The sequence below is a fragment of the Mycobacterium sp. smrl_JER01 genome (genome assembly GCF_048513595.2).
Taxonomy (GTDB): Bacteria; Actinomycetota; Actinomycetes; order Mycobacteriales; family Mycobacteriaceae; genus Mycobacterium.
In genome coordinates, this window is sequence record NZ_JBLXXK020000005.1 from 57,672 (window position 1) to 109,347 (window position 51,676).

The 51,676-nt window shown below is 64.3% G+C and carries 48 protein-coding genes and 2 pseudogenes (1 of these 50 running past the window's edge); 5 read left to right on the forward strand and 45 right to left on the reverse strand.

Annotated elements, in window-relative coordinates; translation table 11 throughout:
- The 12 genes and pseudogenes from ACNUDN_RS31685 to ACNUDN_RS31740 form a co-directional block, all read right to left on the reverse strand.
- Positions 1 to 694, reverse strand: partial view of an HNH endonuclease signature motif containing protein gene (locus ACNUDN_RS31685; RefSeq protein WP_419125687.1) — the 5' portion only. The gene continues 683 nt to the left of window position 1, outside the view; 694 of the gene's 1,377 nt are visible here — the first part of the coding sequence; the start codon lies at positions 692 to 694; the stop codon falls past the left edge of the window.
- A 151-nt stretch (positions 695 to 845) separates the two neighbouring features.
- Complete coding sequence (locus tag ACNUDN_RS31690) at positions 846 to 1,037, reverse strand: ferredoxin (RefSeq protein WP_065143237.1); 192 nt, start codon at positions 1,035 to 1,037, stop codon at positions 846 to 848.
- Positions 1,034 to 2,239 (reverse strand): cytochrome P450, encoded by a 1,206-nt coding sequence (locus ACNUDN_RS31695; protein WP_065143238.1) that lies wholly within the window; start codon positions 2,237 to 2,239, stop codon positions 1,034 to 1,036. Before ACNUDN_RS31695 ends, ACNUDN_RS31690 begins: the two co-directional genes overlap by 4 nt.
- A gap of 154 nt (positions 2,240 to 2,393) precedes the next feature.
- Positions 2,394 to 2,531, reverse strand: a pseudogene (locus ACNUDN_RS31700) (hypothetical protein); the annotation flags it as partial.
- Position 2,532: 1 nt separating this feature from the next.
- Positions 2,533 to 3,912 (reverse strand): phytoene desaturase family protein, encoded by a 1,380-nt coding sequence (locus ACNUDN_RS31705; protein ID WP_419125688.1) that lies wholly within the window; start codon positions 3,910 to 3,912, stop codon positions 2,533 to 2,535.
- The gene (locus ACNUDN_RS31710; protein WP_165703297.1) at positions 3,902 to 4,234 is read right to left on the reverse strand and encodes a RedY/HapK family protein; all 333 of its coding nucleotides are present in this window, start codon (positions 4,232 to 4,234) and stop codon (positions 3,902 to 3,904) included. Before ACNUDN_RS31710 ends, ACNUDN_RS31705 begins: the two co-directional genes overlap by 11 nt.
- Positions 4,221 to 4,520, reverse strand: a pseudogene (locus ACNUDN_RS31715) (aldehyde dehydrogenase family protein); the annotation flags it as partial. The gene ACNUDN_RS31710 and the pseudogene ACNUDN_RS31715, both read right to left, overlap by 14 nt.
- The gene (locus ACNUDN_RS31720; protein WP_419125689.1) at positions 4,483 to 4,809 is read right to left on the reverse strand and encodes a DUF1173 family protein; all 327 of its coding nucleotides are present in this window, start codon (positions 4,807 to 4,809) and stop codon (positions 4,483 to 4,485) included. The gene ACNUDN_RS31720 and the pseudogene ACNUDN_RS31715, both read right to left, overlap by 38 nt.
- 32 nt (positions 4,810 to 4,841) lie before the next feature.
- On the reverse strand, positions 4,842 to 5,093 hold the full coding sequence (gene nrdH, locus ACNUDN_RS31725) for a glutaredoxin-like protein NrdH (protein WP_419125690.1): 252 nt from the start codon (positions 5,091 to 5,093) through the stop codon (positions 4,842 to 4,844).
- Positions 5,094 to 5,438: 345 nt separating this feature from the next.
- Positions 5,439 to 5,822 (reverse strand): hypothetical protein, encoded by a 384-nt coding sequence (locus ACNUDN_RS31730; protein ID WP_419125691.1) that lies wholly within the window; start codon positions 5,820 to 5,822, stop codon positions 5,439 to 5,441.
- Positions 5,823 to 6,271: 449 nt separating this feature from the next.
- Positions 6,272 to 7,048 (reverse strand): hypothetical protein, encoded by a 777-nt coding sequence (locus ACNUDN_RS31735; protein WP_419125692.1) that lies wholly within the window; start codon positions 7,046 to 7,048, stop codon positions 6,272 to 6,274.
- Complete coding sequence (locus ACNUDN_RS31740) at positions 7,035 to 7,187, reverse strand: hypothetical protein (RefSeq protein WP_419125693.1); 153 nt, start codon at positions 7,185 to 7,187, stop codon at positions 7,035 to 7,037. Before ACNUDN_RS31740 ends, ACNUDN_RS31735 begins: the two co-directional genes overlap by 14 nt.
- Positions 7,188 to 7,256: 69 nt before the next feature.
- On the opposite strand from ACNUDN_RS31740, the gene ACNUDN_RS31745 reads away from it, so the two are divergent.
- Complete coding sequence (locus tag ACNUDN_RS31745; protein WP_419125694.1) at positions 7,257 to 7,466, forward strand: hypothetical protein; 210 nt, start codon at positions 7,257 to 7,259, stop codon at positions 7,464 to 7,466.
- A gap of 386 nt (positions 7,467 to 7,852) precedes the next feature.
- Here the strand turns inward: ACNUDN_RS31745 and ACNUDN_RS31750 are convergent, their stop codons facing one another.
- The 7 genes from ACNUDN_RS31750 to ACNUDN_RS31780 form a co-directional block, all read right to left on the reverse strand.
- Positions 7,853 to 8,548: a hypothetical protein gene (locus tag ACNUDN_RS31750; RefSeq protein ID WP_419125695.1), complete on the reverse strand. Its 696-nt coding sequence runs from the start codon at positions 8,546 to 8,548 to the stop codon at positions 7,853 to 7,855.
- Positions 8,545 to 10,572: a hypothetical protein gene (locus tag ACNUDN_RS31755; protein WP_419125696.1), complete on the reverse strand. Its 2,028-nt coding sequence runs from the start codon at positions 10,570 to 10,572 to the stop codon at positions 8,545 to 8,547. The genes ACNUDN_RS31750 and ACNUDN_RS31755 overlap by 4 nt, the downstream gene beginning before the upstream one ends.
- Positions 10,573 to 10,655: 83 nt before the next feature.
- Complete coding sequence (locus ACNUDN_RS31760) at positions 10,656 to 13,487, reverse strand: ATP-binding protein (RefSeq protein ID WP_419125697.1); 2,832 nt, start codon at positions 13,485 to 13,487, stop codon at positions 10,656 to 10,658.
- 70 nt (positions 13,488 to 13,557) lie between these two features.
- The gene (locus ACNUDN_RS31765; protein WP_260758438.1) at positions 13,558 to 13,830 is read right to left on the reverse strand and encodes a hypothetical protein; all 273 of its coding nucleotides are present in this window, start codon (positions 13,828 to 13,830) and stop codon (positions 13,558 to 13,560) included.
- Between the two features lie 47 nt (positions 13,831 to 13,877).
- Positions 13,878 to 14,825, reverse strand: coding sequence for a hypothetical protein (locus tag ACNUDN_RS31770; protein ID WP_419125698.1), 948 nt, complete (start codon positions 14,823 to 14,825; stop codon positions 13,878 to 13,880).
- Between the two features lie 18 nt (positions 14,826 to 14,843).
- On the reverse strand, positions 14,844 to 15,926 hold the full coding sequence (locus tag ACNUDN_RS31775; RefSeq protein WP_419125699.1) for a hypothetical protein: 1,083 nt from the start codon (positions 15,924 to 15,926) through the stop codon (positions 14,844 to 14,846).
- Positions 15,926 to 16,300, reverse strand: a complete 375-nt coding sequence (locus tag ACNUDN_RS31780; RefSeq protein ID WP_419125700.1) for a hypothetical protein — start codon at positions 16,298 to 16,300, stop codon at positions 15,926 to 15,928. Before ACNUDN_RS31780 ends, ACNUDN_RS31775 begins: the two co-directional genes overlap by 1 nt.
- A 38-nt stretch (positions 16,301 to 16,338) precedes the next feature.
- Here ACNUDN_RS31780 and ACNUDN_RS31785 point away from each other — a divergent pair, with 38 nt between their 5' ends.
- Positions 16,339 to 17,154, forward strand: a complete 816-nt coding sequence (locus tag ACNUDN_RS31785; RefSeq protein ID WP_431961528.1) for a hypothetical protein — start codon at positions 16,339 to 16,341, stop codon at positions 17,152 to 17,154.
- 34 nt (positions 17,155 to 17,188) lie between these two features.
- Here the strand turns inward: ACNUDN_RS31785 and ACNUDN_RS31790 are convergent, their stop codons facing one another.
- From ACNUDN_RS31790 to ACNUDN_RS31895, 22 genes are all read right to left on the reverse strand, one after another.
- Entirely contained in the window at positions 17,189 to 17,335 is a 147-nt protein-coding gene (locus ACNUDN_RS31790; protein ID WP_419125702.1) for a hypothetical protein, read from the reverse strand.
- Complete coding sequence (locus ACNUDN_RS31795) at positions 17,332 to 17,712, reverse strand: hypothetical protein (RefSeq protein WP_419125703.1); 381 nt, start codon at positions 17,710 to 17,712, stop codon at positions 17,332 to 17,334. Before ACNUDN_RS31795 ends, ACNUDN_RS31790 begins: the two co-directional genes overlap by 4 nt.
- On the reverse strand, positions 17,681 to 19,099 hold the full coding sequence (locus ACNUDN_RS31800) for a type IV secretory system conjugative DNA transfer family protein (protein ID WP_419125704.1): 1,419 nt from the start codon (positions 19,097 to 19,099) through the stop codon (positions 17,681 to 17,683). The genes ACNUDN_RS31795 and ACNUDN_RS31800 overlap by 32 nt, the downstream gene beginning before the upstream one ends.
- Positions 19,100 to 19,117: 18 nt before the next feature.
- The gene (locus tag ACNUDN_RS31805; RefSeq protein ID WP_419125705.1) at positions 19,118 to 19,531 is read right to left on the reverse strand and encodes a type IV secretion system protein VirD4; all 414 of its coding nucleotides are present in this window, start codon (positions 19,529 to 19,531) and stop codon (positions 19,118 to 19,120) included.
- Positions 19,532 to 19,609: 78 nt separating this feature from the next.
- Complete coding sequence (locus ACNUDN_RS31810) at positions 19,610 to 21,394, reverse strand: AAA family ATPase (RefSeq protein ID WP_419125706.1); 1,785 nt, start codon at positions 21,392 to 21,394, stop codon at positions 19,610 to 19,612.
- On the reverse strand, positions 21,391 to 22,962 hold the full coding sequence (eccE, locus tag ACNUDN_RS31815; protein ID WP_419125707.1) for a type VII secretion protein EccE: 1,572 nt from the start codon (positions 22,960 to 22,962) through the stop codon (positions 21,391 to 21,393). The genes ACNUDN_RS31810 and eccE overlap by 4 nt, the downstream gene beginning before the upstream one ends.
- 82 nt (positions 22,963 to 23,044) lie before the next feature.
- Positions 23,045 to 24,439, reverse strand: coding sequence for a type VII secretion-associated serine protease mycosin (mycP, locus tag ACNUDN_RS31820; protein ID WP_419125708.1), 1,395 nt, complete (start codon positions 24,437 to 24,439; stop codon positions 23,045 to 23,047).
- Positions 24,439 to 25,980: a type VII secretion integral membrane protein EccD gene (eccD, locus tag ACNUDN_RS31825; RefSeq protein WP_419125709.1), complete on the reverse strand. Its 1,542-nt coding sequence runs from the start codon at positions 25,978 to 25,980 to the stop codon at positions 24,439 to 24,441. The genes mycP and eccD overlap by 1 nt, the downstream gene beginning before the upstream one ends.
- Entirely contained in the window at positions 25,977 to 27,902 is a 1,926-nt protein-coding gene (locus tag ACNUDN_RS31830; RefSeq protein ID WP_419125710.1) for a nucleotide-binding protein, read from the reverse strand. Before ACNUDN_RS31830 ends, eccD begins: the two co-directional genes overlap by 4 nt.
- A gap of 93 nt (positions 27,903 to 27,995) precedes the next feature.
- Positions 27,996 to 28,868: an ESX secretion-associated protein EspG gene (locus ACNUDN_RS31835; protein WP_419125711.1), complete on the reverse strand. Its 873-nt coding sequence runs from the start codon at positions 28,866 to 28,868 to the stop codon at positions 27,996 to 27,998.
- A gap of 118 nt (positions 28,869 to 28,986) precedes the next feature.
- Entirely contained in the window at positions 28,987 to 29,274 is a 288-nt protein-coding gene (locus ACNUDN_RS31840) for a WXG100 family type VII secretion target (protein ID WP_419125712.1), read from the reverse strand.
- A gap of 41 nt (positions 29,275 to 29,315) precedes the next feature.
- Complete coding sequence (locus ACNUDN_RS31845; protein WP_260758414.1) at positions 29,316 to 29,621, reverse strand: hypothetical protein; 306 nt, start codon at positions 29,619 to 29,621, stop codon at positions 29,316 to 29,318.
- A gap of 90 nt (positions 29,622 to 29,711) precedes the next feature.
- Positions 29,712 to 30,923 (reverse strand): PPE domain-containing protein, encoded by a 1,212-nt coding sequence (locus tag ACNUDN_RS31850; RefSeq protein ID WP_260758413.1) that lies wholly within the window; start codon positions 30,921 to 30,923, stop codon positions 29,712 to 29,714.
- 31 nt (positions 30,924 to 30,954) lie between these two features.
- Positions 30,955 to 31,260, reverse strand: a complete 306-nt coding sequence (locus tag ACNUDN_RS31855) for a PE domain-containing protein (protein WP_260758412.1) — start codon at positions 31,258 to 31,260, stop codon at positions 30,955 to 30,957.
- Between the two features lie 178 nt (positions 31,261 to 31,438).
- A complete protein-coding gene (gene eccCb / locus ACNUDN_RS31860; protein WP_419125713.1) occupies positions 31,439 to 34,441 on the reverse strand; it encodes a type VII secretion protein EccCb in 3,003 nt (1,000 codons plus the stop codon).
- Positions 34,441 to 35,628 (reverse strand): cell division protein FtsK, encoded by a 1,188-nt coding sequence (locus ACNUDN_RS31865; protein WP_260758410.1) that lies wholly within the window; start codon positions 35,626 to 35,628, stop codon positions 34,441 to 34,443. Before ACNUDN_RS31865 ends, eccCb begins: the two co-directional genes overlap by 1 nt.
- Positions 35,629 to 35,633: 5 nt before the next feature.
- A complete protein-coding gene (gene eccB, locus ACNUDN_RS31870) occupies positions 35,634 to 37,172 on the reverse strand; it encodes a type VII secretion protein EccB (RefSeq protein WP_419125627.1) in 1,539 nt (512 codons plus the stop codon).
- A gap of 2 nt (positions 37,173 to 37,174) precedes the next feature.
- A complete protein-coding gene (locus ACNUDN_RS31875; protein ID WP_419125628.1) occupies positions 37,175 to 38,263 on the reverse strand; it encodes a VldE C-terminal domain-containing protein in 1,089 nt (362 codons plus the stop codon).
- On the reverse strand, positions 38,263 to 39,438 hold the full coding sequence (locus ACNUDN_RS31880) for a transglycosylase SLT domain-containing protein (protein WP_431961538.1): 1,176 nt from the start codon (positions 39,436 to 39,438) through the stop codon (positions 38,263 to 38,265). Before ACNUDN_RS31880 ends, ACNUDN_RS31875 begins: the two co-directional genes overlap by 1 nt.
- Positions 39,439 to 39,441: 3 nt before the next feature.
- The gene (locus ACNUDN_RS31885) at positions 39,442 to 40,581 is read right to left on the reverse strand and encodes a hypothetical protein (protein ID WP_431961540.1); all 1,140 of its coding nucleotides are present in this window, start codon (positions 40,579 to 40,581) and stop codon (positions 39,442 to 39,444) included.
- 357 nt (positions 40,582 to 40,938) lie between these two features.
- Complete coding sequence (locus ACNUDN_RS31890; RefSeq protein ID WP_046366374.1) at positions 40,939 to 41,232, reverse strand: hypothetical protein; 294 nt, start codon at positions 41,230 to 41,232, stop codon at positions 40,939 to 40,941.
- 250 nt (positions 41,233 to 41,482) lie between these two features.
- Positions 41,483 to 42,427: an EspK C-terminal domain-containing protein gene (locus ACNUDN_RS31895; RefSeq protein WP_498450179.1), complete on the reverse strand. Its 945-nt coding sequence runs from the start codon at positions 42,425 to 42,427 to the stop codon at positions 41,483 to 41,485.
- Positions 42,428 to 42,575: 148 nt separating this feature from the next.
- Here ACNUDN_RS31895 and ACNUDN_RS31900 point away from each other — a divergent pair, with 148 nt between their 5' ends.
- Positions 42,576 to 43,121 (forward strand): hypothetical protein, encoded by a 546-nt coding sequence (locus ACNUDN_RS31900; protein ID WP_419125632.1) that lies wholly within the window; start codon positions 42,576 to 42,578, stop codon positions 43,119 to 43,121.
- A 1,538-nt stretch (positions 43,122 to 44,659) separates the two neighbouring features.
- Here ACNUDN_RS31900 and ACNUDN_RS31905 read toward each other — a convergent pair.
- The 4 genes from ACNUDN_RS31905 to ACNUDN_RS31920 form a co-directional block, all read right to left on the reverse strand.
- Positions 44,660 to 44,899 (reverse strand): hypothetical protein, encoded by a 240-nt coding sequence (locus tag ACNUDN_RS31905; RefSeq protein ID WP_419125633.1) that lies wholly within the window; start codon positions 44,897 to 44,899, stop codon positions 44,660 to 44,662.
- Between the two features lie 130 nt (positions 44,900 to 45,029).
- The gene (locus ACNUDN_RS31910; RefSeq protein ID WP_234788920.1) at positions 45,030 to 45,422 is read right to left on the reverse strand and encodes a hypothetical protein; all 393 of its coding nucleotides are present in this window, start codon (positions 45,420 to 45,422) and stop codon (positions 45,030 to 45,032) included.
- Positions 45,397 to 47,136 (reverse strand): PPE domain-containing protein, encoded by a 1,740-nt coding sequence (locus ACNUDN_RS31915; protein ID WP_419125634.1) that lies wholly within the window; start codon positions 47,134 to 47,136, stop codon positions 45,397 to 45,399. The genes ACNUDN_RS31910 and ACNUDN_RS31915 overlap by 26 nt, the downstream gene beginning before the upstream one ends.
- A gap of 65 nt (positions 47,137 to 47,201) precedes the next feature.
- Positions 47,202 to 47,528: a hypothetical protein gene (locus ACNUDN_RS31920; protein WP_419125635.1), complete on the reverse strand. Its 327-nt coding sequence runs from the start codon at positions 47,526 to 47,528 to the stop codon at positions 47,202 to 47,204.
- A 140-nt stretch (positions 47,529 to 47,668) separates the two neighbouring features.
- Between ACNUDN_RS31920 and ACNUDN_RS31925 the strand changes: the two genes are divergently transcribed.
- Together ACNUDN_RS31925 and ACNUDN_RS31930 are read left to right on the forward strand one after the other, a co-directional pair.
- Positions 47,669 to 47,956 carry a toxin-antitoxin system gene (locus ACNUDN_RS31925; RefSeq protein ID WP_260758398.1) on the forward strand — a complete coding sequence of 96 codons (288 nt, stop codon included), beginning with the start codon at positions 47,669 to 47,671 and terminating at the stop codon, positions 47,954 to 47,956.
- Between the two features lie 330 nt (positions 47,957 to 48,286).
- Positions 48,287 to 50,293, forward strand: coding sequence for a hypothetical protein (locus ACNUDN_RS31930; protein WP_419125636.1), 2,007 nt, complete (start codon positions 48,287 to 48,289; stop codon positions 50,291 to 50,293).
- Positions 50,294 to 51,676 lie beyond the last annotated feature (1,383 nt).

Consider the following 51,676-nt stretch of genomic DNA (forward strand, 5'->3'; position numbering starts at 1 on the left):
GCTCCATCAACGGCTCTAAGGTGGCCCACGCCTCCGGAGTCAGGAGTCCTTCGAAGGGCCGCATCCCATCGGGGCGTTGCTTGCCGACCCGGATATAAGCCAGGGCTTGGCGGTCCTCATCGGAGAGCTCGCCGTCCTGGTTCAGCAGGTAGAGCATGTGCGCGGCGGCGGTGCGGAACTCGGCGGGTCCGAGTTCGCAGGCATGCTGGGCCAACTGGACTTCGGCGTTCTCCCGGGTCTGAACATCCACGAACCCGGGCAGCTCACGAAAGAACCACCGCACATGCTTGATGCGCTCGGCGCCGATCAACCCCTGGGCCTGACCACGCGCGAACGTGGGCATGGAGGGCGCCAGCGGTTCACCGGTCAGCGAGGTCCGCGGCCCCAACAACGCCGCCTCGTCCAACCGCCGACGCGCCTCCGAGCTGGAGATCCGCAGCCGCTGCGACAGCACTGCCGAGTAATTCTTGGCGCCCAGGGATATCGGTGAGCTCTGGGAGGTGATCCGCTGATACACCCGATGATCGAGGACCGGCTGCGCGCGGGCGATAGCTTCAAGACGCTGCTGCACATCCAACAACTCGACATCGGTGAACGCGTCGATCGACAGGCGATTCATCTGCGCGGTCAGGGTTTCGATCTGCGCCAGGGCAGCCAGCATCGCCTCCCGGTCTGCGACGGCTGAGCTACCCATGCCTCGAACATACGTGCGACCACCGACAAAAATCCGCGCCATGTGACGTCAGATGCCCAAGTGACACAGGGTTTTTGGTACTTCATCGAGACTGCAACCAGCGTGACTGTCACTCGCACTTTGTCACGGTGGGTGCAGTGTCAACGCCCGTTCACTCGACGATGTTCAGCGCTCCGGAGGGGCAGAGCTGCACGGCTTTTCGCGCGTTGTCCTGCTCGGCTGGGGGCACATCCTCGACCAGCAGCACCACGATCCCGTCGTCGTCCTGGTCGAAGACCGCCTCGCTGTTCATCACACAGACCCCGGCGCCGATGCAGACGTCGCGGTCGGCGCGCACCCTCACCAGGCCACCTGCAGCGACTGCAGCCCGTAGATGAAGTGGAAGGACCGGAAGGCCACGTCGTCGAAGGATTCGTCGAGGCGCAGGGTCGGAAAGCGTTGCAACAGAGCCGGAAACGCGATCTTCATCTCCATCCGGGCCAGCGGTGCGCCCAGGCAGTGATGGACACCGTGGCCGAACGCCAGATGTCCCATGGCGCCGCGGCGGACGTCGAATACCTCCGGGTTGTCGATGAAGCTCGGGTCGCGGTTGCCCGACGGTAGTGAGACGACCACCAGCTGGTGCGCGGGAATCTGCACCCCGGCGATCTCCACGTCGTTGGTGGTGATGCGGGGGATGCCCGAATGCACGATCGACAGCCAGCGCAGCAGCTCCTCCACCGCCGGGCCCACGGCATCGGGGTCGTTGCGCACCAGGGCCAGCTGATCCGGGTGCTGCAGCAACGCCAGGGTGCCGAGGCCGAGCATGTTGGAGGTGGTCTCGTGACCGGCCACCAGTAGCAGGCTGCAGATGCCCACCAGCTCGTCGTCGGTGAGCTCGGATCCATGCTCGCGCACCAGCATTCCGAGCATATCGTCACCGGGTGAGCGACGTGCGCCGGCCACCAGCGCCTGCATGTAGGCACGCCCGGCGCGCTGCAGCTCGAAGCGTTCCTCGATCGGGATCGACAGGTCGAGCTGGCGGCTGGTGCGGTGCTGGAAATCGTCGCGGTCGTCATACGGCACGCCCAGCAACTCGCAGATCACCAGTGACGGGATGGGCAATGCGAAGTCGGTGACGAGATCACTTGGTGGACCGGCCTTTTCCATGGCGTCCAGATGCTGGGTCACGATCTCGGTGATCCGTGGCTCCAGGCGCTTCATCCGGCGGCCGGTGAACTCGCCGGTGAGCATGCGGCGCAACCGGGTGTGCCTGGGTGGGTCCAGGCCCAGCAGGTTGCCGGACTGGGCGGCGCGTTGTTCTTCCTCGGACACCTCGGGTGCCCCGGGTACGACGAACCCTGGCGGGCGCTCATTGGAGAACCGCTCCGGATCGGAGAGCACCGTCTTGATGTCGTCGTGGCGGGTCACCAGGTACACCGGCATGCCGAAAGCGTTGATGACGGTGCGCACCCCCTCGGTCTCGCGGATCTCGCCGAGGGTGGGGATGGGGTCGAAGTCGACACGCTGCATGTGCAGCGGAGGTGAGGCAGGTGCCTGGGTCATGGTGTCGACGGTACCAGCCCCCCACCCAGCCGTCGAAAATGGCGTCCGGCTCGTTTTCGGGCTGCTCGGAGCGGCCGACCAGAAAGTCGAAATCGCACCCCCGGTCGGCCTGCAGGACACGGTCGACGTACATGGCCGCGTAGCCACGACGCTGTCGATGGCGCGGGGGTGGCGCCTGGCGGGTGGCCAGTTCGTCGTCGGGAACCAGTAGGTCCAGCGTGCCGGCGTGGGCGTTCAGCGCGATGATGTCGCCGTCGCGGACCAGGCCCCCTACGGCACGTGTGTTCTGCACGTCAGCCCCGAGTCGGCCGCGGGCGGTCCGCTGGCTCGTTGTGCAGGTCGTCGGGCGTGATGATCACTCGGTCGAGGATGTGTTCACGCAAGTTCGGTGCGTAGGTGAACAGGTCCTCGAGCACCAGGTCGGCCCACTTCTCCTTTTCCGCGGCCCAGGTGGTGCCGGTGAGCTCGGATGGCAGCTGCTGGATGCCCAGGGTCATCGTGTGCAGACCCTTGGGCGCCAGCGTGTCGTCGGTGACCGACTGGGTGACGGCCTCGATGACGAACGTGCTGGGGAACGTGCCGCGTCGCTGCGCCTCGTAGGCCTCCTCGAATGCCTCTCGGCTGGGGCCGAGCAGCTGGTGGCCGTGGTGCTGGGGTCCCTCGGTGGCGTCGGTGAACGGAAGGTACTGCGGCAGTTCATCGATCAACAGGTGGATCCGGGCCATCGAACCGCGGGTGTCGATGTTCTCGACGTCGCGGACCAGCTTCGGCGCCAGCACCCCCGGTTCCAGCAACTGCAGCAGGGATCGTTTGGGATCGGCGTTGGAGAACACCTGCTTCGCGGTGATCACCGAGCCGTCCCGCAACCGCACCCCGGTGGCGACCCCACGCTCGACGAGCACCCGGTCCACCGGGGCCGAGGTGCGGATGGTGGCCCCGTGTGCCCGGGCCGAGGCCGCCAGTGCCTCGCTGATGGCACCCATGCCGCCGCGGGCCATCCCGAATTGGCCGAAGTTGCCGTTGAACTCGCCCCAGGAATGGTGGCCGTAGGTGTAGGCGGTACCGGGGGTGGAGGGACCGCCGAAGATCGACACCATGCCGAAGAACGTCAGCATGCTCTTGAGCCGCTCGTCCTCGAAATACCGGTCCAGCAGATCACGCACCGAGAGCAGGGTGAACTCGTCGAACAGCGTCTGCTCGCCGACGGCTTCGAAGGCGGCGAACACCTCGGACCGTTCCGGTGGCGGTTTCAGCAGGTACGGCGTGACCAGCCCGGCGAAGCGTTGCAGCCGGATGCCGAAGTCGAGGAACGCCTGCGCATCCTTCTTGCTGAGCTTCTCGAGTTCCCGCAGCGTCCGGTCGGTCTCCTTCCACATGGTGAAGGAGGTGCCGTCGCGGAACAGGCTGAACGACAGTGCGTCACCCTGGTAGAGCTCCAGGCCGTACTTGGCCAGCTCCAGTTCGGTGATGATCTCGGGACGCAGCAGGCCGGCGATGAAGGCGCACGACGACCACTTCGAGCCGGGGATGAGCTCCTCGGTGACGCAGGCGCCGCCCACGAGGTCGCGCGCCTCGAGCACCAGCACCGACTTGCCTGCGCGGGCCAGGTAGTTGGCGGTGACGAGGCCGTTATGGCCGGCGCCGATGATGACGGCGTCGTAGTCAGTGGGCATCGGAACTCCTGAGTGGGGAATGACGGGTGAAGATGGTGCTGACGCTGCCCGGTTCCACGAGCTCGTCGAAGCGGGCGACGACGGGTTTGAGCTCGGGTGCGTTGTCGCGCACCTGCTCCCAGTCGGGCCAGGAGGTCACCGTCATCACCTCGACGACCACGCCGTCGTCGGAGAGATAGACGTCGAACCCCAGCACCTCGTCGAAGCCCAGGCACACGGGGCGATCGAGTTCAGCGGAGAACTGCTCGAAGTCGGCGACCGGAACACCCGGCCGCAGACGGAACGTGTTGATGGCGCTGACCGTCATGTCAGGCGGTCGCATGGTTGATCATCACGTGCTTGATCTCGGTGTAGGCCTCGAGTGCGTACACCGACATGTCCTTGCCGTGGCCGGACTGCTTGAAGCCGCCGTGTGGCATCTCCGGCGTCACCGGAGCGTGGTCGTTGACCCACACCGTGCCGAATTGGAGTGCACCGGAGGTGACCATGGCGCGGCCCACGTCGCGGGTGAACACCGAAGCAGCCAAGCCATATTCGGTGTCGTTCGCCCAGGCGAGCACGTCGTCGTTGTCACTGAACCGGGTCACCGACGTCACCGGGCCGAACAGGGTTGTCAACGATCGACCGGTCGGCAACGGCGCCATAGCCCGATAGCTCGCTGGGAGGCAGCCACGACCGGCACCGATGGTCATGTGCGGCCGCCGTGCCGGGCATTCGTTTGACAATGAGGCTGTCGCCAGCAGCAGCGATGTACATCTGCACCCCGGCGGGCTGGCACAAACACAGCGGGCGTGATCTCGCTGCTTTGGCATCCCGGAGAATCTGTTGTCCCTCAAGGCAATGCACATCGTCTACCACGTGTTCCCCGACCTGAAACGGGGTCGCCACGACTGTCATGAGGTCTTCTTCTCCCGCTAGTGTTTGTACCGCTACATGGATAGCTGCGCGAGTGCTGGAGCCGTGACTTCGGAGATGCGGTCGGGCCGGAAGCCGCTCCAGTGCTCATCGCCGGCCACCACGACGGGGGCTTGCAGGTAGCCCAGGGCCATCACGTAGTCGCGGGCCTCGGCATCGACGCTGATGTCGATTTTCGCGTAGGTGATGCCCGCTTTGTCGAGCGCCTTGAACGTCGCGGTGCACTGCACGCAGTTGGGCTTGGTGTACACGGTGATCCTGCTCATCGTCGCTCTCCTACTCACCTACAAACTCCCACTGAACTTTCCTTGGCCCCAACGCAATCGACCGGATGGTCCCTGCACGGGCCAAGCTCCTCAGATGCCGATATATCCCTGTGCGCGAGTCCTGTGAGGAACGCGGACGACTCACCAGATGCCAGGTTCGATGACACTCGACCACCCGCATCGCCGTAGGCCGGCGAGGTGCGTGACACACCAGCTCGCAGCCCACATCGAGACGGTGGGTCTGCCACGGCAGAACGCTGGCCAGCTCGGCGCTAGTCATCGGTGCTTCGGCGGCCCGCAACACCGCGACCAGCTGCTCACGAACAGCGATGGTGTCGGCCGTAGTCACGTTGCTGCCCAACCGTAGTCGCCAAGGTCGAAAAGACGCTCTTGCATCGACAGCACACGGTTTGACCACAAGTGCACCGCGGCGCTATCCCGGTGCTCCCCCACTGGCGTGCACGCCCAGCTGTGTACAGGACTGTGCGCCACCGTGTCGCGATCGGCGCGGATCACGACGGCAGCTTTCGCCTTCGACACGGCTCGAAGTACCTGCGTCGGGTCGACGCGCGCGTGATGGATGAGACTGGCGCCCTGAGCACCGAAGACCTCGGTTCGCAGGTCGAGGTAGATGCACACTCCGGGTTGGCGCGCTACCGAGTCGATCAGCTCCACAGGAGCGGCCGATTCCAGGCTCACCCTCTTGATTCGGGTGGCGACCTCGGTCATCTGAGCAATGGCAGTATCGCGGCCCGCCGCCGTCTTGCGGTGCGCTGCGGTGTTCTGCCACTGCGGACGCATTCGCGCAGCACCAGTTTGACTATGATTGAGCCGGACCCATACTCGTCGGGCAACCTCCACCTCGTTGGTGGCACGAGGGAGTCGGGAACCGCTAATCGCAGAGGTGAACTCCACCCGCGAGTGCGGAGTCAACGAACATGCCCGCGCAAGGTCGTCGGGCCGATCGCGTAGGACCCTCCAGAACGTGACCAGCTCGGAATCCACATCATTGACCGTCTCTAGCGGGCTGCACGGCTTGTGAAGCAGAACTTCCAGCGTCCCCGAGAGTGGTTGAACGTAGTGGTTGTGCGGAGGTAACAGGCAGGCAATCTGCCGTTCGGTCTGCTCAGCGCGAGAACGCCGTTCGGCTATCGGTGAGCGAGCGTGGGAGGTGGAACTCATTGGCACACCGCTCCTTCATCGTCGGCCCGCGCTCTGTGCGATCGTGCGGACCCGGACTCTTTGAGCTTTCGCGCATCGATAGCTTGACGTTGAGGGATTAGCAGCGCCAGACCGCGAGCGATACTGCCGTCCTTTGTGGTGAGGGCGCTGATTTCGCGTAGCCACTGCCCCAAGCTGGGACGGTCGTAGGGAGTCAGGGAGGCCAAGGTCATCACCATCGCCATCAGGTCGTACCGATCCGCACCCTGCATTGCTCGCCACAGATCGTCGGTGCTGGACTCGCCGTGGATATCCGCAACGACCGTCAGGGCCTTGTTGTAGAGCTGCCGGCATTCGGCCAGGCGGGCATCACTTTGGGAGTACACCAGCGGAATATCGCCTACACCGAGGAGGTGTCGCAGATGGGCTGCTACAGAGGACTTTTCCAGTAGTAGTCCTGCTCGTACGACAGCACGGTCAGGCCACAGATCGTGCCCGTCGTGGCCACGGTGATGCGGTTGCCACCCATCTCGGCTGAACTCGTCGCGGTGCTTCTCAAGCACCGCTGAGAGCCGGTACTGGCTCACGCCATAGAAGTCCGCGACCTCACCGAGGCGACGGGGCTGCTGCTCACCGGGGCCGAGCAGCTCGTCAAGGACGTCCACGACGCGACTGAGCTGGTTACGGACCTTGCGGTCGCGCCGTTGCTGGGCTACCCGACGCTGCTCGTCGCGGTCACGGTCGGTGCGCCACTGTTGCCAGCAGCCCTGCTCATCGCCCTCACCTGGATGCACCGGACACTCCTTGTCGCCGGGCATACCGTGCGGCCTTGCGGCTGACCAGCGCCGACCACGACACCGGCCGCAACCCGTCAAAACCCTTGGCGTTGTCGTGCCATGGCCGCGCAGCCAGTCGTGCGGGAGACTCGAACACCCAGTGATACTTGGGCTGGCCGGGGTTAAACGGAGTCGTCCCCCACGGGGCGCAGCACCCTTGGGCCCGATGGACGTCGACAAGTACGGTTGCGCCAAGCCAGCCTTGCTGGTCGCAATGAAAGGCCATCTCTCGCATACCCAGCTGCACACCGAGTTCGATACCAGCCTGGTCGGTGCGGGTACCACCGTAAATCAGTACCGGACCGCGATAGTCGGTGGAATCTGTCCGATTCTCGACGTTCTTCCCGCCGATCTGACTCGATACCAGCAGCATTGACGCCCAGGGCCTGCGCACAGTCAAACCCATCGCCAACCCGTATTCTGCGCACGGGTCGGGCGTATGCAGAACGTCATGAAGCACGCGCCGGACGCACCCGAAATCCTCTGGTGCACAGTCGCAGTGCGCTGCGGTGAGAGCGCGATGGGCTTGTGCAAGTTCGTCAACGCTTCCTGCGAGGCGCACCGCATACTCGACCACTGCCGCCGCACGATGAGCAGTCGAGCCACTGGCACAGGACGCGGGGGACGCAACGTCGGCAGCTAGCCGGCGTGGAGTACCACACATGTCGGGACCGGCGGCATTCACGTCGGTGACCCGAGTGTGCCGTAGACCCCGACCGTGGACGCGTAGCCGGGGAAGGTCGCTGGGAAGAGTGCGGATGGTCATGATCGCGCCACCGCCCTGCTCTGGTGGGCCTGCTGGTGCTCCACGAGCAGTCGGTTCAGTTCGTCGGTCCCTCCGTCGCTGTGCACTTGAGGCAGCAGCCGCGCGAGCCGGGACGAGGTGGTGGAATCAGCCGTGGCAGCGCACGGGTACCGGACTTCCTCGGCGTCGTAGGGGCCAACCGCGGTAAACCCTCGCGCATCGACACCAGTGATACGCCATCCGTAGTCATCGGTGAGTGTGGTCGCCGCCCAGTACGCGCGACGCACCGATGCCGGCGGTTGCACGGCCCCGTGATGAGGCAGGTACCACGGGCATCGAGCATCGTCGGCATGCGCGCGCCCAGCGGGCATGCCCAGGCGCAGCAGGGCGGCGATGGTGCGGGCGGTGTCGTCGCGTCCGTGCGAAACGTCGTGCTGCTGCGCGCATTGGTGGAGCAGGCGGCAGGCGTGCAGCGGCAGCAGCGGCTCACCGGGCTGGCCCGGTACCCGCCGTTTCGCGGACGGTGTGTGGTCAATCGGATCGGCAGCCACGGGCAACTCCACCCCCGACGGGGTGCGAAGCCGCAACCACCCACCGCAGTCGAGTCCGAAGCTTAGGACTGACCAACCGTGATTGACCATCCGTGACATAGCCCAGTAAGCACGCCCGGTGGTGTTCAGTTCTGCGCCGAGATAGATGTCGGTAACGGTCATGATGTCCTGCCGTCCTGCGGGGGCTGGGGTTTGCGGCCGGGCGACTCGTTCGGGGTGCCCGTCCTCGGCGCCGGAGATTGCTTCGCCGATGGACGCGGCTGCGTCGCGGTGTGATCATTCGGCGGTGTGGGGGGACGGTTGGTGGGTGCAGCACCAGCGCGCCCCGGCGCGGCCGAAGAATCTGTGCTCGACTTCGGGGTGCTGCGGGCAGCAGGTCCGTTGTCACGGCTTTTGTTGGCTTGTTGGCGTTCGATCACCTTCGACGCGACCACGGCTCCAGCGACCACAGGGGCGGCCGGTCCGGCCGCTGCGGCGGCCGCCGCGCCGGCTCCCGCAGCAGCGCCGCCTGCCGCGCCTGTGCTGGCCGCAGCACTACCGGTGCCAGTGGCTGCTCCGCGCGCCGCGGTACCGGCAGCGGCCGACCCGCCTGCGGGTGCGCCCGCAGCGGGTGCGGGGACTGCGGTGGGTGTGGTTGCCGATGGCGGCGGTGTGCTCGGTGATGATCCGCTCGCAGACGGGATGCCACCGGGATTGGGATGTGCTTTGCGGCCCTTGGCTGCGGGAGCGCGCGTTCCCTCATCGCCGGGTTTACCTGAACTTGGCAGACCCACCCCGTCGGCGTTGATGTCGCGGCGCATGGAGCGGCCCATGTCGCGCATCGCGGGGTAGAAGCTCATGGGGCCGGCCCCGACAGCAGCGGTCTTGCGCAGCACCGACATCGGCCCCGGCAGTCCCCGATCGCCGAAGCCTCGCATCAGCGCCCTGAACCCGAAGACCGCGCCGCCGGCGAACAACAACATGAGCAGCAGGATCGCGATGGGGTGCTGGACTTCAAATCCTTCGAGCTTTCCGCTCGATACTCGCGACATCAGCACCAGGACAATGCCGAAAGCCGCAGTGGCGAATAGCATTTCCAGGCCGTGGACAATCAGTTTGATGGCGGTGCGTTTGGCGAACTCGCGCTGCGGTCCTGGTGCGACCGCTACCGCGGCGGCGGGCACCAGCACCAGCACATTCCAGAACGCCTTGAATCCGATCCGAATGACTTCGCAGCCGATGTAGCACAGCAGCATCAGCACCACCAGCACGACGCAGTTGATGAAGAACATCAGCCCGATCGTCTCGCCGCTGAGGAAATGGGCGTGGGCGTAGGCATCGTTTGCGCCGCACGCCCGCATGGCCTGAACTGGACCGTCGTGGGCCCCTGCCGGTGCGAGTGCCTGGGTCGCGGGAGTCAGGACGGTCGAGGCATTGAGTGCGGCGTTCCAGGCTTGTGCGCACCCGTCAATGTTGTCGATCACGCTGCCGAAGTTGGCAATCTGAATGGGGTGGCGAATCAGGGTGGTGGCCATCCATTGCGAGAGCACTTCGACCTGGCCTTCGGCGTTACCCGAGGGGTCGAAGCTGCCATTGTTCGCGATACCCAGCGATAGCTCGAATCCGATGGCTCGTCCGGTGGCGAGCAGGCCATTGTCACCGAGTTCCTTCACCGGATCATTGAGGAAAAACCCGATCAGCAAGATCACCAGGAATCCGCTGCACATCACCCCGGCGCCGCGCCCAAACCCCTTAGTCAAGGCGATGATGCCGCCGACGAAGACACAGATGATCAGTGCCAGCGGAATGATCTGAAACTCACCGACGAGGTTGTTGATGGCGACCAGCACGGGCGCGGCCAGTGCGGCCAGCCAGCCCAACCACGCCGAGCCCAGTGCGATCTTGATGAACCAGATCCCGACCGCACCCACCATGACCAGGAATCCGCAGAACCATCCGAGGATAACGGCCAGTTGGCTGTAGGTCATGGCGATTTCGAAGCGGTCGGTCAGTGCGGGAATCCAGGAGCCCGGATCGATAATGCTGACGTCGCTGCCTTGGGTGCGGATGGCGTCGAGCATCGACACTGTGCTGATGAAATAGGTGCCCACCGGCTGGCCGTAGGTGTCCACGATGGGGCTGGGCCAGTTGAGCGCTCCAGCGAACCCGGCCGCCACCGCGTGCGGGGCGGTCAGCAGGGCCATCATCCAGCCTCCCCAGAGGAGCTGAGTGACCAGCCACACTCGCCGCAGACGAGGGTGCTCATACAGCCATGCGCAGTAGGCGGACATCACCGCATCAGCTCCAGCGCCTCGTCTTCCAAGCCGCGGGTATCAAAGGCGTGCCGCAGCTGAGGCTGGACTGGCTGCAGAATGTCGATCAGACCGGTGCTGCCAGCATCGTCAATCATGTAGGCGTAACCGTGTCCCTCGGCGGTACGCAGGTTCAAGACCTCGGGGTACTCCTCGGGATCAATCCCGATGCGCTTGAACTCTTCGGTCGCTTCTTCTCGCGCAGACGCTTTGAACGGTGTAATGACGCGGGTCGGTAGGTCTTTGGTGGGAATCCCGTCGAAATACTCGACATGCTGTGCAATACCGATCAGACCGTATCGCTGCTTGCGTCCCTGGGTGATCAACTCGGTGGCATCTTCGCGGCCGACCGGCGACGCGAAGTACGCCCGGGCTTCTTCGGCCACGAACCACCCGAACTTGCCAGGCCGACGATTGGGTCCGGTGTAGCTCTCCCGTGTCAGCCCAGCGATCATCCCGTAGATGGCCAAACCGGCACGTGCACGCGCTGTTTGACGCTTGTAGAGGTGTAGATCTTCGGTCTGCGAGGTCGTCGGCAACTCCAAGTCACCGGTCAGCCAGATCACCGCATCCTTCTCGGCGATCGGAGGTATCGGCAGCGACTCATCGAACATCGCCCGCAGATAGTCGATGTTGGCCCACATATCCAGCCGCGCAGCGAGTTCCGCGTACTCCTTGTAGGCGCTTCCCTGCAAGCTGTTCAGGTAGCGCACAAGAGCGCCCATGCTTTCGGCGACCCGCTGATCGGGGCGCAGCAGAAAGCGGAGCTGGCGGGCGATCTCGGCATCGGGCTCGACACCCATCATTGGAAGAAGGTGATCAAGGGTGCGCTCCACGGCGATCTCACGGCGAAAAATGCGCAACCCGTCGACCGAGACTTGACCACGCGTGGGATCAAGTACAGCTACCCGATCCCCCAGATGTGCCAGCGCACGCACCCACTCGGGATTAGAGCCGGGATCAAGGATGCTGCACTGATTGCCGCGGGCAATCAGTCCGTTCACCACCCGTTTCGCGCCTTGAGATTTGCCACCTCCAGGCGGGCCGTAGAACAGCATTCCGGGTACCTGACGCCGACGGCTCGCGCCTTCCGGCTCGATCAGGACAGGGGTCGGCCGTCGGGTGGACAGATTGCGGGCGAACAGAATTCCGGTACCGTGACCGAGCTTGCTGGACACGAGCGGCGAAAATCGCGCCCAGTCGGTGGTAGTCGCCGGTTGGCTGAATTGACTGCGCGGGCTGCGCTCTTCACTGCCTGCCAGCCCGGTCTGCCACAGCCCAATTTGGGCACTGCCGCGACGGCGACTCAGCGTCATGTCGAGGTCTTCTGCGAAGTGCGTTTGCAGTAGCTGGCAGGCCCCGTCGAGTTCGGCCCGCGAGCGCGCCCCGACGGCGATCACCGTCGTGGACTCCACTTCCCGCTCCAACTTCGACGCCCGCAGCTTGGCGTTGTATTCCTCGGCCGAGGAGTAGCGCTCAATGAGGTCACTGTCGCTGGACCGGCGACCTGCCCGTTGGAACGCCTGATCATCGAGGTTGCGCTGAGCGCGGTCGATCCGTGTGAGCGCCTGCTCAGCCGGGCGGGTGGAAATGTGCTGAATCCAGTCGATGTCGGCAGGTGTGTCCACGTCGTAGACGGCAAGCAGGTATTCCGCACGTGGATAGGCCAGCCCGCCGCGTGGAATCTGAGCTACGGCCAGCATGCTTTGAAAGCTGTCCAGGCGCTGGGCACCGCTAATCACCAGCACAGCAGCCAGCGACGGCACCACACGCCGCCACCAGCGGCGGTCCTTCTTGCGGGACTCCTGGTCACCACAGTCGAACTGCGCCGGCACCACGGGCGCAAAGTCGGCTTCGGTGAGCCGATCAGGACCGCCAGCACCGTGCGGGAAAGGATCGTTGACCGCACCCATGGCCAGGCGCCGCCGATACCACCAGTGGATCTGGCGCGGGGTGGCCGGACGCGCGTTGAACTCGGCAGGAATCTTCGACAGTATCGAGGCCGACATCTCCTGGTACCCGGCAAGTGATCGCGGGTCGTCGGGGTCGCGGCCGGCGACGACGGTGGCCGCCTTGGCTAGGCCGCCCACTCCGGATCGTCCAGCGGCTCCCGAGTCCACCGGCACGCGTATCCCGAACACCTGCTCGTAGAACGGCTCGATGGTCAAGAAGTCCTCCCAGTCTCGGACTTCCTGCACCCACGCAGGCTCATTGGTGTAGCCCGAGAGCATCCACCGCAGCAGCCGCCGGTGGTCCAGGCGCACGCAGCAGCCCCACAGCAGCAACCCCGAGGGAAGTTGACGCACTAAAGGTCGGTGACGCATCGCAATCGCGTCCTTGAGCGCGTAGGGCATCATTCCGCCGGGCTGTCCGTCCACGATGAACTCTGCGTAGACACCTCCGGAGGTGAAACTGAGATTGCCGATCACCTCCTTGGGCGGCGACAGCGCCGCCTCGCCCTCACCGTTGATCCCGGCTTTGCGCTGGGTGTGCAACAGTCCGCCGAGCAGCCAGCCGATTCGGTAGAGCGGGCTGGGTCGAGATACCGGGATCTGGCGGGCAGCGACGGTCAGTGCTGCTGTCAGCGCGAGGCCGAACAGTGCGATGGCAATGGCGTGTCCGGAGTCAAGCCACTTGCGGGTCGCCCAGACCGTGGAGGTGATACCGATCAGGAAGGTCGCGCCGTCCCAGATCCGCCACGGCGCGAACCACAATCGCGTGTTGTCATCGATGTGGGAGACATAGATGGGAAAGTCGCGCACATCGGCGTACACGCGTGCTGTCTGACCGCGAAAGCTGTTCTCACCCACTGCATAACCTCCAACTACATCTCGTCAACACCAGCTCGGTTTCGGGCGCTCTCGACGCCTTGGCGGGGCGCTAGCCGAATTGCCCGGTGGTGATGCCCCCACCGTGCTTGTCCACGGTGGTCTTCAGTGAGACGGCCAGGCCGACCGCGCCGAGGATGATGGCTGCGACTGCGACCCCGCCGAGAACCTTCCCCATTGCGGCGCCGAACCCGCGCACGAGCGCGAATGCGCCCGCAACACCTCCAACGAAGATGGCGATGATCGCGAGCGGGATCTGAGCCGATTCCCATAGCGAGGGGATGGCGGTCAGCAGATCCCCTGCGGCCAAGGTTGTTTGAGTCATTGCGGTTCCCTTTCCCTTGTGGCACGGCCGCTGGTTGGACGTGCCGGTCAGTTCGGTGTGGCAGAGCTCCAGTCGGTGGACACCGCCGCCGGAACGAGACGGTCATCGGTCGACACCGCCGGCGCTTTGTCGATTGCTGCGACCAGCCAGCGCCCACCAACCCCGCGAAGCGTCAAGGGGTAGACCAATGGCGAGGGAGCGAACTGAGAGTTCACTGCGGTCACGCGGACCAAGACACGAGCCAGCTCACCGTCGGCGGGCACCGACGAGGGAACGCCGAGCGCGGTAACGCCCTGTATGGAAAGGGTTTCGTACGCATTGCCCAATCCGGCGATCATCGAGTCCGTGGTGACGTACTGCTCCACACCGCCGGCAGGGGTCAGATAAGCCTTCAAGAAACCCGTCGCTGTGCTGTAGGCGGGGTCGGCCTCACTCAACGTGCTCGGGTAGCTCAGCGGCAGATCTGCTCCCGCGCCCGGTCCGCCGATGCGCGCCGGAAAACTCGCGGCACGGGGACCGAAGCGCGACCACAGCACGGGGACCCGGTACAAGGCTCGGTGTGGTGCGGCGGACTCATACGGGCGCTGGGTCACCCCGACGACCACGGAATACACCTCGGCGTCGGCTTCCTGACCTGCAAGGCCCTCCAGTGACACGGCCACGATCGTGGGCGTGTTGATGACGACTGCCGGAGTGGAAGGCAGCGTCAAGGACGCGGGATCGGCGCTGATGAATTGACTCAGGCTGGCCGCATCCTGAGTGTTTGCCTCCAGCCAGACCGCGACGAAATCCTGGGCGAACGCACCGACCACCGCAGAGCGGTTCACCACCGCCCGTGATGGCTCGGTGAGGTCAGGGGCTGTGGCAAAAAGAAGCTGCCACAGCACGTTCAGCCCCGCCAGGGCCGCCAGAATCAACACTGCGGGTTTCCCGAATTTCGTCAGCACACCCTGCGTGCGGCTGATCCGTTGCTGCCAGATGCGGCTCATTGCCATGGTCGTGTGTCCTCGGCGCTATACCGGCTTGTGGCCGATGATCTTCAAGCTTTTGATGGCGAATGCGGCGTCGACCGGATCGCTGTTCTGTTGCCCACCGCCGAGCACCCCCGGCAGTTGCGGAAGCTCCAGGCCCAGCGGTCCGTTCGGCTTGGTCGGTGCCGTGCTGGCACCACCTGCGGGCTGCGCTGGCGGCCGGGAGGTCTCCCGGATCAACATGCGGATCTTGGATGCCAGCACCCGCTTAATCGGCTGCACCGCTTCACCGTGGACGTTCTTGGTTTCCTGGGTCACCAGCGTGGCATCGGTGTCGTTGAACGTGTACTGCACCGTGGTAACCACCCGGTACTGCGACCACGGCTTCGACCCGCTCGCATCGGTTCCCACCCAGCCAAACTCACCCGAAATCGCCGTGATCAAGTGCGTACCTGGAAGCTCGATGTCGATGACCTGGCCATCACCGCCGCCGCGCACACACACGAACGCCGCGTGGGGATCAGTGCCGGCCATCGTCTGTGCCGACGTCGACCCCTCTGCGCACGAGCCCAGGGCATCGGCGGTGAACGAAATCGGACGGTCCAGCGTAGGAGCGGGGGCGGGCGCCGGCGCCGCCGAGCGCGTCGGAGGCAAAGCCATCGCGTCGGCCCCGTTCGGAGCGCCGGTGGGCTTCGGCTCATCCGAGCCGTACACAGCGACCGCCCCGACGATCGCCACCAACACGGCCACCAGCCCGACAGCACCGAACCCCGCAGCTACCTTGCCGTCAAACCTGCGTGCCCGGCGCGGTTCCGCCGCGTCCGTCTGGCCACCACCAACAGGTCCGGTGAGGGCTTGTCCCTCAACCGGGTAATCGTCGTAGTCCGCTACACCCTCGTCGGGATCAGCGTAGTCATCCTCAGGGTCGCGGCAATCCCCGAATCCGCGCTCGCCAGAATCATGGTCAGCGTGGTCGTCGGCCGGATCACGGTCGTCCTCGTCCAGGTCGGTGTAACCCGTTTGGGCCTCTGCGGGAAGGGTGAAGGTCGGAGCCTGAGGGAATCCGAAGCCGTCGTCGTCCTCGGCGGCCAAGTCGTCGGACCACTGGTCATTAGTAAGGGTCATTACCGTCCCCGATCGCCATGCTGCAAAGTCGATGCACTGCGTGAACTGAGCTGACGGCGCTGGCCTCTACGGCTGACGCGCGGCCCGGGTCGCTGGGCCCGGTCAGGCTCAGGAACCTGGTAGACCAACGCGGCCGGCCACAGTGCAGATCCGCCCACCGACGAGAAACCACCACCGGCAGTGTTTACCGATGAATCACTCCAGCGCGTGGCCGCGAACCGATCCGTACGGCGGCATAGACGGCGCACCACAAGCGCCAACAGCACCACAAAAAGCAAGCTCAGAAGGCCAATCGCAGCGAGCGCGACCAGAAACGCCGCGATGGGGTAGACCATCGCACCGCCCATCGCTACGCTGTCCGTCATGACCATCATGCTGACAGATTACGCAATAGAAGGCAACACGTAAACACATGGTGTTCACATCGAGTGTTGACCGATACGACGAACTACGCCGCGAATGGATTGCCGAGCACGCGGGCATCTTCTCCATGCAGATACGCCGCGCAGAGCTGCTTAATCGAAGAATTCGCCGACGTGCCCGCGACGTCGCTGGCGCCCGACCAAGCCCCTACAACGACCACCCCAGTCACCCACTGCTCACTCGCGGCGTCAAGACCGTCGAGGGTGTGCTGGAGGTCGTCATCGTCATCGCCGCGGCCGTGTTAGCTCCCCTTGGCTGGCCGCTGGGCAAGCTGATTTATCACCGTAGCGAAGCGCTCATCCCTGACCGGCTTCGCTCCTTCCCCATCCCCGCATTCCTCTGGGCATCAGTGGCACTGGGGGTGCTTTTGGTTCTGCTGTACCGCCCCTCGGACACACTGACTAGTACAGTCCTTGCGCCCTGGCTGCTCGCACAACTTCCAGCAGCAGCGCTCACAGCCGGAATCTACGGAATTCTCAATGGCTGGTTGGCAATCGACGGTTCAACCGACTGGTGGCCACTCTCCCCCACGGCACCGACAGTGACCCTCTCTCTGCCGCTGCTGCCCGATGATATGACCGCACCATCGCCGTTCCGCACCATCGAGCCAGCCGATCCGATTGACCGCACACCCTTAGGCGCCGGTGCCGTGCGTCCGATGCCACGCTCAGCCAAACTCATCGTCATCGGCCTCGTCGTCAACGCAGCCGGAATCCTCTGGACCCTCGCAGCGGTAGGAGTAGGAATCAAAACTGTTGCAGAACAGGCTTTCACGCCCAGTAGCACCATCGGATCGAGCTACTGATCCGAATGCGGTGTATCACCGACGAGCGGGGACGCTACCCCTCGCCCACGACCACATCGGTCGATTCGCTCGCACTGGTGCAGTCCTGAAGGTGTTGGGCCGCCGCACGCAAGCGACGCACCATCTCCCACACCGTGAACGCCACCCCGATACCCCCCACAGCCCACGCGAGCGCCGTCATAATCCCGCCTTCGTGCCGCCCATCACCGACAGGGCAGCCGCGGGCCCTCGATCTCCCATTTCGCGCATGAGCCGCACAAGATGAAGCTGGGCGTCGATGCCGGTCCGAACCCTAGTCTCGGTGAGATAAACGCTTGGTACACCGAAGAATTCAGCAACGATGCTCAGCTGTGCATCGAGTGCATCGCCCCTATAGCCCAATCGCAACTGCTCTACGACTGCCGCACTGACCGCAGAACCACCACGGGCGGACATGGCCGCGGCGGCGGCCGCCGAATTCAGCGGCGGCTCCGTGCGCGTATGCATGACGTCGAAAAGCAGGTTGATCCGACGTGCAAGCTCCGGGTCACGCCGCACTGTCGCGATCCAGCCACGCACGCCGCACCAAGCGGCGAAGCCTCCCCTGCTCCACGGCCTCAGCGCTCCCACCCCGGCCGTGAGCTCTGGCCAGGATAGCCTGAGTCGTCTGATCGTAAAATTGTAAAAAGACTGACCAGTCTGGTATTTCGACGCAGGTTCCCACCCCGCCGCGGATCAGCAGCCGCGCATGTTCGCGGGTCGGTGGAAGAAGCTCCTGCCAGCGCAAAGTGGCACCGAGATCGTTGTTGAGGTTCTTACCACCGTCGTTCTGCCCGAACCCTTGCGGACGTCGGTTGGTCAGTCCCGACCAGTGCTCGGCCGCCGTGAGAAGTTCCTCCTCCCGAGCGCCGAACATAATCACCGAGGCTGGAAAAATATCGCGCAACTCATTCGCATACACCGCCCCATACACGGTGTCGAGCTGCGAGGATGCCTGGACGGCCACCATCAGATTAATGCCAAGCCCACGACCTTCCCCCACGATGCGTCGCAGGTTAGGAATCGGTGCCGTATTGGGAAGTTCGTCAATGACCATCAGCAGCCGATGCATCGTTTCCCTGGTCGACGTCTTCTCGCGCCACCGACGCACCAACGAATCCAACAGAGTCACCGCAGAACCCGCCACAGTGCCATCAGCCGGCGCCAAGATGAAGAGGGTCGCCTGTGGGTCATCAAGAAAATCCGGTGTGAACGGCTCAAACCCTTCACGATCGAGTAGCGAGGTGCGCAGCCAAGGAGTGATCGCTTTGCGCATTGTGATGGCCACCGAGTCACGTTGACGCGGGTCCATTTCCATGATCCGTGCCATACCCATGGCCAAGGTCGGGTACTGGTGGCACAACGCGGCGGCCTGTACCCACCCAGGCTGGGTGCTGTTCTCGGGGTCGATGTTGTCGACTGCCGTTAGAACCCAGTCCATGCCCTTGCCGTTGCCCTCCGGCGACGCCGCGAAGAGAAACGCCGCCAGCGGGCCGGCGGCCTGCGATTCCCATACCCCGCCGTCAGATACCTGATCAGCCCCCGAGCCCAACCCGACCGTCGACATCTGCATGATGGTTTCGGCCACTGTCAGGGCTTCATAGGGACTGTCAATCGTGACAGTCGGGTCATAGACATTGGGAACCACGCCTTCTGGATAGACCGGCGATTTCAGTGGCCGCAGGTCCAGCAACGCCTTTGGTCCCCATCGGCGTTCCATGACGTATTGCATGAGATCGTCCTTGGACGAGACGACCACTGCTGGGCCTCCCCACAATGTGGCGGCCGGCGCCAGCAGACGCCGACTTTTGCCCGTCTCGGTCGGTGCGGACACCAGCACATGTGCTGCGCTGCTCGGCACGAACATCTCGTTGCCACCGGCACGGCGTCCGAAGCCGCAGTATGGCGTGGATGGCTTGACGTACATAGTGTTTCGCCCCTTCGCTTAGATGCGCGCAGTACCGGCCAGGGTGCCAGGAGACTCGTCTAACGCCACGCGTAGCGCCATCACGAGACAGTCGCGCTGCCGCTGACTCAACCCGGTCAGCCGGGCTACCGAACGCGCCATAAGCGGGTGGACGGCGATGCACAGCAGCGCGGCGCGCGCCCACCCCGGCTGCACAGTGTCCTCGGGATCGGCGTTGTCGATCGCCGCACGCACCCACGGCTCGCCTTCGCCGCAGCCCAATGGACCCGCGGCGAACAGAATCACGGCCAGGGGCACAACCGCATGGACCTCCCAGACGGTGGCCCCCGACTGCTTACCTAGGCCATCCTTGCCGAGCTTGAGTAGACCGTGAGCAAGGTCGAGTGCGGCATCCATGCTGGACAGAGACGCGACCGCTTCACCCAACGACATGACCATACAGTGGCACAATAAGTCATAGTTAGTCAACGCGAAGACGTAAAGTAAACAGCACTGTGCATTGTTCGTCGTCTACGTGCTGACGCCTTCTGGGGTCAGCGCCGATGCGAGCGCCCGGGCCATATCGTCATCAGTGACATCGAAGGCGGAACGGTCGTCCGTAGCGAGCTGTCTCAGGCCCGCAGAACCCAGCGTGTGCAACCTGCGGGCGCGTTCCCGTTTGCACGCGAGCACCACCTTGCGGGCGTAGCGACCGTTACCCGCGGCATCGAGCGCTGTGCCCTCTTTTGTAGCGATGGCGCGAAGACGGTCAGTTTCTCCCCGTAACAGTTCCCACGCGCTTTCGGCGACGGTGATCTTTTCCTGCTTGGCGATCACCTGGCCAATAGCGACGATCTCCTCGGCGTTGTAACTGTCGAATGTCAACGTGAAATGGAACCGGCTCGCGAGGCCCGGATTGGTTGCCATGAAACGGCGCATCTCCGTTGGATAGCCCGCCACGATGACCACAAGACGGTCGCGGTAGTCCTCCATGTACTTGAGCAAGGTGTTGATAGCGTCCTTGCCGAACGAGTGCCCATCTGTCTCGGGCGCGAGCCGGTAAGCCTCATCAATAAACAGAACACCGCCCAAGGCCTTCTCGCAGATCTCTCTCATCTTCTCCGCGGTCTGCGACACATAGCCGACCACGACATCTTCCTCAGTGACTTCCAGGGGCGTCGGCCGATCGACTTTGCCTAGACCAAAGAGGATTTCGGCGACGATCCGGGCGTAACTCGTCTTCGCGGTCCCCGGTGGACCCTCAAACACCATGTGGTTCTCGTTGGCGGTCCCGACCTCCTCGCCTTGTTCTGCCAGCAGAAGATCAATCTCGATTTCCGTGCGCCACACGGCGATCTGTTCCTTCGGCCCCTCAAGACCGATGAACGCAGCCAGCCGCTCTTCTGCGCGTGCCAGCACTTCCTGTCGTGTGGCGTCACGGTCTGCTTGATCACGGGCAGCGCGGCTGGTGCCGGTGTCCGGGTCCCACTTATCGGTGCGGGAAGCGATCGTTTCCGGATCGGTGACTTCTAACCCGAACGTGCGATCGTTGAGGGCGATGTGCGCACGCTCGAAATCCGGCCACTGCACGCGGATTCCGGTCAACACGGACTCGGATTCTTCGTCCTCGCCTTGGTGGCGAAGCACTAAAGCACGACAGAACAGCGCATCACGTGTCAATACATCGTTGACGCGTGCTCCCCGCGCAGCCAGACCATCGGTGGGGGTCGGCTTGCCGTCAATGACCCGCTGTGCGGCCTGTAAAGCAGGCTGCATCAATCCCAGACTGGCTGCTGCCCAAGCCTCCAGCAGGCTTGCCGCCCGCGCCAGATACACGTCTCGTGGGTTTTGAGTGCACACCCCTACTGCCGTCAACACGTCGGGCCAACGCTGAGTCTTGGTCGCCAGACATGCACGCACGTATCCGGTTTCGGGATGATCTGCCGGCAAACGAGCGAGTATGTCGCTCGCCTGCTGGAACTGATCCGACGCAATCAGCGCGGATGCATAGGCCAGGTGCGCGGTGATTTGATCAGCGATCGGAAAGCGCGCGTACTCGATGTCGAAGGACGCGCCCAAATTAGCGGGGCCAAGCTGGAGCCTGCCTAAACCCTCGCCTAGTCGCTCGGCATTCTCCGAGAGCTTGGATAGCACCGCCACCGTGCGTTCTCCGGTGGCGTAGCGACCCAACCATCCATCCGCCAGCGCCGGATCGTCTTGGGTCGCAAGAACGAAGACTTGCGCTGCGCGTTCGGGTGCCGACCCCATCACCTTCATTGCCGCGCGAAGAGCGTCCAACGACCGCTGGCTGATCATGCACGCACCACCAGGTGCGAGAGGAACTGCGCCTCATTGCGCGGCCGCATGATGCTGAGACGGACTCCTTGCACACTTGGTGTACCGAGCACGAGTTCGTCGCCGGAGTGCTGCACTAACGTCACATCTGCGCTCGGTTCGGCCACATCGCTGAGCGTGATCAGGGTGTGTCCACGCTCGCCAGCGGTCAGACCATGACCCGTGCCGTCAGCGACGATGATGTTCGGGGAGCGCACAGGCTCGCGATCGTTGGCGATGCTGATGCGATGAGAGTTGTCAAGCAGCGGCTGCCATACCTGTGGGCGCTCAGTGTGAATCAGAATGACCGATCCGGCCGCGCTGGCCCTCAACAGCACCGGAATCACCGTGTCCAGAGATGCACACAGCGAAATAGTGCTGGCGCGCAGCGGGTCGGTCAGCGGCATCAGGAACGGCACACCGGTCACCGTCATCCCGAGCATAGGCCCACTGGGCCCCACCGGCACTTTCAGCTCGGCTGGGTCGGTCAGACGCCGCGGTGACATCTCAAAACGCAGAGCCCTATCGCCAAGCGGCAAACTCGCCAGCAGCGAGTCGAAGCATTGCCCGACGACGGGACGCAACGTCAGCAGGGGTGGATGCGGCAGCGGCGCAGAGGTATGAAACCGCACCACCGCGCCCGCGGCGACCACACCGGCCCGATCGGCTGTCAGGCGGATCGCAGTCACCGTGGCATCAGAGCGCACGGTCCACACATCGTTGAGCACACGTGTCGTGAGGTCCTTGCCCGCGATCCGATAGGTCGTGACGTACTCCGACACCGTGTCCAGATAACTCCAACCCTCACGAATCCGGTTCAGCTCGGCGCCGGCGAGCAGGGCTTCTGTGGCCTGATCCATCTGGTCGGCAGTGCAGGTGATTGCCCGGCAACCGGCGCGCAACACCGACTGGCGCACCCGCTCGGTGGCCGCCGCCGCGGCGGCCGCCGCGTCACCGCGATACACCATTGCCGCCAGACATGCTTGCGGGCACAGGCGCAGCACCAGCCAGCTACGCCGCTCCCCGACCGCGGCGCGATCGGCGATGATTTCCTCATATTTCGGGGTGTAACGGCCATCAGGGGCCACCCGAGCGCCCGCCGACACGATGTCGGCCGAATGCAGCTCCAGGCCGGCGAACTGATGAAGCTGATCGATAACAGCTTGGACAGGAACCAGACTGGTTGTTTCCGCACCCGCAGGCACCAGGACCGTCGGCGCAAACGGCTTGCCGTGCAGGGCAATCATGGTGATTGCATACTGCCCGTCCCACCGCATCCCGACCGCGCCCGCCCCGGGCATGTCGACGGTGAACGCCGCAGGGATTCCCGCCCGCCGCTTGTGTGCCTTCCCGCTGCGTCGGAAGTAGTGAAAGCGCGCGGCGCGGACCAGCCACCCCCACGCGGTGGCACCGTTGTAGCTGAGCGTGACCAACAACAGCGCAGCTATCACGATCAGCACCGCAGCCCACCACACCACCGGGGTGATCGCGACGAGAACAGCCAGCGCGATGATCTCGGCAATAACCACCAGTGACAGTCGAAAATCCAAGCGCCACCGTCGAATTTGCTCGTTCAAACCGGCCTTGGGGCCGGGAATATGCTCGTCTAACATCACCATCGGATCGGCCCTTTCAGCCTCGTCGCGATTTCGACATAGCGCCGACCGCTAGCACCGCGCCCAGCAGCACCGCCAGTGTCGCGGTACCCACCAGCGCCATCATCATGGGACGGCGGTCCGGCTCGGGCTCAGGTGGTGGTGGCCCGAGGGGGCGCGACAGATTCTCCCGCGGCGTCGGGATCGGCGGCACGTCGTAGTTCAACGCGGCCACCGGGTCAATTGCGCCGTAGCCCAGGCGGTTATCCACGACAGCGGCCGGGGAATGAGCGGTCTGCTTGATCCGGTTGATCACCTGATGGGCCGGTAGACCGGGATACTTTGCCCGGATGAGGGCGGCCAGTCCGGAAACGTAGGCCGCCGAAAAGCTGGTGCCACTCATCGGTTTGAGCGAATTGGTTTCCGCATCGTGAGTTCCGTTGATCAGGTTGCCTTCTTGGTTGACGCCCTCCACGAACAGCCCTGGTGCGCCCACACCCACCCACGGCCCGCCCACACTGATGTCCGTGCCCTGGTCATCGACGGCGGGCTGACCCTCATTGTTGGTGGCGCTGACGGACAGAACGTAGTCAGAGAACCAGGCCGGGGTGCTGATGGTCACTACGGAGTTCCAGTTGCGTGGGTCTTCGACGCTGGTGGCATCAATGTTGGGGTTCTGTGCGCACCCGGGAGTCGACGTATTGCCTGCTGCGGCAATCAGTACGGCATCCTTTTCTACGGCGGCGTAGCGCAGTGCGGCGCCAAGAGTGGTCTGGTCAACGGGCTTGAGCACAGGGATGCACGCCACGATCGACATGTTGATCACGCGAGCGCCGGTGTTGGCCGCGGCGACCACCGCCCTGGCCAAACTGCTCACCGTGCCCGCCCGGCGGTCCTCCTCCGAGGTCGCAGACGGGGCCACAGGGGTGAACATTTGCGACGACTGCCGAATCGAAATGAGCTCGACTTCCGGTGCGACGCCGACTAATCCGTCCGCTTCGGACGGGCTTGCCGCGATGATAGCCGCGACCGTCGTACCGTGTGGGTCACAGTCTTGTAGACCGTCACCGCCATCCATGATGAAGTCGCCGCCACCGCGCAGTCGGGGCAGCCGAGGGTTCGGCCAGACCCCGGTGTCAATGATCGCCACCGTGATCCCTGCTCCGCGGCCGGCGGATTCCCACAGGCGGGGCAGATTCATGAAGGCCTGCGAGCCAGGCACTGCTGCCGGGTCGGTACCGGCGATCAGCCCGGTCGCGATGCAGTCGTACTTCTGCTTCATCGGTTCGTCGGGTCGTGGCGTCCCGTCCGGAACCGCGAGCGGATCAACAACCGGCGGTGTGATCGCTGTTGCCGACGGGGCGCCAGCCAGTGGCCAGGCCGCCGCCAATACGGCCACTGTGGCCAGTACCCCCGCGCGTTGGCCGATCATCACATGTTCCTCGCGAGGTAGATCAGGTTCAGCAGCCAGATCGCCATCGGGGGGACGACCACGATCAGCAGGTACTCGATCCATTCGATGACCTTGCGGAAGACAGGTGAGAACACCTTCGCGGGCACGACCGCTGCGGCGATCAAGCCGGCCACACCGAGGCCGAGCACCACTGCCGCCGCGATGTAGACAGTGAATGTGCTCTCGCCGGCGAGAGCGTAGTTCGCGGCCGTGATGAGCACCATCAGTAGCCCGGTGGCCACCACAATGATGGATTGCTCCCGGCTGGCGAAGGCCCGGCCGCGCATCACCAGAACGGCGGCCAGCACGCCGATGTATACCGTGGCCAGCCACCAGCGTCCCTGCCCGGGTATCACCGCCCAGATCGAGCCGCCCACAAAGAAGACTCCGACCGTGACCAGTAGGGCGGTCAGGTAGATGTTCGCGGCCTCAGCCGAGCGCCGAAGTTGCTCCACGGTCGGTGTGCCCTGATGTTCGGCAGCGACCAATGCCTCGGCGGCAATAGCATCGGCATCGGCGAAGGTGTCTTTGCCGGTGACGGTCGGAAACGGTGGGATCGGGATACCCGCCATCCGTGCCGCCAGCTTGGGCGCGCCGGTGAGGACGAAAAGGTTGACCGCCAGCACCGCGACCGAGAGGTTCTGCAGTGAAACTCCAGTCAGCGCGTAGATCGCAGCCAGTATCGCTGTGGCGGTACTGATGAGAACGGTGGCCGAGACCACGATCCGTGGGGCCGGACTCAACCGCCATAAGGCCGCCGCCACGGTCGCTGTGACGACCGCTGCGAGCACGAGGTGCCACGCCCCGGGATAGCCAGGAGTCACCATCACCGCTGCTGCCGGGCAGGCGATAAGCACACCGGAGAGCCACATCGCCGTCGCGGTCACCGAGTCTTGAGCCCGCCACCACACCAACGATCCGACAACCAGGAGCACCACTGCCAGCCCCGCGGCCGCGACACCGGGAATCAGGTTCCAGTCTTGACCGCTGTCCAGGTTGCGCCACCAGGCCAACCCCAATAGTGCGGTCACTGCCGCGACAGCTGCCGCCACCACCACCCCGGCCACGCGGCGCGCAGTCTCAGCGGTCACCACCGAATGCTGCTGCTGATTGAGTACCGCCACTGCTGAGGAGGGGGACTCGAAGATCGGGGTGAACTCGACTTCGGCGTCGATGATGTCGAGCACCAGCAGCTCGCCATCACGCACACCTTGCTGCGTCAGGCTCTGGGTACGGTCCAAGGGCTGCCCACTGATCAGCGTCATCCGCACCACGCCGGGGCTGATCATGCGCTCGTCATCGGGCCTGCGCATCCCGTCTTCGTTACCCTCACGGGTCAGTAGGACGCGCACCAGCGAATCAGCGACAGCGGCCACTGGCGAGCTGGCAGGCAACGTGAGATCGTGCTGGCGGCCTTCAAAGAGCACCGCCACCCGTACCTGTTCGGCCAGCCGTACTCGTTCGGCAGCGACCGTCCCGACTGGGTAATTGTCGGTCACCGCAACGTCAGTTGATGTCATCGCCGCTCCTGCCCATGCTCATGGCCAGGTGTCGGCCACTGCGGCCGATACCCCGGATCTTTGTCTGCCGCGCCTGCGAAGCCGTCGACAATCGAGGCCGCTGTTTCGATGAACGCCCGCTGGGTCTGCGGTGCGAGCCGATCGAAGTTGATGGCCGTGGCATCGCTGAGATGCGGGTCGTAGGGAATGTCATGGACTGCCCGCACCGCTCGCTCAAACCCTTCATGCAGATTGCGTACAGCCTTGGTGGGAGTGACCTTGTTGACGTTGCTGACGACCATGACCGCCGACCGCACCAGATGCGGATAACCGTGCTGCATAAGCCAATCCAACGTCTCGCGGGCAGCTTCGGCCCCGTCGTAGCGCGTGGTGGTGGGAATCACCACAACGTCTGCCATCGACAGCACAGCGGCAATCACATCGTCACGCATCTGATTTCCGCAGTCGAGCAACGCGATCGGGTACTGCCGAGACAGGCGTTGCCACGTCATCGCCAGCGCGTGACCGGTGATCACCTCGTCGCCAGGATCGCCCGCAAGAACCTCCAAACCGGAGGAACTATCCTTGCCCAAGTAGTGCCGAAAATCACTGTAAGAGTGCAGATTCTGATCCATCAACAAACCGCGCCACGTTCCCGTGCTCGGCTCATTGATCCGCTTCGCGAGGTTACCGCTGGCTGGATTGGCATCGATGGCCACCACCTTGTCGTCGCGGTAACGCGCCAGCGCCGCACCGATGCCGACGGTGGTGGTGGTCTTGGACACCCCACCTTTCTGTTGCAGTACCGCGATCGTGTACGTACCCCGAAGATTGACCGTCAGACGTCGCCGCAGATCATTCCATTCACGCTCAGCAGGACTGAGCCCCAAGTTGATCCGCGTCGTCTGATACACCTTGCGCCGCCACCCACGCTCGGGAACCTGCTTGTATGGGGTGACGAAATCGGCTTCTCGGACCTGAGACTGCATGGCGCCCACCGACTCATGGCGCTGTCCGGGCCCACCCAGTGGGCCAGGGCGGACCGCGGGCGGGGGCGGGGTCTGCGGAGCCGGCCCGCCCGGATAACCGGCGGGAGGTCCCGACTGCCAGTCCGGCCGTTCGGTCGGCCCTGGACGCGCCGAACCACCGTGTGGCTCGTAGGGTCCCGGGGGCGGCGGGGTAGGCATGTGCCGCGGAGCTGGGTCCGTGTACCCGCGCTGGGAGCCGCTGTAGGCGTCTGCATTACCGGCGGCGTGCTGATAACTGGGTCCCGGCGGCTGAGCGTGCCGCGCTGTCGACTGATCACCAGGTTGCCGCGGCGTCGGGTACCCGGCCGGCGGTGGTGCTGTGTGCGGGTCGGGTGGCCGGTGGGTGCTGTCGTATCCGGGGTCAGCTCCCCAGGGCGGCGGGGCGCCCGCCGCCGGGGGCGCGGGCTGCGCGGCTGCCGGGTATCCACTGTCGTATTCAGCGCCAGCTATCCACGGTGGGGTGCTCGCCTGCGGGTACGCGGCGTGGCCACCATCGAATCCGCCCGTTGGCGGGAGCGGTGGTGCTGGGTAGGAGGTGTCCGGTGGTCGGTGGGTGCTGGTGTACCCGGGGTCAGCGGTCGGCGGTGGGGTGCTCGTCGCGGGCGCGGGGTACGCGGCTGCTGGGTTTCCACCGTCGAATCCAGCGTCGGGCATGCTCGGTCCCGGAGTGGGCGGCGCGGCCTCTGCCCCGAAAGGATCAGCTTGCGGGACAGCGCTTCCCCCGTTGAGGGGCGGATCGCCGCTGTCGTCACGTGCATCGTCGTTGGACGGCAGCGGAGTCGCCGGGTCGTCCCCGGTGGCGGGCGTACCCGTCGGCTGTAGATACTGGCTGAAAAAGTCCTGATCGCTCACGGGCTCTCGATTCTCCTGCGCCACTAGTGGCCTACCTCCTGGAACTGCTTCATAACAGTACATGATTAATCACTTTTGGTCACCACGTAAACATATGATTTGACTGATTTATGTGGTGACGTTTCGGCGGCACGGCCACGGCTGAGGATGGCGCTCTTAACGCCGCGGCGTAGGCGTAGCTGACCAGTCCGCCAGGCCGACCGTAGACATCACCGACTTGAGCGCTGAGAGGATCGCCGCGTCTGACCCCGGCGCAATCAACGTCCACCAGGAGCCACTCTCGCTACGAACCGGTCCGCTGACGACCCTGCCTGCACTGGTATCGGTAACCGTTGCTGCTGTCTTGCTGACCTGCATTTGATGGTTGCTGCCGTGGGTCACGACGACCATCGACAACTCCATGACCGGGTGATCGGCTGCCAGCGTGACGATGCGATGTTGGTCGGCATCCATGCCGAGGCGGCCCAACGCCACCATCGGACTGTGCTCGCCGCGCAACACCTGCGCCAAGCTGCTCAGCAAGTCCGCGGTCGGGACGGTAACCGCGTTGAAGGACGCCGGCGCCACGACTGGACCGCACAGCGGGAGCACGCGTTGCACCAAGCCCGCGAGCGTCATGCCCGGGCCCAAGCTTTCCACCGTGACGTTCTCCCCGTGCCGCGCGGCGGCGACCGTCACATCACCGCGGCGGGCAATCGCTACCCGTAGATGCTCGCCGCCGCGGTGGACCAGACACGACAGCACCACATCGGGATTGCCCAGTGTTTCCATCCACAACTTCACCTGCGGGTGCACGGCATCGCCATCGAACAGGACGCCCGCCTCGTGGAGCACCGCATAGCCCGGGTGACTTTCCGGCACGCCGCATTCACTCACAAACGGCCGACACACGAGCACTGCGGGCAACGTCTCGACCGCACACAATGCCTGCACCAGCCAGAGCCCCTCGGCGGTGATCTCCAAGCTTGTCGCCGGCTGTGGTCCCGCCGCACGCGGACCCGGACGCCCTACAAATGCTGTCCCGCCCATGGTTCTTCTCCCCGTTGTGAACGATCTTCTTGCATACTGCGCTCAAAGCACTCGGCCCGGCCTGCCGACAGAATCGCCAGACCGGGCCGAATACCCGTCACAGGAGGTGGATGGCCACCTATACGTACTGCGCCTTGATGCTCGCGTCTTTGGCGACCATTCCGTCCGCACCGGTCAGCAGGGCGGTCTCAGCCTCGTTGAGCTTGCCGCTCAAGGCATCGACCATGGTGATGGCTCGGGTGTAGTTCTCACGGAAGGCGTCGCCGCCGCCGCCCTGGAATGACGCCTCGGTCAGGGCCTTCAACTTGTTCGCTTCGGCGGCGACCTCGGCCGTCAGCGTCTTGCAGGCCGCGATCTGCTGAGCGCAGTCCTGAATCATCGGGACGTTGTATTCGATCAAGCTCATGATGGTGCTCCTCTACGTTGATTCCTGGATGTGGATGCCGGTCAGACGCTCATGGCGTCGATGGCACTGAGGCCGGCAGCGGCGTCCTCATCGCCTTCCTGCAGGCTGGTCTTCGACACGCCCATCTTCTGACCGTGTTCTTCCTGCATGAGCGCCTGCTGGTTGCCCATGGTCTGCAGGTCTTCACCGACCCGCATCAGCGCAGCCTGGCCAGCACCTTTGAAGCCCGGTGCGACGGCTTCGAGTGCCGATCCGAGCTGCTGCACCATCGACTGCAACCGGTCCTGCTTCTCAAAGAGACCCTGCTGGGTGGTCTCCATGAGCTCCATATCGCCGGAAATCGTCATGTCCTGGTAATCCTTTCGTCAACGGCTACAGCCCTTTTCGGGGTGTGTCGCCTGCATGTCTGTCGAGAATGTGTTGTGCCCGCAACTCGCTCAGGGCACCCCCTTGCCCCCGGCGCTGGCAGTCAGCAGACCACCACCTCCGGTAATCACCGGTATCGAGTCGGTGCCGGTGTAGAGGTTCGACGCCGCCGCCATCACAGTGGCGCCGTCGACCTGCTTCTTCTCCGAATCCTGCTGATTGGCGGCCCCTGCCGCGGCGGCCCCGTGGGCCATCGGTCCCATCATTCCGCCGCCACCCATGCTGGCCGGCATCGTTGTCCCAGATCGCACCTGCTCGATGCGCGAGCCCGAGTCAGCGCTGACTGGGGTCGCCGCGCTTACCGAGGACGCCCAGGAGCCGGGACTGCGCAGCGCTGAGGCGGCCGACATGGCCCCACCCATCCCGCCGCCCCCGCCAGCGCCGCCGAGCGAGGCCGCGACCGCACCCCCGGCCTGCGGCGTCTGGGTCACCCAGTCCGCGTCGCCTGCGGAGAAATCAGCTCCCAGATCATCCGGTGACACATTCAACGATGACGCAAGCGAACTGAGCTGGCCGAATGCTTGCTGCGGCAGCTCCGTGATGCTCTTGAGCGGCCCGCCGCCACTGAACGCCGACAACGCCTGCGTCGGCATACTCAGAAGCTGCGGAAACAGCCCAGTCGCGGTCTCCATCATCTGACTGGGATCGGCGGACTGCGCGCCTGGCTGAGAGCCGCCGCCCGCCGCACCGACGGTGCTCGGCGGTGGTGGCGGTATCGGCGGTATCGCCTGCACCCCCGCCAGGGATGCTGCCTCGTAGGCCGACTTGTTGGCCGAGCCCCGCATCCACATCTCGGTGTACTGGCCACGGTTGGCGACGATCAGCGGAGTCAGCATCCCTAGAAAATTCGCCCCGACCAAGGCCATATGCTCGCTCTGATTGCCAACGACCTCACCCGGATTGGGGGTCGCTGCCCGCAGCGTCTCGAAGGCGTCCCCGGTGGCCATGATGCTGGCAGAGGCGTGGTTGAGCATGGTCGCCACCGTCCCCAGCCACACAAGATGCGGGACATGGGCCAACCTGGCGATCTCGCCTGTGGCGGACGGCCAACTGACGGACATCGCGGCTTCCACGGCCGCATGCCCGCCCAACATGCCGATGATGGCACCGGCCAGCGCTTCGAGTTGCGCGGCCGAGGCGAAGAACGAGGCAGCGGACGGTCCAAGCCAAAAGCCCGCCGACGTAGTTTCCGGCGGTTCAGCTTGATAGGCCCCCGGTGGCATAGTCGCGCTCCCCGTCTTCCCTGCCTGGGCCCTACAGGACCGCGTTCATCAACACGGCGTTGGCCGCATCCTCGAGCGAGGTCACCGTGCCCGCCACCGAGTTCGCGACACCGTAGAGCGCTTGCATCGCCGACGCCCCGGCCAGGACCGCCGACACCTCCGCGCTGTACGCGGCGATTTTCGCCGCGTTGGTCGCCGAAATCTCCTCCAGCCCCGGCGGCACGACCGCCGCGGCCGCGGCCGCCTGCGCCGTATGGCCGGCAGCTTGAGCTGACAGTCCTGCGGTGGCCGCCGCGGCGGCGGCAAGACCGACCGGATTGACTACTACTGACGTCATGGACGCCTCCCCTAACTAATCAAGACTCCTGCACGATAACACAGGAATAGTCACTGCGTACACATGAAGTGAACAGTCCCCGTGCCTGTTGACTTGTTTGCCAGCCATACACGCGACTGGCCTGCCTCTTTGATACCACCACGATTTGACGACGTTGTCATGCGCGAATTTCCACCGCTCACCATTCATCGCCATGAGCGATTGGGCTGTAGCCCTCCGGTAGCGGCGGGGTAGCCACCTGGATCACTTGACGGCCACCCTTGGGATAGACCAACTCGCCGCGCCCGGGCGACCTCGGGGCGGCGCGGATACCGGCAACAATCGGCCCATCGTCTCGGGCACCATCAAGGATCAGCACACCCGCCCCGGCGGCGCTCATCCCGGAGATGATCTTGTTGCCACCCGTGGTGGACATCCAATTCTTCACCGATGAGGCGACAAGAAGGTGAAGCCCAATCTGTCGCCCCCGCGAAACAGCCTGCTCTAAGGGAGCCACCAGCGACATCGAGCTGTACCCCGGAACATTGAGCAGCGTGAAGTCGTCAATCACGATGAAGTAGCGCGGGCCATTAAAGCGCCAGCGCGCCTTCTGTTCGGGGCTGGCATCCGCCGGCGGGGTACGCTCGGCGAACTTGGCTGCGAGCTTCTTGGCTGCTTCGCCGATTTCCTGAGCATCGGAGCTGTAGAACGTCAAGTAGGCCGGGTCGATGAACGCCCCCAGCTCCAGGCCGACGTCGAAGGCAATGATCTTCGCGGCCTCAGGAGTGAAACTGTGCTGGATTGACGTGATGAGGGTCTTGAGCACCGTAGTACGACCCGATTTCGCGCTGCCCACGGCGTAGAAGTGTGGGCATTCAGCCAGGTTGACACCCACCGTAGCCAGCGCGTGCTCACCAATCCCGAGTTTCAACGTCCCGCGCGGCACATCATCGAGTTCGACGTAACTCACCTCAGAAGGCAACGTCGGCAACGTCGGGGCAGGGGCCACGCCGAGAGCACTCCAGCGCTGCGCGATGAGCGCGCACGTCTGTTGGACCGCATCTTGGCCGTAATCAGAGCCGACCGGGGAGAGGACCGTTGACGACACTGGCACCCCTGCCAGGAAGTGCAACGTCTTGCCGGCGTCCTTGATCAGTCCCCGGCCTGGCTGATCGGGCACCGCCGCGGCCATCTGACGATCACCGGCCTCGCTCTGAGTGTGTTCCTGTACTCGCATCTCGACGCGGGTGCCGCACTTGTCCTTGAGGGTCAGATTCGCTGTCGCCCACTGGTCGTTGGTCACGAGTAAATGAATGCCGTAGTTCAGTGCCGAGCCTGACCCGAGTGCGACGATCCGGCCGTGCAGATCTATGTCCTGCTGTTTGAGCCCGGGGAGATTGTCCACGAGCAGGAACACATCGCCATGACCGTCGTCGGGGACTTCGCCGGGCTTGCCGGCGAACTTCCGCGCACGAAATTCTTCCAGATCGCACCCCGCGATTTCCCAGCTGCGCACCCGGTCCCTGAGAATCCGCTCGACCTCACTGACCACCCGGGCGACCTTCTCCGCGTTGCCCTGGCCCGCGATCCCAGCTACGTGCGGCAACCCTGTTAACGCGTCGAGTCTGCCGCCGCCGAAATCGACGCCGTAGAACTGCACCCGTTGCGGACTGTGCGAAATCGCCAGGGATGCGACGATCGTCTGCACTGCGGTCGACTTCCCGCTCTGCGGTGCTCCGACCGCCATCACGTTGCCCTGAGCCCTGGACAGGTCCGCCACAACCAAGGCCTGGCTGTGAGCAAACGGATCATCGGCCCGGCCGTAGGGCACCCGCAAACCGGCGTCCGCGGTGACATCCAGCCAGTCCCGGCCCCAGAACTCCTGAGCCATCTCGTCCAACGGGATCGCTGGAATGTCTTCCAGCGGAGGCAGATACATCCGGTGCATCGGACGGCAGGTACGGCCTGCTTCGGCCAGTCGCCCGACCAGAGTCGAGACCACCGTCGGGGAATCGACGTCTGTCTCGGCCAAGGCCTGTGCTTCGGCCTGCTCTTGAGCGGCGCGATCATCCTCGTCATCGACTAACTCGATGTCGATCGGCAAGGAGTGCACGCCGGCATCGAAGCGGTGCGCGTCGATGAACTGGCCCTCTTGGCGTCGACGCTGCGCCTTGCCCACCACTGGCGCAATGAAGGGCGCTGACACGTAAAACGACCGGAACAACTGATGTTCGTCCTCGTGGACCAAGAAACCGGTACCCACCGGCGCCCCGATCAGGTCGGTGTACGCCTTCGGCGAACCGATCGCCTGACGCGACTGCCCGGCGTCCTTGAGCTTCAATCCGATCGAGTAGGTCTGCTGGCTGATCATTCCGGCCATGCGACCGGACTCGACTCGCTGGGATGCGTTGAGAATATGCATCCAGAGCCCGCGACCCTTGCGCGCCACCGTGTCAAACGTTCCGGTCAGCGCGGGCCGGATTTTCAGCAGCTCGGAGAACTCGTCCAGCACGATCAACAGAGCGCCCAGCGGCTCCAGTTCCGGACGCGTCGTCGCCCGCGCCCGTTCATAGTTGCGGACATCCTTGTACCCGGCGGCCTTCAAGATTGTCTCCCGACGCACGACCTCACCGTTGAGCATGTCCTCCAGGCGATCCAGTCGGGACGAGGATTCTTCGAGGTTGGAAATGACACCCTGAACCTGAGGCAAGTCAGCCAGCGCCATCATCGCCGTCTCACCCTTGAAGTCGCCCAGAATCAGCTGCAGCACTTCGGGATTGTGCGTCATGGCCAACGCCAAAATGAACGCCACCAACGTCTCGGATTTCCCCGAGCCGATCTGACCGGTCAACATGCCGTGCGGACCCATGCCGCTTTCATCGGACTCTTTCAAGTCCAACCACACCGGCTTGCCGGAGGTCGGGTTCTTGCCCAACGCCGCCCGCAACCTGTTCTGCACAGTCATCTTCGACCACAACGTGTGCGGATCCCATTGTCGGGCATCCGCGATCTCGAAGAAGTCCAAGAAATCCTGGCCTGCCCGAGCATCAGCGGCCCGCTCAGCCAGCAGACGTGTCGCAGCATCTTCACGCTCGAAACGCGATATCGCCCGAGCAAAAACCTCGAACTCCACCTGCGACATCACGTCCGGCTTTGCGGCGAATTTGAGACCCTTGGCGTACCGGCTAGACACCTCGGTCATCACAGCACCTCCTCGGCGCGCAGCAAGCTGGCCTGGTCATCAAGGACGAATGCTGTTGCCGAGGTCGCCAATGCTGAAAACGTATCTCCGGTGGCCTCCAACACACACAAACCGGCGAACCCCATCGCGTCTACCGGCTCACCGAGGTCACCGCTCTTGAGCACCCCGAGCAGTGGAGCGCAGTTGGCCCCCGGCAAGTCCACCACTACCACCATGTGATCGTCGGGAGGGGGCATCCCCTCCATGCGGGCTGACCACGGACCCTTTGATTGCAGCGCAGTTCCATGCCGATCCATAAACTCACCCACATCTGAATAGATCATCCGCACCGGCCCGGAGGCATCAACGAGAACCGGATCACCCACGTGGGGAAGCCATTTAGCGCCCTGCCAGGCCGCCTCGTCATCACTGATGATCGCCAATCGCACCACATCCGGACCATGGAACGCGCACAGCTGGCAGACCATCGCGCGAAGCAAACCCTGAACGATCGGGCGCTGATCATCCTCGGCGGTAAAGAACGACCACCCCATCTGGTCGAACAAATGCAGCGGCCGAGCTACGTCATGGACCACATTCTGTGTCAGCAAGAAATCGCGGGCGGCAATTGCCGTGGCCGTCTCCCGAAACTCTGGCGGCGGAACCTTCTGGGGAGGAAGTATTTTCGTCCTCAGGCGTGTTACGCCGACGCCGATACGCACATGCCCGAAGTTCCGGTCATTCGGGGAGCGCTCCCACATTCGGGCTGTGCCGACCAGAGTTAACAGCGCACCCTCAGAGGGGTTGGGATGGTGGTAGGCGATCTCGCGGGCCTGCGCCCGGGCACCCTCATGGACATCTTCACGCAACTCATCGAGAGTGCGCGCATAATCTACCCGGCTGGCCGCCAATGCCGCCGGTCGTGCCTTCTCATTCTGCCCGCCCCCGCGGTTGCGCATCATCATGAACACCGACATCAGCATGATCGGCAGAATGAACAGGCCGCCCATACCCATCGTGCGCGCTCCGCTGCGGATCATGATGACCAACAACGTCACCACGGCGATGACGAACACCAAGATCCACACCCACATGGGCGGGCGAGACTGCGGCGGACGCACCAATTCAGCCAGCTCGGGCAATGTCAGGCTGCGCTCACCAAGCTCCGGCGAGCGCACCTTCTCCTTATCGAATCCCTGCTTGGTCATTACGGTCAGTTCCCCTCGCTCTGCAACCGCTGGCCCGGAATGTTGATCACCGTGTCCCGCTCCACACGCGCCGCCTGCTCCGACAACAGTGGGCCCGCCGGCAGCCATCGGATCACCGTCCACGGAGCCCGCGTCGGCGTCGTGTCCTTCAACCCCAATGCCTGCTGCGTGGAATTGCCCTGCCCCGCAACATCAATCCCGAACCGAACCCCGGTATCGCCGATCCACCACAACGACTCACGACGCGGCGAGTCTGGCTCCACACCCGTGACCTGAACAAAATTCGCGCTACCCGAGCCCAGATAGACCGCATCGGCAGCATCGTTGGCCTGTCCAGAGACCATCCGCATCACCTTGGGCTCCTCACTGACCGGGATAGGTAGCCGACGCCCCGAGACCGTCCTCACGCTGGCCTGCGCCTCATTGGCGTCCTTGCTCCACACCACGCACGTGACAGGCTCCACCGCCTTGTCCAACAATGTCAGGGGACCCCGGGGATACTTCGAGACATCGAAGCCCACCGCCTGAGGCGCGTCAGCAACAATGTGCGGCGCCGCTTCAAGCACCCGGCCCTGACCAGACGGGTCGGCGTTGCTCAACATCAACGCCACCGTTTCGGGAATCAGCTGCATGCCAGCAGGCAAGGCCACAAAGAACTGCTGCTGCCCATCAGCGGACACCGAGCGCACCACCGACCCCGACACGACTGGCAGCTGCGTCGTGGCGTACCCGACAGGCCCGCCAGGATTGGGCACCGCCGGAACCCGCAAAGGCGCAGTAGGAATCAAAGCCTCAAACAGAGCCTTCGACATCGGCGCGGGCCGCACACCACCGGCCTGAATACCTAGTGCCAACATGACCGGACGATCAGCGAGGTCGATCAACGATCGGTGGCCATCGGTCACCAGATACACCGAGCCGCCATAGTTCATCAGCACCGCCTGCGGTGAATGCATCTCGTGCGACCAATCACCCAACTCCAAGTCGCCGGCGAGCACCGTGACCGAGGGCTTACTCTGCGGTCCACCAGAGCCCAACCTGTCGCACAAACCCCACCCGGTGGTCTGCGGGGTGCGCGGAGCCAAATCATTAGGGGCGCCGATGATCCCGACCATTGGACCCATCGGACGGTCCTCGATCTGCGCCATCGGTACCAGCTTGGGAGACGCATCCTGGCCCAGGATCAGACGGGCCGACGCCAAATTGTGCACTGGGTGCATCGTTCCGCCGATATCGACATACAGGGCCCCACTGGCGCGATCGGCCACCAGCTTGGACTCCCCGATCTGGCCTGCGGGCCGCAGCCACGCCAACACAAAACACACCCCGAGCGCCAGCGCGGCAATCACCACACCCACCAGGGTCGACGCCCCGTAGTTCTTCGACGGATCGTGCACCAGACGCACCGAATGCCGAGCCACCGCGACCGCCATCCGATGCCACAGAAACCGCCACGCGGCGACCTGCTCCAACGAGGCATACGTCAGCCCAGTGCCACGCCGCCGCGGCGGCCGCTGCTTCTCAGATTCGTTCGATCCCGCCACTTCTACCTTCCCCCGCCGATCGAGACCGCGTGTACGTGATCCATATGGTTCTGCGTCGAGCCACCGCGATCACCCATCATCGAAGCGCTTCCATCAGGCTGAATCATCTGCTGCCGCCAGATCATGTGGTCCAACCCCAGCTCGGTGCGATTACGGACCAGGAAGTTGACGACCTCATTGCCGAGCTGGCGCCCTTCGGGGGTATCCCAGTTGGGGATCATGATGTCCAGGGCCAACCCGTCGGGATGCCAGTGCAGCGAATCCGAGCGAACCCCACCAATCTCCTTGATCTCAGGGAACGCAGCGCTGATAGCCCGGTTCATCAGCTTGGTGTACTTCTGCAGCCCACGCTCATTGGCACGGCCGGGACCGCTCGTATCCAGCCCGCGATCGGCACCGCCACCAGGCTTGGTCGACGCTGCTTTGGTGATGGTCTGTCCAGCTGGCGACGCTAGACCGCTCAAGGCGCTCAACGGCTGCCCCAGCGCAGACAATCCGCCCATGCCCGGCATCCCGCCACCCATACCTGGCATGCCGCCCGGCATCCCGCCACCCATCCCGGGCATGGCGCCGCCGAACCCGGCCAACGGTGACGGGCCGCGCGGCACACCGCCAATATCGTTGTACCCCGCGACATTCGCCGCCGTCGAGGCGGCATGAGTACCCGCATCAGCGGTCCCCGCCTCGGCGGTGCCGCGGGTCTCCTCCAGTCGTTGCATGATCGCGGTGATCAACGCCCGCTTACCTTCTGGAGTGTTGGTGGCCAGCCCCATCGACTGCACGTCAGCAACAGCCTGGTCGATGATCAAGGTCATCTCCCCCTGATGCAGCCCTGACGATCCCGCTGCCGATTCCACCTCGGAGTGCGCGGTGTTGTCCTGATCGGCAAGGGCGGCAACCTTATTGCTGATCTGCCACCCACTGTTCTCCTGCCCCTCAGCAGCACCGCCGCTGCCGGGTGCTTGGGCCGGCGGTGCCGGTGGCGGGGTGGCCGGTAACGGCAGCAGCGCCGAGCCGCCCGAGGCCCCGAATCCGTCGCGCACACCACCCATCACCCCCCCAGCCGACCGCACAAACGTCTCCACAGACATCAGTAACCACCTCCAGCAGAACCCGGATTGAACTGAGCCACCTTTGTCAGGTCGCTGCCGTCACGGGAGACGTTGTATCGACCCATCACGTAGTTCATGGCGGCGCTGATGTTGGCCACCGGGTCGTAAATGTTGGTCGAGGTGCCGGGCTGGTGGTTTGCGGCGAACGTTGTCGGAATCGTCTGCAAGCCGCCCCGCGACGAGTTTCCAAAATAGCCGTCAGCCGCAGCGGCACCGTGCGCGTTGGAATCTGTGAGATTGATGGCCAGCGGATTGAAGCTCGATTCACGCGCAGCCGCGGTCATAAGTCCCCGACTCCAGTTCTCTCGCGCCTGGGGGTCAGTGATGCCCATGACGTCGAGCGCCTCGGCCACATAACGTTTGTAGGCCTCCCGGCCGACGGCGAACTTCTCGCGGTCAAACCGAACATCCTTGACAGAAATACGCCCGGCTGACGACACATTCCGCGCAGATCCACTACCCGAAGCACGTTCTGACGCCGCTGCTTTGGTGATGGTCTGTCCGGCCGGGGAGGCCAGTCCGCTCAAGGCGCTCAACGGCTGCCCCAGCGCAGACAATCCGCCCATGCCCGGCATCCCGCCACCCATACCTGGCATGCCGCCCGGCATCCCGCCACCCATCCCGGGCATGGCGCCGCCGAACCCGGCCAACGGTGACGGGCCGCGCGGCACACCGCCAATATCGTTGTACCCCGCGACATTCGCCGCCGTCGAGGCGGCATGAGTACCCGCATCAGCGGTCCCCGCCTCGGCGGTGCCGCGGGTCTCCTCCAGTCGTTGCATGATCGCGGTGATCAACGCCCGCTTACCTTCTGGAGTGTTGGTGGCCAGCCCCATCGACTGCACGTCAGCAACAGCCTGGTCGATGATCAAGGTCATCTCCCCCTGATGCAGCCCTGACGATCCCGCTGCCGATTCCACCTCGGAGTGCGCGGTGTTGTCCTGATCGGCAAGGGCGGCAACCTTATTGCTGATCTGCCACCCACTGTTCTCCTGCCCCTCAGCAGCACCGCCGCTGCCGGGTGCTTGGGCCGGCGGTGCCGGTGGCGGGGTGGCCGGTAACGGCAGCAGCGCCGAGCCGCCCGAGGCCCCGAATCCGTCGCGCACACCACCCATCACCCCCCCGGCCGATCGCACAAACGCCTCCACAGACATGCTCTACACCGCTGCCGGGGTCTTACCTGTCGCGGTGGGGTCGAACCAACCCAGGAAGTCCGGCCCTGAACTGACGCTCTCCAACGGCTGTTCCTGACCCGAGACCAGCACCTTGCCGTTGCCCAAGGCCATCACCTGGTGGTCCTTCCACATACCGACATCACCGGCCTGCAACTTCGTCGGCGGAATCGGCTCAGTCACCGGAGTTCCCGCAGGCGGCAACGTAATACCTGCCTTCTGATACGACTCAGACACCGACGAACCTGCCAACGCCGCTCGCACCGCCTCAGCACCAACAGGCGACCGCGCCTCGGTCACCTCACCACTTGGCAACGTGATCTCCGTGGACTTCGGAGGCTCCACGACCGGCGGAACAACGCCAGGCTCACCGCCACCAGGCGCACCGTTGGCGCCCGCCGGTTGCGTTCCCGCATCGTCCTTGTCGTCAGTGCCCTCGCCCTCGCCGTCCTCGTTCGTATTCCCGGTGTCATCGAACTCAGGACCCTCGGAATCCTTATCGGCCGGCTCATCGGCCGGCTCGTCGTTGAAACCCAGGCCTGCCCGCTCTGGATCGGCCAGTCCAGCCAACGACGATGCCAACGGATCAACGAACCCCGCACCTGGTAGTCCGCCGCCCCCACCACCGAACGGAGAACCCCCGCCTCCGAAGCCGGGGATGCCACCACCGAGCCCAGGAATGCCCCCCATACCCATGCCGGGCATCCCACCCATGCCCAGACCGGGTTGCGCAGCAGCCGCCACAGGCTCGCCAGCCGACTTGTCCTCGGCGCCGCTGCCGCCAGCCTCTCCACCACCGGCCCCGCCATCAGCGCTGCCGCCACCCTGACCACCCACACCTTCATAGGCCTTGGTGTTGTTGTCGGTGTCCTTGGCCTTATCCTCAGCCTCAGCTGCGGCCTTCTCGATGACCCCACGGGCTTCTTCCAACCGCGTCTTGCTGTAGTCCATCAGGGCCTGCTGCCCCTCCGGGGTGTACAGAGCGCCGCTGGCTTTCAGCTCGGCAATCTTCGCCTGCACATCGGAATTGATCTTCTCCAGCTCCACACGACCGGCCTCCCCGGCCGCAGCGATCTCATCGGCACTGATACCGGCCGAGTCCAAATCGTGAAGAGCCTCCAGCATCATCCCGATCTTGCGAGCATTCTCCTTCGCAGCCTCGGCCGCGGGCCCACCGTCACCACCCTCAGGAACACCTGGAGGAGGCGGGGGCGGCGTCGACGGCCCCGCCGGTGGAGTTGGGGCCCCGGGCGGACCGGGTGTCGTTGTGGTCGTCGTAGGCGGACCCTCCGGCGCTGGAGGCGGACTCGGAACCGGGCCAGGAGGAGCCGGTGCAGGCTCCAACGGAAATGGAACACCCCCAGGCCCGGTGCTCAACGGAACAGCACCCGGCCCCGCGAACGCCTTCAACGCATCCCCCACGACCTGGTTAATCGCCAACCCGAAAACGTCCCACGACATAATGCATCGCTCCTTACGCGACTAGAAGTTCAATGCACGCTCGGCAGCGGCAACCGCTTCCAGCGTCGGTAACGTCCCATCAGAAACCCCGTGGTTAGCCAACCATCGATCATGAGCCACCGCCGCTACCGCCCGGCACCGCTTGTTCAGCGTTACCGAATCCCACTGGCGAGCTTCATTGCTCAACGTCACATAGCGCACAAACCCCATCGCGTTCACGCGTACGACCACCGACCGTCGAGATGACATCGCGGTCGCCGCCACCTGCGACATCAGCTCATCGGTCTGCGAATCCTGACTCAGATGCCTGGTCATCGGTCCCCTTCCAGCCAACGCCGCTACGCCACTCACGCACTGATAGACATATTACACACATTGACTAATCACGTGAACAATCAGTGATCAAAACTGTGTGACAGCGTGCGTCAGGGTAAGGCTTGACCACCGCATCCCACGCCCCACCCCTCATGCTCCCCCGACAGTGAGGCCAGCAACGGCGGCTACGGCTGCGTCGCGCTAACACGGGCATCTGGCACGTAATGAATCAAGGCATCCCCCACGGCAGCTACATCGAGTTCAACGTTGAGGTAACGACAGGCTTGAACCCCGCTGCTACCGCGCAGTACACGATGTCGGCCAACGCCGGCGACGCCGGTTGTCGCCAGAAACGAATGAGCTCCGCGATCAGCGCTGTCCGGTAGAACGCCATATACAGCAGACGCTGACGTAGCGAATCTGCCGAAGAATCGAGATCCAGCGGACCGTTCATATGAGGACTGGTGGCATTGCTGTCGTGACGCTGAGCGACCTCGGCATCGTAAGAATCCCAGTCCACGGCCGCGCCCTGGCTGAGTTGATTCAAGAACGCCAGGTCGGCCGCCTCGGCAACATGAATCGGTCCATCCGCACCGCGCACCGGACCATCCGGACCGACCGCACCCGCCGTGGCCACCGCCGACTCCACCACACTCCGGGTGATCACCGCAGCCACCGAGATCGACGCCGGACCCGTACCGACCGACGCAATCTGTTGCGCCAGCGCCGGATCAATCGTCGCCAACCGATGCTGATGGGCACCATCAAGCACGGGCGCAGACCCCGGCGAATGCAGAATCGACCGCATTGTCACCGTCTCGAAATCTGACCACCCCGACAGACGCGGGCCCTCCGCAGTGGTCACCAACGCGCTGCGCACAACCCCAGATACTCTGTCGGACAACGCATCCGCATGTGCGGTGAGCAAATCTGCCGGCCGCCGCCAACCCAAAAAGCCCGACGCCCAGCTCCACGGCAACGCCGGATCAATAGGCGCCAACCGTGCCGTGGTCGGAACAAACACCGAAGCAGGAACATAAACCCCGCCACCAGCGCTAGAGCCAATGACAAGCTGCGGTCCCAGATGCGTGCGCACCACGGCCACAGCCCAATTCACAAATCCGGCATCAATCGTGTTCCACGCGGCATCCGTACCTCGAACCAACCCGTCGATTACCTGACGCGCCAACAGCAAGTCCGCACTCACCTCAGGCTCAGGCATGCTGGCCGCTGTCGCCGCACCCGATGTGCCTGCCATCACCGGAGCAGCGCCGCCCTGCTGACCTGATGGAGCAGCAGCCGCTGGCGCGGCCGCCGCCGACGCAGGAGCTGTTGGTCCCGCAGTGGGTGGACCTGCCGCCGCCCCACCACCGGGCGGAACGAACGGGGCCAACGGCCCGCCACCGGAGCCCGCCGCCGCGGGAGGATGCGCCATCATCGGCATACCGCCGCCACCGCCGACCATCGGCCCCGCAGCAGGGCCCGCAGAACCACCACCGGCAGCCGCCACCGACGGTTGCCCCGGACTCGGCGCAGGAGCCGCTACCGCAGGCGCCGCACCCGGATGCTGGGCCATGAACCTCTCCAACGGAGGCGGTGACACCGCGCCTGAGGAACCAATACCCGACGCCAACCCCGAATTGAAGCTCGACGCCGCACTCGTCAACGACCCACCACTACCCAACGAATCCGCCGCCGACGCAGGCGACGTAAACGCATCCGACAGCGACTTTCCCCCGCTGCCCAACGGATTGCTAAGCCCGGCGGGCATCTGCGGCGGACGCAAACCACCCATCGCCGAACCCGCCGACGGCATACCACCGCCGGCTGAACCGCCCCCCATCGGCAAGCCCGTCGCGGGCATACCCCCAACGGGTCCAAATCCCTGATCGGTTCCGATCGTGCCTGGTATATCCCCTTCTGCGCGAAGGGCATCCTTGGTGGGCGAATCGCCGGTCGCAAGGCCGTCGACGGCCTCAACCGGACGCTCGGCGTCTAAAGCATCGATGTCATCGCCAGTAGCGTCTTTGTCGCCGCTGGTGGACGCTGCCTCTTCCCCCGGCTTCTCTCCGATCGGACGCTCCTCATCCTTCCCTTCGGTATTGCTGACAGGCTGGGTCGTGTTGCCTGTACCTGGTGTTTCGCCGACTGGCGCTTCGGGGATAGGGAATACAGCTGGTGTGGCGGCGATGTCTTCGAGTGCGGTGCTGTAGAGGCTGGCAGCTTCGGCTTTGAACGGGGCCATGGCCGACACGGCAGCGGAAGTGCCGCCGCTGGATTGGGCGGTGTCCCACGCCTCAGCGGCCGCGTCGGCGACGCGGCTGAGGTCAGTTTTCAACCCGGAAACGATCGCACGAAATGAATCAGCCGCTGTCGCAGTCGATTTGAAATGCTTGGCGCCTCCATCGGCGTGATTGACCATTTTGCGCATCAACTCGACACGGGCTTCGCCGCCTTGACCAACTAGCAGGCTCGCACCCTTAGTCATTTCAGTTTGCACCGTATCGGCGTACCCGGAAACCGATGCCGCCATGGACCTTTCGTCGTCGGCAATCGATTGCAAGTCTGTCTCGCTGATGGACGGCCAGTACGGCAGGACGGTCAGTGAGGACGCGCGTCCTGACGGTCGCTGTGCATCCCCTGCATTACCGATTACCGCGGCCATGTAGATGCCCCCGATCTACTCTTCGTCCAGCCCGCACACAGCCCAAACCTCAGCCGACGCCGCTTTATGCGCCTCCACTGTGTAAGGGGGCGGTTCTGCTAGCCCTCGCGCGCGGACCTTTCCATGCGCGGCGATCCGCGCTTCGTACACGGAGGTCATATCAGTGACCGCAGCTCGTACCGGTGGACTAGCGTAGGGGTTTTCTGCGAGGGCGTTCTGCAATGCAGCTACCGCAGGTAGCAGATCCGAACCGGTTGTGTCCGGGGTAGGAATCGCCGTGTTGATGATGGCGTAGCTGGTGCACAGGGCCACGTCTTGAGCGTGTACCTCAGCGGGCGACGGCACACCACCGCCGGCCACGCCGGTCGGATCGCTCTGGATTGCTACCGGTCCTTCGTTGCCGGTCCCAGAGTCACTTGCACCGCCGCCCCCGAAGACAGCGCCCAGTGTCACACCAGCAATCAGCGCGACCACTGCTGTGCCGCCTACCATGGCTGGCATCACCCACCGTCGTCGTGCAGGCGAGGGGGGCTGTCCGGGCGCGCCAGGATGAGGTGCTGGTGGCAGCGCACCGTAGTGGCCGGGCGCCGGAGGATGCGGGGCAGCGCTGTACTGCTGAGTGTTGCCCACGTCGTGCATCACTGGGTGGTTCATGGTGTTGCGCCTCCCTGCGGCGATCCCAATAACGGTTGTCTACAGCCTACCAACGTTACGGTCTGCCCGGCTATCATCTTTTCGACTCGGTTGCGGCCGTCGCGTGGTCTACACGCTGATCGTCGTCGGCGCGACAGCGGTTATCTCTGCCGCGTTCTCGGTGTCCTGCGCTTCCAACTGCGCTGCGCTACCGACATCACCGGCGGCAACCGTGCTTGCCGCCCGGCTCATATCGGCCAAAAATGACGCACGCTGAGCAGGCCATGTGCTGGTAATCGCATTGATCGCCAGCGATACCCCATCGGGCTGTGCCGCCCCGCTGGCCAGACATCCGACGCCTTCTGCCACCCCGGCTGCACCACGAGCAGCGACTGTGGCAGCCTCCGCGCCGGTCGTCGCCCCAGAGGCAGGTAGAGCAATGGGATCGACCTTGATGAGATCTCCCGAGCCACCCGACGGTGCTACTGCTGGCATATCGTTACCCCCTCTGCCCGTGCATGGCCGCTGAAAGCTGGTCAGCAACAGGATGTTTGCGAAGCTCCTCCGGGATTAGCTCAGCGCACCGCTGAAACAGTCGCTCCGAGATCGCATCGATTCCCCGGCGGGCGCGTTCAGCGTTGTCGCCCAAGGCAGCGTTGATCTGATCGTTGAGTTCGTCCACGGTGAGTTCACGTTGAAGACCTTCACGCACGTCGAGGTCGATCAACCGGCCTCGGGAATCGTGAACCACGATCACGTCGTCGTCGTCGTCGCCACTGGACAAGAATTCTTCGGCTTCTTCAATCCAGTCATAGATCAGTCCCAACATCGCATCGTTGGCTTGTAGCGCCGCCGCTGCCGCTGGGTTAGTGGTCGTCGTGGGTGTCGTCACCGGTACTTCCCTCCTGAGTCGCAGCCGCCCTTCGGCGGCCTGGACGCTTCCTCAACTGCTCCAACTCACCGAACACTGCCTCGGTATTGGCTGCGTGCCGATGTACCACCCGTCGATCCGGATGGAGGTCCTTATCTCGCTCGCCGGTCTGGCCACCGCCCAAGCCGCCCATCATCGGCGGCATCATCCCGCCCATCGGCATACGTGCACTGGCCCCACCCGCAGCCCCTGTGCTTGCCGCCGCGGGTGGAGGCGCTGGCATCGCCCCTATACCGGGGGCCGCCGCGGCGGGTGCCGATACTGACGGAGCAGCCGGGAGACCGCCCCCGCCGCCCCCTCCACCGCCGCCGGAGCTGGCAGGGCTGGTGCCGAAGGAATCGTCGAAATCGAAATCGTCTTCACCGCCGCCCAGTTCGGGTGGACTCATCGAGGGCGCTCCACCCAGGCCCGGGATCGACGGCAGCCCGGACAGTGCTGACATCGGTAGGCCACCGCCACCGCTGCCAGGCATCAAACCCGATGCTGCGCCAGCGGATTGGCCGACCGTACCCAAGATTGTGCCCATTACCTCGCCGGCAGTGTTGGCAGCGGGATCGACAGCCGAGGCCAGCGGCTCGGCCGGGGACGTGACTTCTGCCGGGGGCGGTCCCGGCTCGTCGGTGCCGGTGCTGGACTCCAGGGGTGGCTCCTGGGCGTGGTCGGCGGCCAGCTCCGCGTCCTCCTCCGTGTCCGCTCCCTCGCCCTCGCCGCTCTTGTCGGCGCCGTCGCGCTTCTTCCCGGCATCGGTCTCGGCTGGCTTGTCAGCCTCCTCACCGCCCGACGGTCCACCACCGACGATGGGTGGTGGTGCTGGTGGTGGTGCTGGCGCTGTCGTGCTGTCGACGTTGGCCGCGGCCGCATACTGCGTCTGAGCCGCCAGCGCTTGGGCTTTCGCCTCTTGAAGTTTTGTCGTCGCGGTCATCAACGGTTCGGTCACCGTCCCACCGCTGGAGGCATACGTCTGCTGCGCCTTGCGGTACTGCGCGGTGAGCGCTGTGAACGTTTCCGGAGTTGGCGTTTCGTTTCGAGCCGTCTCCACCGTGGTGCTCGCCGCCTCAGCTGATGCTGCGAGTTGTCGGGCGTAGTCCGCCGCGCTGTTGAGCCACTGCGCGTGGCGCCGAATGTTTTCTCCGGCGGGCTGATCACCGTCATCCCACGCGGAGTCGACGCCTGCGCCGGCCCGCTCGGTGTCCCCGGCAACGGAGGCGAGCTTTTCTGCTGTCGTACGCAGCTGCTGCGCCAACGCCCGCAGAGGCTCGCCGCCGGCCCCGCCATGGATTGTGCGGGCCCAGACTTCGCCAGTGCTCGGTTCAGGCACCGCTGGCACCGCTGGCGCGACGGGCAACGACGGTGCCTCTACGTTCCCGCGGGGCAGGGGTGGCGCTGCGCTCGGAGCAGGGGTCGTTCCGCCGCTGGCGATGTGCGCGGCGGCTTCCTGATCGCCCTGCTCCAGCGCCCTGCCGGTGAGGTCGACTGCGAGACCGCCGTGGGCGCGCTGCGAGGCTGCTTGGCTGATCAGCATGTCCAGCCCGCTCGACCATGCGGTGAACGATGCCGCCACCGCCATCGAGACGGTATCGGAGGCAGCCGGTTGGCATTGGGAACACTGAGCGCCCGGCGCGTGGTCGGCCAGCGCTCGACCATGCGAGGTCAGCGCACCAGGATCAACAGCCACCTTCGCCACTATCGCTCCCCCGCTCCGCTATCTGCGCGCACTGCCGCCACCCCTAACTCGTGGAGCTAGCCGTTGCCGGTGATCGCCGAGATCTGTCGAGCCACATCGTCATCGTGCTGTTCGAAGCTCACCCTATGGTTGCGTAGTTTGGCCGCGTGTGCGCGCGCTTCGGCGGCCACCCGCTGGTATGCCTGCTGACGGGCCAGATTCTCGCTGGCCTTGGCCTGCACGAAAGGTTCGTAGATCGCCCCGAGTTGTTCGCGCAGCGCCTCGGGCTGCACAGGTGGCTGGCCGCTGGCCTCCACCGCGTCTGCGTACTCCTCCCACTGCGCTGCAAGTTGTGCTTGTGCGTCGGTGTCGAGGGCGATTGCTTCGCCGCCGCTGCTGGCCATCTGGGCACCTTCCTGTCACACATGAATGTATAGAACTGTTCACGTACTGACTCATTGTGTACGGTACGTCTGAGTAAGCGCAACCCTTTCCGCGTGTCGCTAACAGTTAGCACCGCTCCGGTCTGAAAGAGTCTGAGGTTATGGCGATTCGCAGCACACACAAGGGCGACCGAGCGCAACTCGGACCCCGCGTCGATCGGGTTGTCTACGACAAGGTGGCCGCCAACAGCGGCCAATACGGTGTCGACGGCATACCCATGTCCCAATGGGTTGCCGACCTCCTGGCCGCCATCGTCGGACACCCCGAACTCATGCGCGAACTCGACGGTGAAGACGTCGCCCAGATCCTGGGTCGCGCCCTGGAGAATCCAGATCTTCGGCGCATCCATGGCCGCCGACGCGAGGAGGGCTTGCCGCTGGCGATGTAACCACACCAGCCCTGGCAGAAGTCGCGCCTGACAACTAGGGGCTGCCCACACGAACATCTAAATATCGGATCGCGGTAAACCACCGGAAATGACAAAAGCCCCCGAAGGGGCTCTGTCCCGGTTTCAACCGAAGTTAGCCGCTTCGGTTCGGATACCGATATCCATATCCCCCTGGAAGGGACTAGTCTTGCCGGACTCGTCTCACGATAGCGCATATCCAGACCTTGTGCCAGACCCGGCCGAGGCTGCGTTGGCAAATCGTGATCTTCGTAAAACCAGCATCACCGGCCAGCTACTCATCCGCCCTTCGGCCGGTGATGAGCAGCCAGTATGAGCGCTGCACTACACACCTCTGCCGCCGAGGCGCACCCCGCCGATGTGTGGGCTGGTCTGGCACCTTTAGCTGCGGCTCCGGGCCGCCACCACATGCGGCTATGGACCCCCGAAACAGGCAAGTTCTCCCAGACGGCGAAACTCACCGCGAAATGGCCCACCCAGCCAGCGGCCGTCTACCTCTACTCAGCAAACGCAACGACCGTCCTTTTAGCGCTGGATTTCGACACCAGCCGAGGCGACGCCGCAGGCGTTGAACGCGACCTGCGCACCGCCGAAAACTGGTTCACCAGCTGCGGCGCCCGCGTCATCACCGACTACACCGACGACGGCGGCCGTCACCTGCTCTGCCCCCTCGCAATCGGTACCACCGCCTCACTCCCCGAGATCACCGCCCTGATGCGCGTACTCGCCGGCCATCTCCCCACCCTCGACATCGCCCCCGCCCTCAACCCGGCCCAAGGCTGCATCAGCCTGCCCGGCACCCTCACCAAACGTGGCGGCTACCGCCATCTCGAAGGCACCCTCACCCATGCCCGCGCAGCCTTCATCGAGCGCTCCGCACCAGACATGCTGCCCCGGCTCTACCAGCTCCTCGGCATGCTCAAACCGGCTGCCACCACCGACCCGTCACCACCGGACGAACCACACGACCACCTGCCCGACTACACCACAGGCGAAGGTGAAGAGCGCCGCCTGACCCCCGCCTACACCCGCACCGACCCCCTCCCCGACAGCATCGCCGCCTTCGCCACCCACGGCGACACCGCACCTACGGACCGACCCCACTGGAAAAGCCCGAGCGAAGCACGGTTCGCCACCGTCGTGGCTGCACTCGACCGCGGCTACACCCCAGCAACACTGCGCGAGCTCGTCGCCCCTGACGGCCCCTGGCATGACGGCCTCGGAGCCGCCTACAAGCGATACGGACACGGCGCCGACCGCGCCCTCCTGCGCGACGTCGACCGCGCCTTCGACTGGCTCATCGCAAACCCCCTTCAATACCGACGCCCGCAGCACAAGCAGAAGTACACACAGGGGGGTGCTTTACCAACAGCTACCCACAAAACCGGGTTTAGCGGTCCGCCCGATCTACGGCACTGGCTGGCCAACGCCTTCAGATGGGCCGACCTCGAATATGCCGGTCAGCGCTACCGCTGGACAGTGCACGCAGTTCTGCAAACTCTGGCTGTGCATGCCCTCAAAGCCGGAGACAAGAGCACAGGAACCTGGGTCGTCGGAGTCGGTGGCCGCAGCTTATCCCTGGGTGCTGGACTACTGAGCCCGGACGCGGTGTGGCGCGTCCTCAGAGACCTTCGGGACCGACAAGGATCACCAGTCGTCCTGGTACGCAGCCACATGGGCCTAGAAGCCGACTACTACGCCCTGACCAGCCAGAACAACCTCATTGCCGACCTCAAGCACCACACCGAGCGCATCCGTATCGAAGCAGTCCACGACATATGGCACATCCTCGGCCACCACCTACGCCGAATCTACGAACTCATCGCACACCACGGCCTCACCTATCGTGACGACATCTATGCCGCCGCGGCAGTATCCCGAAGTACCGGGGACGAAGCGGTGCGCCAACTACAAATTCACGGCCTCATTGCAGCGACAGCCCCCAAAATGCTCGGACCCGGGCCAGTCACCCCCACCGTCCTGGCCGAGGCACATCAACTCCCCCACCTACGAGAACAACGCCAACAGACCTACCGCCAACAACGTGCTCAATGGCAAGAATGGCTCGATATCCGGGAGCGGCTGAAAAACGCAGACACCACTTTCGATGCGGCGAAGGCACGGGCCGGCGATGCCGCCCTATCAACGCCGCCGTATAACGTCTTCGCCGATACCCAGGACTACTTGGAATCCGTTCTGCGCACCGGACCGCCCGAGGACATAGAACTTCTCGAAGACCACGCGATCGGCCTAGTCGAGACGATCATGGGAGCAACGCTGCTAAGCCGCCGTGCAGCACCCGCAAAACCGTCACAGTGACGATAGGGGGCCATGGGGCGCTGCTGCGGCGCCAAGCCCCGAAGCTTGATCCGCGGCTTGGTCAGTTGCGCGAGATCGTGATCTTCTTGTCGGGCGCGCGGCCACCGCCGAGATCACCCCCGGCACTGACGTGACACGCAACGTTGGCACGCTCTCCGGTGATTCGTATCTTGACTAGGTGACCGTCTACGGGAATCGCCGACCGAGGTATTCGCCTTGGGTCTCTCCCCCGATATCCCCACCCCGGTCACATTGATGCTCTCCGTGCTTCGCGCGGGACATCTGCCCATTGGGGTAGACGGCGCTGGTCGCGTGCTCGTCCATTTAAATGTCGGCTGCGATCGACGCACTTGTCAGAAGGCTGTGCAAGCATTTGGAGTCAGGTCGCAGTCCTTAGTCGGGGGAGACTTCAACGGTGGATACCATCGTGATAGCCGTCGGGATGCCGTTTTGTCTCGCGTTTCTGGACCAGCCCGTCGATGAGGTCGTCGCACTCTGGGAATCGTGGGTCGAGTCAGGAGAACTCGTTCGAGCACGTCACGAAGACCCCTGCCCGTGACGCGGTGATTCGACTACGCCCCTCCGTGCTGGGTGTAGCTGAATTCATTCCCGAACCAACCGGCCGGCCGACTCTACGGTGACCGGATGCTCTGGTCGCTGCCATCCCTGATTTCGCTGCCTGATGCGGCTGATTCCTCCCCGCAACATTCCCATTTTTGGACGCTTCAGATGAACGGATTCACGGCCAGGCCAGAAGTATCCGACAATGGGTCGACCGGCCTAATCCTGGGCAGATGGGACTTCGGCCGGCTGTAGGTGTGCAAGGACTTGCCGGGGAGCCTCGGTAGCAGTCAGTGAAGTAGCTGCCCAACCCAGCGAGAGCCAGCACTGGGCCTGGATTAGGAAGAAGTGCAGCGTAGGCGCTACACGGCTACGTCGCCAGCGCACTTGGCGCTTCCACCCGACCATGTTGGTCACTAACGTCACCGTGACGAATGTATGTCCAGCAAATCTTTGGACGCCACATACGGCCAGGTGGCATTGCTTTCGACTACCGTTCCAGTAATTCTACATTAGAACGCTAGAACGGTTATTCGATACTTTTGACAAACGATTGAGCGTTGTTATGTACTATCGGTACACCGTTTGATCGTGATACCATTACATCGGATGTTGGTTTGATCGGTACAGCGTTTGATCGGTACAGCGTTTGATCGGTACAGCGTTTGATCGGTACAGCGTTTGATCGGTACAGCGTTTGATCGGTACAGCGTTTGATCGGTACAGCGTTTGATCGGTACAGCGTTTGATCGGTACAGCGTTTGATCGGTACAGCGTTTGATCGGTACAGCGTTTGATCGGTACAGCGTTTGATCGGTACAG

Excerpts from the sequence above, each read along its gene's own strand:
- ACNUDN_RS31850 (WP_260758413.1), bottom strand. The coding sequence starts at position 30,923 with ATGCCACCGGGGGCCTATCAAGCTGAACCGCCGGAAACTACGTCGGCG.
- mycP (WP_419125708.1), bottom strand. The coding sequence starts at position 24,439 with ATGATCGGCCAACGCGCGGGGGTACTGGCCACAGTGGCCGTATTGGCG.
- ACNUDN_RS31830 (WP_419125710.1), bottom strand. The coding sequence starts at position 27,902 with ATGTACTGTTATGAAGCAGTTCCAGGAGGTAGGCCACTAGTGGCGCAG.
- ACNUDN_RS31790 (WP_419125702.1), bottom strand. The coding sequence starts at position 17,335 with ATGACGGCGCTCGCGTGGGCTGTGGGGGGTATCGGGGTGGCGTTCACG.
- ACNUDN_RS31840 (WP_419125712.1), bottom strand. The coding sequence starts at position 29,274 with ATGAGCTTGATCGAATACAACGTCCCGATGATTCAGGACTGCGCTCAG.
- ACNUDN_RS31785 (WP_431961528.1), top strand. The coding sequence starts at position 16,339 with ATGGTGTTCACATCGAGTGTTGACCGATACGACGAACTACGCCGCGAA.
- ACNUDN_RS31880 (WP_431961538.1), bottom strand. The coding sequence starts at position 39,438 with ATGTCTGTGGAGGCGTTTGTGCGATCGGCCGGGGGGGTGATGGGTGGT.
- ACNUDN_RS31780 (WP_419125700.1), bottom strand. The coding sequence starts at position 16,300 with ATGATGGTCATGACGGACAGCGTAGCGATGGGCGGTGCGATGGTCTAC.
- ACNUDN_RS31765 (WP_260758438.1), bottom strand. The coding sequence starts at position 13,830 with ATGACTCAAACAACCTTGGCCGCAGGGGATCTGCTGACCGCCATCCCC.
- ACNUDN_RS31925 (WP_260758398.1), top strand. The coding sequence starts at position 47,669 with ATGGCGATTCGCAGCACACACAAGGGCGACCGAGCGCAACTCGGACCC.
- ACNUDN_RS31930 (WP_419125636.1), top strand. The coding sequence starts at position 48,287 with ATGAGCGCTGCACTACACACCTCTGCCGCCGAGGCGCACCCCGCCGAT.
- ACNUDN_RS31800 (WP_419125704.1), bottom strand. The coding sequence starts at position 19,099 with ATGTACGTCAAGCCATCCACGCCATACTGCGGCTTCGGACGCCGTGCC.
- ACNUDN_RS31885 (WP_431961540.1), bottom strand. The coding sequence starts at position 40,581 with ATGCTGGAGGCTCTTCACGATTTGGACTCGGCCGGTATCAGTGCCGAT.
- ACNUDN_RS31845 (WP_260758414.1), bottom strand. The coding sequence starts at position 29,621 with ATGACGATTTCCGGCGATATGGAGCTCATGGAGACCACCCAGCAGGGT.
- ACNUDN_RS31770 (WP_419125698.1), bottom strand. The coding sequence starts at position 14,825 with ATGGCAATGAGCCGCATCTGGCAGCAACGGATCAGCCGCACGCAGGGT.
- ACNUDN_RS31890 (WP_046366374.1), bottom strand. The coding sequence starts at position 41,232 with ATGACCAGGCATCTGAGTCAGGATTCGCAGACCGATGAGCTGATGTCG.
- nrdH (WP_419125690.1), bottom strand. The coding sequence starts at position 5,093 with ATGAGCAGGATCACCGTGTACACCAAGCCCAACTGCGTGCAGTGCACC.
- eccCb (WP_419125713.1), bottom strand. The coding sequence starts at position 34,441 with ATGACCGAGGTGTCTAGCCGGTACGCCAAGGGTCTCAAATTCGCCGCA.
- ACNUDN_RS31865 (WP_260758410.1), bottom strand. The coding sequence starts at position 35,628 with ATGACCAAGCAGGGATTCGATAAGGAGAAGGTGCGCTCGCCGGAGCTT.
- ACNUDN_RS31775 (WP_419125699.1), bottom strand. The coding sequence starts at position 15,926 with ATGACCCTTACTAATGACCAGTGGTCCGACGACTTGGCCGCCGAGGAC.
- ACNUDN_RS31810 (WP_419125706.1), bottom strand. The coding sequence starts at position 21,394 with ATGATCAGCCAGCGGTCGTTGGACGCTCTTCGCGCGGCAATGAAGGTG.
- ACNUDN_RS31835 (WP_419125711.1), bottom strand. The coding sequence starts at position 28,868 with ATGGGCGGGACAGCATTTGTAGGGCGTCCGGGTCCGCGTGCGGCGGGA.
- ACNUDN_RS31875 (WP_419125628.1), bottom strand. The coding sequence starts at position 38,263 with ATGTCTGTGGAGACGTTTGTGCGGTCGGCTGGGGGGGTGATGGGTGGT.
- ACNUDN_RS31695 (WP_065143238.1), bottom strand. The coding sequence starts at position 2,239 with ATGACCCAGGCACCTGCCTCACCTCCGCTGCACATGCAGCGTGTCGAC.
- ACNUDN_RS31750 (WP_419125695.1), bottom strand. The coding sequence starts at position 8,548 with ATGACCGTTACCGACATCTATCTCGGCGCAGAACTGAACACCACCGGG.
- eccD (WP_419125709.1), bottom strand. The coding sequence starts at position 25,980 with ATGACATCAACTGACGTTGCGGTGACCGACAATTACCCAGTCGGGACG.
- ACNUDN_RS31805 (WP_419125705.1), bottom strand. The coding sequence starts at position 19,531 with ATGTCGTTGGGTGAAGCGGTCGCGTCTCTGTCCAGCATGGATGCCGCA.
- ACNUDN_RS31710 (WP_165703297.1), bottom strand. The coding sequence starts at position 4,234 with ATGCGACCGCCTGACATGACGGTCAGCGCCATCAACACGTTCCGTCTG.
- ACNUDN_RS31855 (WP_260758412.1), bottom strand. The coding sequence starts at position 31,260 with ATGACGTCAGTAGTAGTCAATCCGGTCGGTCTTGCCGCCGCCGCGGCG.
- ACNUDN_RS31720 (WP_419125689.1), bottom strand. The coding sequence starts at position 4,809 with ATGACAGTCGTGGCGACCCCGTTTCAGGTCGGGGAACACGTGGTAGAC.
- ACNUDN_RS31705 (WP_419125688.1), bottom strand. The coding sequence starts at position 3,912 with ATGCCCACTGACTACGACGCCGTCATCATCGGCGCCGGCCATAACGGC.
- ACNUDN_RS31745 (WP_419125694.1), top strand. The coding sequence starts at position 7,257 with ATGGACGTCGACAAGTACGGTTGCGCCAAGCCAGCCTTGCTGGTCGCA.
- ACNUDN_RS31730 (WP_419125691.1), bottom strand. The coding sequence starts at position 5,822 with ATGACCGAGGTCGCCACCCGAATCAAGAGGGTGAGCCTGGAATCGGCC.
- ACNUDN_RS31920 (WP_419125635.1), bottom strand. The coding sequence starts at position 47,528 with ATGGCCAGCAGCGGCGGCGAAGCAATCGCCCTCGACACCGACGCACAA.
- ACNUDN_RS31755 (WP_419125696.1), bottom strand. The coding sequence starts at position 10,572 with ATGATGGCCCTGCTGACCGCCCCGCACGCGGTGGCGGCCGGGTTCGCT.